The organism is Micromonospora sp. NPDC047730 (assembly GCF_043204765.1).
Lineage (GTDB): Bacteria > Actinomycetota > Actinomycetes > Mycobacteriales > Micromonosporaceae > Micromonospora.
This window is the reverse complement of record NZ_JBIDCU010000005.1, coordinates 56,939-114,609: the sequence shown is the minus strand read 5'-3', so window position 1 is coordinate 114,609 and position 57,671 is coordinate 56,939. Positions and strand designations below refer to the sequence as shown.

Genomic DNA, 57,671 nt, shown 5'->3' with positions numbered 1-57,671 from the left:
ACCCCGGTCTCGTCCAGCCCGGGATCGCCGAGCCCGCCGAGCAGCAGCTCGCGCCCCGCCTCGTCCGTCGCCTCCAGGGCCGCCGCCACCAGATAGGTCCGCTTGCCCTCGCGCAGGTCGTCGCCGGCGGGCTTGCCGGTCTGGGCCGGGTCGCCGAACACCCCCAGCACGTCGTCGCGGAGCTGGAACGCCTCGCCCAACGGCAGCCCGTACCCGGAGTACGCCGCCACGACCTCGGCCGGCGCGTCGGCCAGCGCGGCGCCGAGCAGCACCGGCCGCTCGACCGTGTACTTCGCCGACTTGTAGCGGGCGACCTTGCCGGCCCGCTCCAGCGAGGTGTCGCCCGTGGCCTGGGTCAGCACGTCGAGGTACTGGCCGACGGTGACCTCCGTGCGCATCTCGTCGAAGACGGGCCGGGCGCGGGCGACCGTGCGCGGGTCCAGCCCGGAGGAGTGCAGCAGCTCGTCCGACCAGACCAGGCAGAGATCGCCCAGCAGGATGGCCGCGGCGTCGCCGAAGCCGTGCGCGTCGCCGCCCCAGCCGGCCGCCTGGTGCCGGGCCGCGAACCGGCGGTGCACCGCCGGCTCCCCGCGCCGGGTGTCGGAGCGGTCCATCAGGTCGTCGTGGATCAGCGCGCTGGCCTGCACGAACTCCAGCGCCGCGAGAGCGGTGACGACATGGTCGGAGTCCACCCCGCCGGCGCCCCGGTAGCCCCAGTAGGCGAACGCCGGCCGCAGCCGCTTGCCGCCGCCCAGCACGAACGCCTCGATCGCCTCGGCGACCGGCATCAGGGCGTCGTCGACGCCGGTCATCCAGGTGCGCTGGCCGGCCAGGAACTCGGCCAGGGCCTTGTCGATCCGTTGACGCAGCCCGGCACGGTCGACCGGGGAAACGGGAGCAGCGTGGGTCACCCCACGACGCTAGCCGGTCGGGCTCGACCCCGCCGCACCGCCGGGGGCCCGACGCGCCGAACGCGTCGCCGGACCCCGTCGGCCGCCCGGTCCGGGCGGCGACCCAGGGCGGGGCAGGTACGGGCCGGCCGTCGCGACCAGCGCCCGGTAGCGCCGGACGGCCGGCTCGTCGCCGTGCCCGGCCAGCCGCCGCCGCACCTCGGCCAGGTGGCCCAGCGCCCGGGGCGACCCGGCGCGGACCGCGTCGAGCAGCGCCTCGCCGGCCACGGCGCAGGCCCGCTCCACCTCGCCGAGCTGGAGGTAGCCGCGGGCCAGCCAGCCGCCGTAGATCGCCGAGGTGCGCGGGCGACCGGGCTGCCGGACGGCGTGCAGCGGCGCCTCGGCCGGGCGCGGCCGGCCCAGCGCGACCAGCGCGCGCCCGGCCATCGCCGCCAGCTCCAGGCTGTCGAGCCAGTAGAGCCACGGCGGCTCCCGGCCCGGCTCCGGCGCGTCGGTCACGCGGCGGGCCGCCTCGAGCGCCTGCCGCGCCGCCCCGGCCCGACCCCCGGTCGCCGCCGCCAGCGCCACCCGGTGCAGCAGCAGGGCGCGCAGGCCGGGGGTGGCCCACGGCCGCGCCCCGGTGTACGCCGCGCGGGCCAGCACCAGCGCGCCCTCCGGGTCGCCCACGCCGGCGAGCAGGTGGCTGGCCGAGCCGAGCACGTGCCCGGCGAACGCCGGGTCACCGGCGGTCGCGGCGGCGCGCAACGCCAACCGGTAGGCGTCCAGCGCGCCGGCCGCGTCCCCGGCATCGGCGGCGAGCCAGCCGGCGAGCTGGGCCGACTCGGCCAGCTCGGGCAGCAGCCGGCGGCGCGCGGCCGGCCCGCACCCCGCCAACGCCCGCACCGCCCGCCGCAGCCAGTGCGCCCCGAGCCCGGCCAGGTCGGCCCCGCCGGCGAGGTCGTCGAGCCGGCGCAGCTCCGCCAGCCGCACCGGCCGGGCACAAGGCCGGGCCGGGTGGGGCCCGGGGCCCTCGGCCACCACCGGAGCCGCCGGCCGGGCCGGGACCCGAGGCGGTGCGCCGGACCCGACCGGGAGGTCCCGGTCGTCGGCCGGTTGCCCGGACCCGGCCGGGCAGGTCTCGGCGTCGCCCGGGTCGTCGGTCGGTCGGGCGGGCGCGCCGGGCAGCAGCGCGGCGCGCGGGTCGACCAGCCAGCGCTCGGCCAGGGCGAGCAGCGCCGCCCGGGACCGGGACCCGCCGAAGGACGGCGGCGGACCGAGACGCCGGGTGCGGGCCGCGGCGTCGGCCAGCAGGTCGAGCGGCACCGCGAGGACGACGGCGAGCCAGCCGAGCCAGAACTCGCCGGGGACGCGCAGCTGCCGTTCCCACCGGGAGACCTCGTGCCGGCTGAGCGTCGGCACCCCGGAGGCGGCGCAGAGCTCGACCGCGAGCCGCAACTGGCTCCAGCCCCGGGCCAGCCGGAGCTGGGCTAACAGCGGCCCGAGCAGCTGCGGAGCGGGTGGGGGCGGCGTCATCGGTCCTCCGGGCGGGGCGTCGGCGCGGGCGGCGGCGCAGGCCCGGACGGGACCCGTGCGTCACCGGTGGAAGGCTGACCCCCGCGCGTGCCCCCGACAGGTCGACCTCCGGCCGGCCCGCCCCGCGCTACACCATGACTACTCCGGGGGTACGACGCTTTCCGGCCCCGGCCGGGCGGACCCGGGGCCGCTCCGCGCCGGCGACCCGTCTCCCGGCAGGCGGGGCCGGGAAGTGGTCGGCGCCCTGCGGCTCGGACACCGCCCCCGCGCGGACCGTTCGGCCCCCGAACCGCAGGGCGGGGCGTCGACCGGCGCCGGCCGCCCGGTCCCGGTGCGGTGGGGGCGCGTCGACCCGCGCGGCCGGCGTCCCCCGCTGTGGGAAGGTCTCGGGCGCGGCGTGCCCCGCCCGCTAGAGTCGTGGGGTGGCGCTCGGTCTTCCCTCGGTCCTCCCCAATCCGCAGCCGGCGATCGGGGAGCTGATCCGTGACCACCAGCCGACCTTCTCGTTCGAGTTCTTCCCGCCCAAGACCGAGCAGGGCGAGCGGCTGCTGTGGCAGGCGATCCGGGAGCTGGAGTCGCTGCGTCCCTCGTTCGTCTCGATCACCTACGGCGCGGGCGGGTCGACCCGCGACACCACGGTCGCGGTCACCGAGCGGATCGCCACCGAGACCACCCTGCTGCCGATGGCCCACCTGACCGCGGTCGACCACTCCGTCGCCGAGCTGCGCCACGTCATCGGCCGGCTCGCCGGGGTCGGGGTGCGCAACGTGCTCGCCGTGCGGGGCGACCCGCCGGGCAACCCGGGCGGCGAGTGGGTCCGCCACCCCGAGGGCGTGCTCTACGCCGAGGACCTGGTCCGCCTGGTGCGTGACGCCGGCGACTTCAGCGTGGGAGTGGCGGCGTTCCCGTACAAGCACCCGCGCTCGCCCGACGTGGCCAGCGACACGGAGCACTTCGTCCGCAAGTGCCGGGCCGGCGCCGAGTTCGCGATCACCCAGATGTTCTTCGACGCCGACGACTACCTGCGGCTGCGCGACCGGGTCGCCGCGGCCGGCTGCGACACCCCGATCCTGGCCGGAGTGATGCCGGTGACCCAGATCGGCACGATCGAGCGTTCCGTGCAGCTCTCCGGGGCGCCCTTCCCACCGGCCCTGGCCGAGCGGTTCGCGGCGATCGCCGACGACCCGGAGGCGGTGCGCCGGCTCGGCGTCGAGCAGGCCAGCGAGATGTGCCGGCGGCTGCTCGACGAGGGCGTGCCGGGGATTCACTTCATCACCCTCAACCGCTCCACCGCGACCCGCGAGGTCTGGCACAACCTCCAGGTCGGCGCGCGGGTGTGACCGCACACGCCGCGACACCTGAGCGCCGCTGCGACGGTTGATCGGTGGTGGGCACACAGCTGAACTGGGACGAGTACGCCACGGCCTGGGCCCGGCTGCACGGGGGCTTCGACCCGCGGGCGGCGGCCCCGGTCGTCCGCGCCTGGCTGCGGTTCGCCTACCACGTCGGGTTCGTGCTGGGCCGGCTGCGGGTCGGCCCGACGCCGGTCACCGTGGTCGGCGTGCTGCTCTGCGCCTGCGTGCCGCTGTTCGCCGTACGGCCGCAGAACGGCCCCTTCCTCGGGGCGCTGTTCGTGTTGCTCGCCGCGGTGGCGGACAGCGTCGACGGCGCGGTGGCGGTGGCCACGAACCGCACCACCCGGCTCGGCTACGTCTACGACTCGCTGGCCGACCGGCTCGGCGAGGTCGCCTGGCTGGCCGCGTTCTGGCTGATCGGGGCGCCCGGGGCGCTCGTCGCGACCGCCGGCGCGCTCTCCTGGCTGCACGAGTACGTGCGCGCCCGCGCGGTCTCCGCCGGCATGCGGGAGATCGGCGCGGTGACCGTGGGGGAGCGCCCCACCCGGGTCTCGGTCGCCCTGGTCGGGCTCCTGCTGGCCGGGCTGACCGGGCTGATCGAGCCGGACCTGGCGGCCGGCACCATCACCATGGCGACCGCCGTCTGGGTGCTGCTGGCCGGCTTCGGGCTGGGCCAGCTCCTCTCCGCCGTCCGCCGCGCCCTGATCGACGCCGGCTGACCGGGCTGCCGAGGTGTGAGGAAGGGGCCCTTCCTCTACCTCAGGCGTTAAGAAGGTGCCCTTCCTTACATCAGCCGGCCCTACCAGGCGGGGCCGATCTCGTCGGCGACGATCTGGGCGGAGAGCGTCACCATCGGCAGGCCGCCCCCGGGGTGGCTGGAGCCGCCGACCAGCCACAGCCCGTGCGCCGGACCCCGGTTGGCCGGGCGGAGCAGGCCGCCGGCGGTGCCGTAGATCGCCCCGCCCGGGGCGCCCGTCGCGTCGGCCAGGTCGGCCGGGGTGCGGACCTCCCGGAACACCAGCCGGTCCCGTACGTCGACGCCGCGCTCGGCCAGCACGTCGAGGAGCCGGTCGGCGTACGCCTCGGCGAGGCCGGGCCGGCGCCAGTCGACCGCGCCGGCGGCGGTGCCGTGCCGGGGCGCGTTGACCAGCACGAACCACGCCTCGTGGCCGGCCGGACGGACCACCGGGTCGTCGGCCACGGTGACGAAGACGGTAGGGTCCGCCGCCGGTCGGGCGCGTACGCCACGCCCCGGCCGGCCGAAGACCGCGTCGAACTCGGCGTCGTGGTCGCGGGGGAAGAACACGGTGTGGTGGGCCAGCCCCGAGCTCCCGGCGACGCCGAGCAGCAGCACGAAGCCGGCCAGGCTGCGGTCGGTCAGCCCGGCCAGCCGGCGCGGGCTGGGCAGCAGGTCCCGGTAGAGGGTAAGCGCGTCGACGTTGGCCACCACCACGTCGGCGGGGACCGGCGCGGTGACGCCGCGCAGGCGTACGCCGTGCACCCGGCCGCCCGCGGCGTCGATCCGGGTGACCGTGGCGCCGGTCTGCACGACCACGCCGAGGTCCAGGCAGCGGGTCAGCAGCGCGTCGGCGAGCGTGCCCAGCCCGCCGCGCAGGTACCAGCCGCCGAAGGCCAGCTCGGCGTACGGCACGGCGACCAGCGCGGCCGGCGCGCGGCGCGGGTCGGCGCCGGTGTAGGTGGCGTACCGGTCGAGCAGCATCCGCAGCCGGGGGTCGGACAGGTGTCGCCGGCCCAGCCCGCGCAGCGTCCGGCCGGGCCCGATGGCGGCCAGATCGCCCAGCCGCCAGGCCAGCGCGGCCAGGTCCAGCGGGGAGCCGATCGGGCGGCGCAGGACGTCCTGGTGCGACGCCTGCCAGACCCGCGCGGCCCGGCGCCACAGCCGCTGCCAGTCCGCCGCGGCCCGGTCGCCGAAGGCCGCGCCGATCCGGGCGGCGAACTCGGCCGGGTCGGCGCACGAGTCGAGGGCCGGGCCGCCGCCGGGGAAGACGTGCCGCACGATCGGGTCCACCGGCACCAGGTCCAGGTACTCGTCGAGCTTCGCGCCGGTCGCCTCGAACAGGTCGTGGAAGACGTCGGGCAGGGTGAGCAGGCTCGGCCCCGTGTCGAAGTGGAACGGGCCGGCCGGGGTGTCGTGGACGTACCGGCCGAGCTTGCCGCCCACCGTGTCCGCGCGTTCGAGCACGGTGACCTCGTGCCCGGTGGCGGCCAGCCGGGCGGCGGTGGCCAGCCCGCCCACCCCGGCGCCGACGACCACGATCCGCGCCATGCCGCGCCTCCCTAGGTGACGGGGCGGCCGCGCCAGGACAGGCGTCGCCGCTTCCGCAGATGGTACGACCGCAGGGTCAGCCAGCCGAGGACCACGACCGACACGGGGTGTGCCAGCGCGTCGGGCCACCACCGCCCGCCGGTCGCCCGGGCGCTGACCACCCGTCCGGCCACCCCGAGCAGGTAGGCGACCAGCGCCGCGGCGGCCACCGCCGGCGCGCCGACGGCCAGGGCGCCCGCCGCCAGCAGCGGGGGAGCGGTGTACAGCAGGAGCAGCAGGACCACCACCGCGGCGGCGGCCCCCGGGTGGCCGAAGGTCGCCCAGAGCGACTTCGTGTAGCCGTCGCGCAGCTGCGGCCAGTCCTCGTACATGCGGCAGGCGGCCAGCCGGGAGCCGTCGGCGAGGGCGATCCGGCCGCCGGCCCGCTTGACCGCGCGGGCCAGCTCGATGTCCTCCAGGATCCGGTCCGCGACCGCGGCGTGCCCGCCGGCCGCGTCGTAGCCCGCCCGGTCCACCACCAGGAACTGCCCGCCCGCGGCGGCCAGCGACGGCCGCGGCGAGCGCTCCATCGCCCGCAGCGGCAGGAAGGTCAGCCACAGCCACTGCAGCAGCGGCTGGACCAGCCGGTCGGCCGCCGTCGCCACCAGGATCCGGGGGTACGGAGACAGCAGCGTCACCCGCGCGGCGCGCAGCTCGGTGACCGCCGCCGCGACCGCGTCCGGGGCGAGCACCACGTCGGCGTCGAGGAAGACCAGGACGGTCGCCGTGGGATCGGCGCGGGCGGCCAGCTGCCAGCAGGCGTGCGGCTTGCCCAGCCAGCCCGGCGGCGGTGCGACCCCGTCGAACAGGGTGACCCGGGGATCGTCGCCGGCCACCGCGCGGACCACCTCCGCCGTGCCGTCGGTCGACCCGTCGTCGAGCACCACGACGCGCAGCGCCGGCACGCCCCGCTGGGCGAGCAGCGCGCGCAGGCAGGGGGCGACCCGCCCGGCCTCGTCGCGCAGCGGCAGCAGCACCGCCACGGGCTCGGTGACCGGCGCCGGCCGGTCGGTCGGGCGGCGCAGCCAGTGGCCGGCGTTGACCAGGGTGTGCGCGGTCAACGCGGCGACGCCGAGCAGCAGCGCGAGGACGGCGGTCATGCCGTCGCGTCGACGCCGGGGCGCTGCGGCTGACGGGGTTGGATCCGGTCGTCGCGGCGGGCGCGGACCAGCGTCACCGCCAGCGGCACGGCGGCCACCGACATGCCGGCCGCGCCCCACAGCGCCGAGGCGGGCAGGTCGAGGAAGACCGCGTGGGCCAGCACGCTGGAGAAGTACGTCCACAGCCAGAGCGCGAACATCGGGTGGTCCCGCCCGTCGGTGCCGGCGACGGCGGGCCCGGCCAGCGGACGCAGCGCGCCCATCATCAGCACGGCGAAGAGCAGCCAGCCCAGGTAGTTGCTCACCGGGATGCCGGGCAGGCCGGGCAGCGCGGGGGTGGCGTCCCGCCAGACCCAGTAGCCCTCGGTCACCATCTGCGGGTCGAGGAAGAGGTCCCAGGCGGCCAGCCCGACGGCGGCCAGCGCGATCCGCCGGACGGGGAACCGGCCGTCCCGGCGTCCCGGTCGGCCCCCGGCGTCACCCCGGCGCCCGGGCAGGTCTCCGGCGTCGCCGCCGGTCAGCCGGGTGGCGGCCAGCCAGGCCGGCCAGGCCATCCACGTCCAGGCCAGCGGGATGATCAGCGGCACTCCGGCCAGCTTCGGCCCCAGCTCGCCGGAGTAGTCGTAGCTGCCGAACGGGAAGCCGGTGGCCACGCCGAGCGCCTCGATGGCGAATCCGCCGACGGTGGCCACCGCGACCAGTGCCGCCGCCGTACGCGGGCCCCGGCTGAGCAGCGCGTGGCCGACCGAGAGCAGGTAGCCGAGCACGACGGTGGCGACGGTCAGCCGGGCCCGGGTCTCCCCGGTGGTCAGCGGGTAGCAGATCTGCGCCAGCACCAGTACGGCCAGCAGCGCCCAGGACAGCCGCCGGGTCACGGCGCGGCCCGACCGGCCCGGCCGGTCGGGGCGGGCGTCGGCGGCTCCAGCGGCAGGTCCCGGCCGAGCACGCCGAACGGGCGCTCGTCGCCGGGGAAGTGGAAGTGGCGCAGGACGTCGACGAAGCCGAACCGGCGGTACAGCCGCCAGGCCCGGGACCGCTGCTCGTCGGCCTCCGGCGTGGAGAGCAGGGTGGTCGTCCCCTCCGCCAGGGTGAGCAGGGCCCGCAGTTGCCCCGCGCCCAGGCCGTGCCCCTGCGCGGGCGGCCGGACGTGCAGCTCCACCACCTCGAAGCAGTCGGTCAGCCAGCGCTGCCGGGCCGGGGCGTGCAGCGCCCGCCACACCTGGTCGTGCCACCACTGCCCGGGGGCGCCGAGGTAGCCGTAGCCGAAGCCGGCCAGGTGACCCTCGCTGGTCAGGCTGGCGACGGCGCGGAAGCCGGGCCGGCGTACGTGGGTGGCGATGTAGCCGCGCCGCGCCTCCAGCAGGTCGGTGCGGTACCCCATGGCCTCGCCGTAGACGGCCACCACGTCGTCCAGCCGTCGGACGAGATCGTCCGGTGTCCACCGCACCAACCTCATGACCGTGCACCCTCCACCGCTCCCGGGCCGCCGTCCGCGACCCATCCCAGCACCGCCCGGTCACCGACCACGTCGCGCACCTCGAACCGTGCGAAGAGTTCCTCCGCGTACCACCCCTCGGTGGGGGTCCGCATGATCGCGGCGCGGTGCTCCGGGTGACGGTACGCGAACGCCACGAGGTCCGCCGGGTCACGCCACACGCTCACCGTGCCCTGCCAGCCCAGCGGGGCCTCGCCGACGCCGAACCGGGCCAGCAGGCCGGGCGCGGCGTGCAACGCGGCGGCCACCGGGGGAATCGCCCGCCAGAAGGTGACCGCCCGCCGGGGGCGCAGCCGGGCCCGGGTCAGCGCCAGCACGGGGCCGGTGACCCGGCCGCCGGACGGCTCCCCGAACGGCCGTCGGCCCGACCACTCGCCCCGGCTGCTCAGCGGGCGCAGGTCGACCCGGACGGCCGCGCGGGAGAGACGCGCCCAGGCGCGCCCCACCGGCGAGTCGTCGAAGCGGGCGGACGCGGCGGGGGAGTCCCACACGGTCAGCGCCGCCCACCGGGTCAGGTCGGCGTCGCCTGGCCCGAAGCCGGTGCCGGTCCCGGTGCCGAGTAGCTTGCCGAACCGCACGCCGGGCAGCGCGCGCAGCCGGCGGGGGTCGACCGCCATCCGGGTCAGCGCCCGGGGCAGCGCGGCGCGGGAGGTGCGCCACACGTGCAGGGTGACCAGCCCCGGGACGCCGTCCACGCCGTCGGTGCCGCTGCTGAGCCCGATGGTTCGCTCGCTCCGCTCGCTCACGCCACCTCGGCCGGCGTACCGCCGGTGACCCGCAGCAGTTCCCGGTACGTGGTGGGGAAGACCGCCTGCGGGACGCCACCGGCCGCCCAGACCTCGTCGTACCGCTCGAGGGCGGTGTCGACCAGGGTGCGCAGTGGGCGCGGGTGGCCGACCGGGGCGACCCCGCCGATCACCTGCCCGGTGTGCGCGCGGACGAAGTCCGGGGTGGCCCGGCGCAGCCGGGTGATCCCGATGGAGGCGGCCAGGCCGGCGGTGTCCACCCGGTGCGCGCCGGAGGTGAGCACCAGCAGCGGCGCGCCGTCCGCCTCGAAGACGAGCGAGTTGGCGATCTGGCCGACCCCGACGCCGAGCGACTCGGCGGCGGCCGCGGCGGTGTGGACCGCGTCGGGCAGCAGGCGGACGGCGCTCGGCGCGCCGGACCCGTCCCGCGCGCCTGCGGCGTCGAGCGCGTCCTGCACCGCCCGTACGTTCGGGTGTGGCTGCATGCCGCCATTCTTCCCGGTACGCCCGTCGCCGGCTCACCCGGCCACGCCGACTCCCTTCGCGGGGGCGCGGCCGGCACGGCGTCGCGGGCCGGCCGCGCCGGTCGGCTCAGTGGGGAACGGCGACGGCGTCCGGCGCGGGCGGCGCGGTGACCCGGGGCGCGGCGACCCGGGCCGTCTCGGCCAGCGCGACGCCGACCAGCACCAGGAGCCCGCCGGCGAGCTGGGCGGTGTTGAGCGCCTCGCCGGCGCCGAGGACGACCCAGGCGACCGCCGAGGCGATCACCGGCTCGACCATGCCGACGATCCCGACGCTGGTCGCCGGGAGGTGCCGCATCGCCCCGGCGACCAGCAGGTACGGCACGATCGAGCCGAGCACCACCACGTACCCGCAGAGCAGCGCCACCGGCACGCCCCGGTCGGTGTCGGCGGTCAGCGGCTCCCAGCCGCCGGCACCCACGGTGACGGCGCGGGTGAGCAGGCCCGCCACGGCGGAGGCGCCGAAGGCCCAGGTGCACAGCGACAGCGTGTCCCGTCGCGCCACGCCGTGCGAGCCGAGCACGTAGTAGCCGGCGAGGAAGACCGCGGCGCCGAGACCGGCGAGCACGCCGAGGCCGTCCAGCTTCAGCTCGCCCCACACCTCGGCCACGCAGCCGAGGCCGAGCAGGCTCAGCGCCAGGCCGGCCCAGAGCCGTGGGCGTACGCGGTGGCGCTGGCCGAACCGGGCCCAGAGGGCGACCAGCAGCGGGGCGGTGTACTCGAACAGCAGCCCGATCCCGACCGGCAGCCGGGAGATGGCGACGAAGTAGAGCATCGGCACGGCGAAGAAGCCGGTCAGCCCGTACCCGATCAGCAGCGGCAGTTGGCGGGGGGTGATCCGGAGCCGGCGCGCCCCCGGGCGCAGCAGCAGGCTCAGGGCCAGCAGCCCCGTGACGGCGCCGACGGCGCGTAGCAGGGTGAGCTGCGGTGCGTCCAGGCCGGCGCGGAGCACCAGCTTGGAGATCGTGCCGTTGACGGCGAACAGCGCTCCCGAGCCGAGCACCATGGCGACCCCGAGGGCGGGGCGGGGGGTTGTCACGAGCGGAGGCTACCGCCGCCCTCGTCAGGGCCGTAAGGGCAACCAGTCGTTACGTCGGTCGCATCGCCCGCCGGTGCGCCGCTCGGGCTGGCGTGCCCGGATCCTCGGTTGCCCTGCCCGGCTTGGCGTGGTACGCCGCCGTGGCCGCGCCGGCGGGTGCCGGGAGTTGCCGCCGACAGGGCGTGGCGTGTGGGGACGCCGGCCGACTCCCGCGCGCCACACGTTGCGTTTTCGTCGGAGGGAGGGTGTACTGTCAGCAGCAGTTAGAACGAGTGTTCGATTGCCTCGAACGCCCGTTCCAAACAGTCCGGGGTGGTGTTTCGCGGCGCCGGTCCCGGGCGGTGCGGCTCCGCGGGCCGCACCTGGGTCCCGGGCAGTCGCGAGCCCGGCCCGTCAGGCAGGAGCGTCGCCCGCCGCCCACGACCCCCGGGCGGCGGGCGACGAACCCGCCGGTTGTGCCGGCCGGGTGTGGTGTGGGGAAGCGTCCACACCCGGCCGGCCCCCATCCGGTGCGTCTTCCTCCGCACCACTCGACCCGGCGTCCCGTCGGCGGACCAGCTCCGCCGTCAGGGGCGGCTCGGCCACGTGGAGGAGACAGTCCCATGCCGACCAACCCGGCTCAGGCACCGACGGTGCCGGCGCACGTGCTGCCGCACCGCACCCCCGCCCAGCTTCTCGCGGTGGCCCGCCACGGGCTGGCCGAGGCCGCCCAGACCCGCCCCGACGGCCTCCGCTACGCGGCCGCCCACCTGGCCGCGCTGCGCGCGGCGGCGGCCCTGCTCGCCGCCCGGGCGCGTCCCGCCCCGGCCCGGCGCAACCGGATCACCAGCGTCTGGGTCCTGCTCTCCGGTGTCGCCCCCGAGCTCGACGAGTGGGCCCGGTTCTTCGCCCTCGGCGCCGGCAAGCGCGCCGCCGCCGAGGCCGGCATCCCGCGGGTCGTGACCGCCCGGGAGGCCGACGACCTGCTACGCGCCGCCGAACAGTTCGTCGCGGTGGTGGAGGCCGCGCTCGGCGTGGCCCACCAACCGGCGCTCGACGGCCTCGCCGCCTGATCCGTGGCGCCCGGGGCCGCCCGGCGGGGGGAGCCAGGCGGCTCCGGGCGCCACGCGCACATCCGATCGACAGCACGACGGGGGGTAGGTCCGATGGCGGGCCGGATGGTGGTCGGTTCCGCCGCACTGGCCGCTCTGGTACGTCCGGCGAGCGCGCCGGATCCGGCGGGCGGTCACCGGGTGCTGCCGGTGGCCCCGGAGCTGACCGGGCTGCTGCCCAACCGGGGGCTGCGGCGCGGCAGCACGATCGCGGTCGCCACCGGTCAACCCCGGCGCAGCGGCGGCACCTCGCTGGTCCTGGCGCTGCTCGCCGAGGCGTCCCGGGCCGGTTCGTGGTGCGCCGTGGTGGGGGTGCCGACGTTCGGGGCGGGCGCGGCCGCCGAGCTCGGCATCGCCCTGGACCGGCTCGCCCTGGTGCCCCACCCGGGCCCGGAGTGGGCCACCGTCATCGCCGCGCTGATCGACGGGGTGGACGTCGTGGTCACCGCCGTGCCGGCGACGGTCTCCGCCTCGGTCGCCAACCGGCTGGCCGCCCGGGCCCGGCAACGGGGCAGCGTCCTCGTCCCGTACGGGCGGTGGGACGGCGCGGACGTGACCCTCCAGGTGGTCCGGGGAGCCTGGGAGGGGCTCGGGACGGGCCGGGGCCGGCTGCGCCGCCGCGAGGTCACCGTCTCGGCGCGTGGGCGCGGGGCCGCCGCCCGTCCCAAGGAGATCAAGATGTGGCTGCCCGGGGACGGGCTCACCCGGGTCATTCCCCGCTCCGCCCCCGGCCCTGCCGCCGGGTCCGTCACCGGCCGGTCGGCCGCCGGCCGGCTCCGCCCGGTCGCCCCGTCGGCCACCGCGTCCGCCCCGCCGGCCACCGCGTCCGCCCCGCCGGCCACCGCGTCCGCCCCGCCGGCCACCGCGTCCGCCCCGCCGGCCACCGCGTCCGCCGACACCTCCCGGCGCGGCCCGCTCACCCTGGTCGGTCCGGCATGACCGGTGCGCCGGTGCGGACCCTGCTGCTCTGGTGCCCGGACTGGCCGGTGCTCGCCGCCGAGATCGTCGACGGGGTGCCCGCCACCGGCCCGGTCGCCGTGCTGCACGCCAACCGGGTGGTCGCCTGCTCGGAGCGGGCGCGCGCCGAGGGGGTGCGCCGGGGGCTGCGCAAACGGGAGGCGCAGGGGCGCTGCCCGCAGCTCACCGTCGTCGAGTACGACCCGGGGCGGGACGCCCGGGCGTTCGAGCCGGTGGTCGCCGCGGTCGAGGAACTGGTCGCGGGCGTCGAGGTGGTGCGTCCCGGCGCGTGTGCGGTGGCGGCCCGGGGGCCGAGCCGCTACCTGGGGGGAGAGGAGGCGGCCGCCGAGCGGATCGTCGAGCACGTCGCCCAGGCGTGCGCGGTGGAGAGCCAGGTCGGCATCGCCGACGGGGTCTTCGCCGCCGGGCTGGCCGCCCGCGCCGGGCAGGTCGTCCCACCCGGCGCGACACCGCGGTTCCTCGCCGACCTGCCGGTCGAGGCGCTCGGCCGGCCGGCCCTGACCGACCTGCTGCGCCGGCTCGGCGTACGCACCCTGGGTGACTTCGCCGCGCTGCCCGCCGGCGACGTGCTGGCCCGGTTCGGCTTCGACGGCGCGCTCGCCCACCGGCTGGCCGCCGGGCGGGACCACCGTCCGCTCGCCGTCCGGCAGCCCCCGGCCGACCTCGCGGTCACCGCCGACCACGACGAGCCGCTCGACCGGGTCGACACGGCGGCCTTCGCCGCCCGGGCGCTGGCCGAGCGGCTGCACGACCGGCTCGCCGCGCACGGGCTGGCCTGCACCCGCCTCGGCATCGAGGCAGTCACCGCGCACGGCCAGGAGCTGCACCGGGTCTGGCGGCACGACGGGCTGCTCACCTCGGCCGCCATCGCGGACCGGGTGCGCTGGCAGCTCGACGGCTGGCTGTCCGGTGGCGTCGGCCGGGGCGGCGCCCGCCCGGCCCGGCCGACGGCGGGCATCATCCGGCTGCGGTTGGTCCCCGACGGGGTGATCGCCCAGGCCGGCCTGCAACCCGGCCTGTGGGGGGAGACCGGCGAGGAGCGGGAGCGGGCACACCGGGCGTTGAGCAGGGTGCAGGGCATCCTCGGCCCCGAGGCCGTGGTCACCGCGGTGCTCGGCGGCGGCCGTTCGCCCGGCGACCAGGTGCGCCTGGTGCCGTGGGGGGACGAACGCCTGCCGGCCCGCCCCGGCCCACCGCCCCTGCCGGACAGGCCGTCGGACCGGCCGGGTCAGTCGTCCCTGCCGGATCGGCCGGGTCAGTCGCCGCTGTCGGACCGGCCGCCGCTGTCGGACCGGCCGCCGCTGTCGGACCGGCCGCCGCTGCCGGATCGGCCGTCGCTGCCGGGCCGGCCGTCGGCGCGGTCGGGCGAGCCGCCGTGGCCGGGCCGGCTGCCGCCGCCCGCGCCGGCGGTGGTGCTGCCCGACCCGCTCGCCACGGCCGTGCACGACGCCGCCGGCGAGCCGGTCGTGGTCAGCGCGCGGCTCCAGGTCAGCGCCGCGCCGGCCCGGCTGACCGTGGGCACCGCGCGGCCGGCCGAGATCGTCGGCTGGGCCGGCCCGTGGCCGGTCGACGAGCGCTGGTGGGCGCCGGCCGAGGCCCGCCGCCGGGCCCGGTTCCAGGTCTGCCTGGCCGACGGCACGGCCCTGCTGCTCGCGGTGGAGGCCGGGCACTGGCTGGTGGAGGCGATCTATGACTGAGGGCGCCTGGCCGACTGCGGGCGTCGCCGCCGAGCGGCAGCGGCAGGACGTCAACCCGGCGGGGCCCCGATGAGCTTCCACAACCCGAAGCTGCCCTGGTCGGAGCTGGAACGCGTGCTCTCCGGCCGGAAACCCCGGGCCGGGCGGGCCGACGGGCAGGGCGGCCGGTCGCGTGACGAGCGGCACCTGCACGTGGTCGACCCGCTGGCCGTGGACGCCGACGGCGGCGACTCTCCCGCCTGGAGTCGCAAGCGGGAGCACTACCAGCCACCGGAGCTGACCCGCCCCGACGGCGTGGTGCCGTACGCCGAACTGCACGCCCACACCAACTTCAGCTTCCTCGACGGCGCCAGCCACCCCGAGGAACTGGCCGAGGAGGCTGCCCGGCTGGGGCTCACCGCGCTCGCCGTCACCGACCACGACGGCTTCTACGGGGTGGTGCGCTTCGCCGAGGCGGCCCGCGCGCTGCACCTGCCGACGATCTTCGGCGCCGAGCTCTCCCTGGACCTGCCCGGCCCGCAGAACGGCGAGCCCGACCCGCTCGGGCGGCACCTGCTGCTCCTGGCCCACGGCCACGAGGGGTACGCCCGGCTCGCCTCGACCATCGCCCGCGCCCAGCTGCGCGGCGGCGAGAAGGGCCGCCCGGTCTACGGCGAGCTGGAGGAGGTCGCCGCGGAGCTGCGCGACCACGTGCTGGTGCTCACTGGCTGCCGCAAGGGGCACGTGCCGGCGGCGCTGCTCACCGAGGGGGTGGACGCGGCGGCCCGCGAGCTGGACCGGCTGACCGCCCTCTTCGGCGCGGAGACGGTGGCGGTGGAGCTGACCGACCACGGGCACCCGGTCGACGCCGACCGCAACGACGCGCTCGCCGAGCTGGCGGCGGCGGCCGGCCTGCCCACGGTGGCCACCAACAACGTGCACTACGCCACCCCGGGCCGGCGCCGGCTGGCCACCACCGTCGCCGCCGTACGGGCCCGGCGCAGCCTGGACGAGATCGACGGGTGGCTGCCCGCGGCCGGCACCGCCCACCTGCGCAGCGGCGCCGAGATGGCGGCCCGGTTCGCTGCGTACCCGGGGTCGGTGGCCCGGGCCGCCGAGTTCGGGGCCGAGCTCGCCTTCGACCTCCAGCTCGTCGCGCCGCGGCTGCCGGCGTACCCGGTGCCGCCGGGGCACACCGAGATGAGCTGGCTGCGCCACCTGACCGAGCGGGGAGCGCGGGAGCGCTACGGCCCCCGGGAGGCGCACCCGAGGGCGTACGCACAGCTCGACCACGAGCTGAACATGATCGAGGAGCTGGGCTTCCCCGGCTACTTCCTGGTGGTCTTCGACATCGTCGCGTTCTGCCGCGAGCAGGACATCTACTGCCAGGGCCGGGGCTCGGCGGCCAACTCGGCGGTCTGCTACGCGCTGCGGATCACCAACGTGGACGCGGTCCGGCACCGGCTGCTCTTCGAGCGGTTCCTCGCCCCGGAGCGCGACGGCCCGCCCGACATCGACGTGGACATCGAGTCCGACCGCCGGGAGGAGGTCATCCAGCACGTCTACGCCCGGTACGGCCGGGAGCACACCGCCCAGGTCGCCAACGTCATCTCCTACCGGCCCCGCTCGGCGGTGCGGGACGTGGCCAAGGCGTTCGGCTTCTCGCCCGGCCAGCAGGACGCCTGGAGCAAGCAGATCGACCGGTGGGGCGCGGTCGCGACGGTGGACGTCGAGGACATCCCCGAGCAGGTGGTCGCGTACGCCAACGAGCTGCAGACGTTCCCCCGGCACCTGGGCATCCACTCCGGCGGCATGGTGATCTGCGACCGGCCGGTGATCGAGGTCTGCCCGGTGGAGTGGGGGCGGATGCCGGGCCGCAGCGTGCTCCAGTGGGACAAGGACGACTGCGCCGCCGTCGGCCTGGTCAAGTTCGACCTGCTCGGGCTCGGCATGCTCTCCGCGCTGCACTACGGCTACGACATGATCGGGATGAGCCTGGACCTCGGCGGCATGGCGCTGGACGACCCGGAGGTCTACGACATGCTCTGCCGGGCCGACTCGGTCGGGGTGTTCCAGGTGGAGAGCCGCGCCCAGATGGCCACCCTGCCCCGGCTGAAGCCCCGCGAGTTCTACGACCTGGTGGTCGAGGTGGCGCTGATCCGGCCCGGCCCGATCCAGGGCGGCTCGGTGCACCCGTACATCCGGCGCAAGAACGGCGAGGAGCCGGTGACCTACCCGCACGCGCTGATGCGCAACGCGCTGGAGAAGACCCTCGGCGTGCCGCTGTTCCAGGAGCAGCTCATGCAGCTCGCCATCGACCTGGCCGGCTTCGACGCCGCGGAGGCCGACCAGTTGCGCCGGGCGATGGGCGCCAAACGCTCCGCCGAGCGGATGGCCCGCATCGCCGACCGCCTCTACGCGGGCATGGCGGAGCGGGGCATCACCGGCGAGCTGGCCGACGACGTCTACCGCAAGCTCTCCGCGTTCGCCAGCTACGGCTTCCCGGAGAGCCACGCGATGAGCTTCGCCTACCTGGTCTACGCCAGCTCCTGGCTCAAGCGCTACCACCCGGGCCCGTTCCTGGCCGCGCTGCTCAACGCCCAGCCGATGGGCTTCTACTCCCCGCAGACCCTGGTCGACGACGCCCGCCGGCACGGCGTCGAGGTCCGCCGGCCCGACATCAACGCCAGCGGCGCCAAGGCGGTGCTGGAGTCCCTCCCGCAGACCCGCTGGGGCAGCGCGCCGGGGGAGCCGCCGCACGCCTGGGGGCTGGGCGGCCCGGCCGTTCGGCTCGGGCTCTCCGCCGTGCGTACCCTCGGCGACGAGGTGGCCGAGCGGATCGAGACGGAGCGGACGGCGCGCGGGCCGTACCGCGACATGGCGGACCTGGCCCGGCGCGTGGGTCTCACCGCCGCGCAGCTGGAGGCGCTGGCCACCGCGGACGCCTTCGCCTGTTTCGGGCTGTCCCGGCGGGAGGCCCTCTGGGCGGCCGGCGCGGCGGCCCAGGACCGGCCGGGCCGCCTGCCCGGCACGGTGACCGGCGCGGCCGCGCCCACCCTGCCCGGTATGGAGGCGGTGGACCGGCTGGTCGCCGACGTGTGGGCCACCGGGCTGTCGCCGGAGAGCCACCCGGCCCGCTTCATCCGCCCGCAGCTCGACGCCCTCGGCGCGGTGCCGATCGCCCGGCTCGGCCGGGTGGAGCCGGGTCGGCGGATCCGGGTCGGCGGGATCGTCACCCACCGGCAGCGCCCCGCGACCGCCGGCGGGGTCACCTTCCTCAACCTGGAGGACGAGACGGGGATGCTCAATGTCACTTGCTCCCCGGGGCTCTGGCAGCGTTACCGTCGAGTCGCCCGCACCAGCGCGGCGCTGGTGGTGCGCGGCCGGTTGCAGCGGCACGAGGGAGTCACCAACCTCACCGCCGACCGGCTGGACGTCATCGAGCCGCCGGTCAGCCCGGCATCGCGCGATTTCCGTTGACGACAGTGATCCACATTACGGTTTTTCGCCGCCGATGGCGGGAGACTCCTGCTCGCGCGGGCAGAGCGGCCCGCGTGGCACGAGGGGGAATGAACCGATGACGGGGAATCACGGATACAGCGGCGGAGTGGCCAACTCCCGGCGGACCCGGCTCAACGCCGGCTGGACCCCGGCGCACCACACCGAACCGCGCGAGTACGAGATCACCGAGGGTCCGGTGGCCAACGCCCTGCGGTCGCGGGCCGAGGAGGACGGCGCCACCGGCGAGTCCTGACCGCCTCCCCGGGCGGTCCCCGTCGGGGCTGGACCGGGTGACTAGGCTCGACCGGGTGGAGCAGACCCCAGGCCGGCTCGCCGGGCCGCCGCTGACCCCCCGTACCGCCGTGATCTGGTCGGTGCTGCGCGCCGAGCTGGAGCGCCGTGGCGACACCGCGCTGACCGTGCTCGACGTCGGCGGCGGCACCGGCGGCTTCGCCGTCCCGCTCGCCCAGGCCGGGCACCGGGTGACCGTGGTCGACGCCAGTCCCGACGCGCTCGCCGCGCTGACCCGCCGGGCCGCCGAGGCCGGCGTCGCCGAGCGGGTCCGCGCCGTGCAGGGCGACGGCGACGCGCTCGCCGGGCTGGTCGAGCCGGGCAGCGCCGACCTGGTGCTCTGCCACGCCGTGCTGGAGGTGGTCGACGACCCGGCACCGGTGGTGGCCGCGCTGGCCGCCGCGCTGCGCCCGGGCGGCGCCGCGAGTGTGCTGGTCGCCGGCCGGGCCGCCGCGGTGCTCGGCCGGGCGATGAACGGGCACCTGGACGTCGCCGCCGCGCTGGCCGCCGATCCGGCCGGCACCGCGGGCGCCCGGGACACGCTGCGCCGGCGCTACGACGCCGAGACCGCCGCCGCGCTGCTCGGCGCCGCCGGGCTCGTGGTCGAGGAGATCCACGGCGTACGCGTGCTCGCCGACCTCCTCCCGGCCGCCGTCGCGGACGGTCAGCCGGCCGCGCTGGTGGAGCTGGAGCGGGCGCTCGCCGGGCGGCCCCCCTGGCGGGACCTCGCCGCACAGTTGCACCTGTTCGCCCGGCGCCCGTGACCGACCCGCTGGAGATCGTCGGGCCGCGCTACGGCGGCGGCAGCCTCGCCGACGTCCTGCCCAGCGCGCTCGCCGTACTCGGCGTGCCCGGCGCCACCGACCCGCTCGGGCTGGGCGCCGCGCTGGCCGGAGTGCGCCGGGTGGCGGTGCTGCTGGTGGACGGCCTCGGCTGGCACCAGATCCCGACCGCCGCGCCGTACGCGCCGGCCCTGGCCGGGCTCGCCGCGGCCGTGGGCCGGCCGCTGACCTCCGGCTTCCCGTCCACCACGCCGACCAGCCTGGTGACGCTGGGCACCGGCGCCGCGCCCGGCGCGCACGGCGTGCTCGGCTTCACCCTGCGGGTGCCGGGCACCGACCGGGTGCTCAACCACATCGAGTGGGCGGCCGACCCGGAGCCGCGGCGCTGGCAGCCCGTCCGCACCCAGCTCGAACGGGCCCGGGCGGCCGGCGTCGCGGTGACGGTGGTGAGCCGGCCGGAGTTCGGCGGCAGCGGGCTGACGGTGGCCGCCAACCGGGGCGGCGACTACCGCGGCGCGGCCGGCGTCGACGCGCTCGCCGCGCGGATGCTCACCGCCCTGGCCACCGGGCCGGGGCCCACCCTGGTCTCCGGCTACCACCCGGACCTGGACCGGCACGGCCACCTCACCGGCGTCGACTCGGCGCCCTGGCGGATCGCCGCGGCGGAGGTGGACCGGCTGGTCACCCGGCTCGTCGACGGGTTGCCGCCCGACGCCGCGCTGCTGGTCACCGCCGACCACGGCCAGCTCGACGTGCCGGCCGGGCACCGCGTCGACCTGGACACCGATCCCCGGCTGCGCGCCGGGGTGGCGGTGGTCGCCGGCGAGCCCCGGGTCCGCTACCTGCACGTCACGCCGGGGGCCCGGGACGACGTCGTGGCCGCCTGGACGGCGGTGCTCGGCCCCGCGGCCCGGGTCCGCACCCGCGAGGAGGTGGTGGCCTCCGGCTGGTTCGGGCCGGTGCCGGAGGAGCACCTGCTCCGCATCGGCGACGTGGTGGTCGTCTGCAACGCCACGTACGCGGTGACGGCCTCCCGGTCGGAGCCGCCGATGGTGTCGCGGCTGGTCGCGTACCACGGGGCGGACACCGCGGCCGAGATGACCATCCCGCTGCTGGTCGTACGCGGCTGACGGCCGGCCGCCCCGCGGAGTGGCCCGCCCGCCCGGCCCGGTCGGGCGCGGGCGGGCGATGCCGCCGTCGCCCGCCCCTGCCGGGCGAACCCCTCGACCGCCCGCACGAGGCGCACGCCGCCGGTCGTCCGGGCGGCATGTCGGGGGCGCCCGCTAACCTGCGGGGATGGGTCGCAGCCAGTCGTTGCCCCGGGGCGGCGATCCCCGGTTCGGGCCGGACGCCGACGACTCCGGCTGCCCGATCCTGCACGTCGACATGGACGCGTTCTTCGCCTCGGTCGAGGTCCGCCGCCGGCCGGAACTGCGCGGCCGGGCCGTCGTGGTCGGCGGGGTCGGCCCGCGCGGGGTGGTCAGCTCCGCCAGCTACGAGGCCCGGCGCTACGGCGTCCGCAGCGCCATGCCCACCGCGCGGGCCCGCGCGCTCTGCCCGCACGCGGTCTACCTCCCGCCGGACTTCGCGCAATACTCGGCGGCCTCCCGGGCGGTCATGCAGATCTTCCGGGACGTCACCCCGCTGGTGGAGCCGCTCTCACTCGACGAGGCGTTCCTCGACGTGGCCGGGGCCCGGCGGCTCTTCGGCTCCCCGGCCGCCATCGCCCGGCGGATCCGCGAGCGCGTCGCCGGGGAACAGGGGCTGACCTGTTCGGTCGGGGTCGCGCCGAGCAAGTTCGTGGCCAAGCTCGGCTCGACCCGCGCCAAGCCCGACGGGCTGCTCGTCGTCCCGGCCGTCCGGGTGCTCGACTTCCTGCACCCGCTGCCGGTGTCGGCGCTGTGGGGGGTGGGGGAGCGCTCCACCGAGACGCTGCGTCGGCTCGGCCTGGCCACCATCGGCGACCTCGCCGAGGCGCCGGTCGGCATGCTGCGCAAGGCGCTCGGCGAGGCGTCCGCGACCCACCTGCACGAGTTGGCCTGGGGGCGGGACCCGCGCCGGGTCAGCCCCGAGCAGGTCGAGAAGTCGATCGGCGCGGAGGTGACCTTCGACGCCGACGTGGCCGATCCCCTGGAGATCCGCCGGGCGCTGCTCGCCCTCGCCGAGAAGGTGGGCGCCCGGCTGCGCCGGGCCGGGCAGGTCGGGCGGACGGTGTCGCTGAAGGTCCGGCTGGCCGACTTCCGCACCGTCAACCGGTCGCGCACGTCGGGCGTGCCGACCGACGTCGCCCGGGAGATCTTCGACACGGTCTGGGCGCTCTACACCGCGCTCGACCCGGGCGAGCGCATCCGCCTGGTCGGCGTCCGCGTCGAGGGCCTCGCCCCGGCGCGGGAGACCCCGAGGCAGCTCGCCCTCGGCGCGCCCGAGCGCGGCTGGCGGGAGGCGGAAGCTGCCGCCGACGCCGCGGCTGCCCGTTTCGGGCGGTCCGTCATAGGTCCGGCCAGTCTGCTCCGGGCCCGGGACGGGCGACGAAATGAAAATCCACCCCGGCCGTAGGTCGTCCCGCTTTCCGACGCGCGAGGGCCCTCGTAGACTTGCGGGTAAGCAGCCGGTTGGCTGCCACGGTCTGTCGGCCCGACCGGGCCGACCCACGTGACCGGGGAGGAGTGCCGTGCCGCTCTCGGAGCACGAGCAGCGGCTGTTCGAGCAGATCGAGCGGTCGCTTGCCGAGGACCCCAAATTCGCCTCGGCCGTGCGCGCCAGCGATCCGCGTTTCCACGCGCGGCGTCGCCTGCTCGTCGCTGCCGGCGTGATCATCGCTGGGCTGGCCCTGTTGGTCTATGGCGCGGTGATCAAGACTCCGCCGCTGGCAGTGGCGGGTTTTGTCGTCATGCTGGCCTCGGCTGCGTTCGCGGTGCAGTCGCATCGTCGGGCGCAGTCACCTGACCTGCACGTCGTGGGAGGCACGACGAGTCGTCGCCGCCCCCGCGGTCGTACGGGTCGGCGGCCCTCGATCCTCGACCGGATGGAGGACCGGTGGCGGCAGCGCCCGGAGGGGCACCGCTGAGCCCGGCCCGCCGCTGAGGCGGGTCGCACCACCGCGACGACGAACCGCGTCGCCGGCACGCCCGGCGACCTGAGGCGTCTCCGTGCGCCCCTGGGCCCGCCCCGGGCACCCTCCGACGTTCCGCGCCTGCGCTCGCCCCGGCGGCCTCCGACATGTCGGGCGCCCACGGCCCGCCTCAGCGGCCTCTGACGCTTCGCGCACCCCGCCGGCTCGCCGTTCGCCGTGGTCAGTCGCCACAGCGAGACCGGCCGGCCCCTGACGCTCCGCGCCGTCAAGGCACCGTGGCCTTGGTGCCCGCGCTTCCCCGTCCTGCCCTCCGCCCGCCTGCCTCGGTGGCGGCAGCCCGCGCCGCGACGGGAACGGGCCGGGAACGGCGGCGTCGCCGCTCCCGGCCCGTTCGGTGGGCGTGCGCGTCAGCGGGCCATGCGGTCGGCCAGCAGGCGGCGCGGGCTCCAGCGCAGCAGTCGGGAGCGGGCGCGCGCGCCCGCCGCCAGCAGCCGGGACGACGCGTCGGCCGTGGCCAGTCGCCAGCGCAGCAGCACCGAGGGCGGCAGCACCGCCGCCACCAGGCGGGTACGCCGGTCGGCCCGCGCGGCGAGCGCGCCGCGGATGGTGCGCAGGGCCGGCGGGAGGTGCTCGCCGGTGAGCGGGTCGCGCGCGTAGCGGGCGCGCTCCTCGGCGCGGCCGAGCAGCCGTACCGCCGTGGTGGCCTCGGCGTCGGCGGCCAGCGCCTCCCGGGACAGCCGGTCGGCCGTGGCCCGCGGCGTCTCCGTCCGGTCCACCCGCACCCGGTAGTCCACCAGCGTGTCGAGCAGCTCGTCCCAGGCGGCGTGCGCGTCCGCCCGGGCCCGCTCGGCGTCCACCAGGAACACCATTCGCTGCCCGTCGGCGGGCGCGTCGCCGGCCTCCCTCGCCCGGACGGCGGTCGGGGCCGGCGTCGCCGGGCCGCTGCGCCGCCTCCGCAGGGCCAGCCGGCGCAGCGCCGGCAGGGCGAGCAGGGCCAGCAGGAGGAGCACCGCGCCGGCCGCGTACCAGGGCCAGACGGGGGCCTGCTCGGCCGGGGCCGCCGCGCCGACGGCCAGGCCGGAGTCGGGGTCCTCCTCGGGGCCCTCGGGGCCCCGCGGGCCCGCCGACGGGTCGGTCTCGCCGACGGGGGCCGACGGGCCCGGGGCCGGCGCGTCGTCCTCGGGGGCGTCGATGTCGGGGGCCCAGACCGACCGCGTCGAACCCGGCACGCCGATCGCGGGGGTCGCGTCGAACGGCACCCAGCCGACCCTGTCGAAGTAGACCTCCGTCCAGGCGTGCAGGTTCCGGTTGGTCAGCGTGTACGTGCCGCCGCTGGAGTTGCTGCCGTTGGTGAACCCGAACGCCACCCGGGCCGGGATCCCGGCGGCCCGGACCAGCCACGTCATCGCGGCGGCGTACTGCTGGCAGAAGCCGACCTTGTTGTTGAGGAAGTCGACGATCTCCTGCCCGCTGGTGCCGCCCTTGGTGCTGAACGAGTAGGTGAAGCCGTTGTCGGCGGAGAAGTAGTCGTAGATCCCGCGGACCTTGTCGTACTCGGTGTTCTTGCCCGCCACCAGGGTGCGGACCAGCTCCTCCACCTCGGGAATCGGCGGTGGCGCCGGGTGCGCGCGCCGCACCGGGTGGTCCGACGGCAGCGGTCGCGCCCGCTGCAGCGCCTCGGGGGTGTACGTCGAGCGCACGTAGTCGAACGCGTAGCGCTTGCCGCGGGAGTTGTCGCGGTTGGAGAAGACCACCTGCAGGTTCGGGTCGTACAACCAGTTGCCGTTCAGGTCCTCGGTGCGCACCGGCTCGGTGTAGACCGGCAGCAGCGGCATGGTGAGGTTCTTCGTGACCTCGACCGTGGCCCGGTACGTCCGCTGCTCGACGCCCTCGCCGGACGGTGTCGGCAGGTTCTCGACGGAGCGGCCCCGGGGGTTGCCCACGTCGAAGCCGCTCGACTTCAGCTCGTCGGCGACGCCGAAGCGCAGGTAGAACGGGCTGGGCTCGTTGGTGGTGACCTTGACCAGGTCGGCCACCTCGGACTGGTTGAGCTGCCCGCTCAGCGCCGCGAACAGGTCGATCCGGCCCGGGGCCCCGCCCTGCCCGGGGCGCCCGCTGCCGTTGCCGTCGCCGGAGCCGGAGGTCAGGGTGTCGAGCAGCCCACCGGTCATCCCCGGCACTGCCAGCGGCAGCGCCACGGCCAGCGCCACGCCGACCACCGCGAGTCGCCGGCCGGCGGCGGCCAGCGGCGAGGACTCCCAGACGTCGACGTCGCGGCCGTCGCCGGTGAACCGCCGGCCGAACCGGCGGACCCGGTCGACGTTGTCGGTCACCAGCAGCCAGAGGTAGCCGGCGGCGCCGACGACGAACGGCACCGGCGGGACGCTGTCGACGTAGACCGCGACGGGCACGGAGTAGATGGCCAGCATGGGCAGGCCGGCCAGCGCCGGCCGGCGCAGCCCGACGGCGAGCACGTCGACCACCACCGCCACGCCGCCGATCCCCAGCACGGTGATGAACAGCAGCGGGTCGGTGTCGGGCACCTCGACGCCGTAGGAGCGCATGTCCTCCAGCGACCCGCTGAACAGGTCGCCGAAATGCGCGAAGGTCGCCGGCGTGGGCAGGAAGGCGAGCAACTCGGTGCCGCCGGGGAAGAGCCAGGTCAGGGCCAGCGTCAGGCCGGCCAGCATGCCGAGCACCTGCCCCCAGAGCGGCATCCGTGCCAGCCGGGCGAGCGCGGCCACGGCCGCGACCACGGCCACCGCGATGGTGGCCTGGATCAGCCACGTCCAGCGTTCGAAGATGGCCGAGAGCGGCGCCGCGGCGAGCAGCGTCGCCGCGGCGGCCACGAAGCCCAGGTTCCGGTGGGCGATCATGAGGGGACCCTTCCGTTCATCGCACGCCGCCGGCCACCGTCTCGGCCATCGCCGCCCGCAGGGCGAAGCCCTGCGAACCGCGGGCCGCCTGCGGCCACAACGCCGGCAACCGGGCGCCGTGGTCGACCCCGATCACCCGCCAGCCGCTCCGCAGCAGGGCGAGCGCGGCGGCGCTGTGCGCGTGGTCGGCCTCGGCCCGCGCCTTGGCGGGCAGGTTGAGCCAGGTGGAGCTGTCGAGCAGGAAACCGACGCAGGTCGCGCCGTTGCCCCGCAGCCCGGCCAGCAGCTCGGCCTCGGCCGTGCCCAGCGAGCCGAACAGGCCGATGATCAGGCCGCCGTCCGCCCGCTGCCGGACCCGCTGCACCAGCGTGGAGAGCTCGACGTTCTTGTCGAGCCCGACCTCGGCGAGCTGGTCGAGGAGCAGCCCGTCGCCGGCGGCCTCGGAGGCGTCGACGTCGGCCCCCGAGCCGGTGACCAGGCGCAGCTTGTAGCCGGCCTGCCGCAGGTGCACCGCGATGCTCGCGGCGGCGGAGACCGCCCACTCGAAGGACGCCGTCGGCCCGTCGCCCCGGTGGCCGTACGCGCGGGTGTCCAGCACGACGGTCGCCCGGCTCTCCCACGGCTGCTCCTCCCGGCGCACCATCAGCTCGCCGGTGCGCGCGGTCGACTTCCAGTGCACCCGGCGCAGGTCGTCGCCAACCCGGTACTCCCGGGTGGCGGCGTCGTCCTCGCCGTGCACGGCGACCGAGCGGGCCCGGCTGTCGCCGCTGCCCGCGTACTCGCCGGGCAGGCGTACCGAGGGCAGCGGGGTGACCTGCGGGATGACGGTCAGGTGGTCCGTGCTCGGGAAGGCGCGGCTGAGCTCGCACAGCCCGAACGGGTCGGTCATCCGGACTACCAGCGGGCCCACCTCGTAGCGGCCGCGCACGTCGGCCCGCACCGTGTACGCCACCGAGCTGGCCTGGTGGGCGCCGAGCCGCTCCAGCACCACCCGCGGCCGGCTGCCCAGCGCGTAGGGCAGCCGGTCCTCCAGCAGCAGGGTGCCGGTGGGCAGCCGGGACAGGTTCTGCAACCGCAACACCACCCGGGAACTCGCCCCGACGGGCGTGCGGTGCGGGTCCAGCGACCGGTTGCAGGCCAGCTTGTAGCGGCTGCGCCCCACGTAGGCGGCGGCGAGCAGCGGCAGGACGGCCAGCAGGACGGCCACCCGGAGCAGGTCCTTCTCGCCGAGGATGCCGGCCGAGATCGCGGCCGCGACCGCGGCCGCCAGGAACGATCGGCCGCGGGTCGTCAGCCCTCGCAGCCCGTCTCGCACGTCACCGCCTCCGCGGCTCGTAGGGGGCTCGGCCGTTGCCCTCGCCCGTGGGTCGGGTGTCGTACGGGGAGCGCTTGCGGTCGTGCGGCAACGGCAGCCGGTGCACCAGCTCGGAGACGATCGCGTCGGTGGTGCGCCGGGCCAGCTGGGCGTCGGCGGTCGGGATGATCCGGTGCGCGAGCACCGGCACGGCCAGCGCCTGCAGGTCGTCGGGGAGGACGTAGTCCCGCCCCTCGAGGGCGGCGACCGCGCGGGCGGTGCGCAGCAGCTGGAGGGTGGCCCGCGGGGAGGCGCCGAGGCGCAGGTCGGGGGCCTCCCGGGTCGCGGTGACCAGGTCGATCGCGTACTGCTTGACGGCGTCGGCGACGTGCACCTGCCGGACGTGCGCGATGAGCTGCCGCACCGTGTTGGCGTCGGAGACCGGCCGCAGCTCGTCCAGCGGGTCGGTGGCGCCGTGCCCGTCGAGCATGGCCAGCTCCGCGTTGGGGTCGGGGTAGCCCATGGCGATGCGGGCGGTGAACCGGTCGCGCTGCGCCTCGGGGAGGGGGTAGGTGCCCTCCATCTCGATCGGGTTCTGGGTGGCGACGACCATGAACGGCGTCTGGAGCTGGTAGGTGACGCCGTCGACGGTGACCTGCCGCTCCTCCATGCATTCCAGGAGCGCGGACTGGGTCTTCGGCGAGGCGCGGTTGATCTCGTCGCCGACGACCAGGTTGGCGAAGACCGCGCCGGGACGGAACTCGAAGTCGTGCGTCTCCTGGTTGTAGACGCTGACGCCGGTGACGTCGCTGGGCAGCAGGTCCGGGGTGAACTGGATGCGGCGCACCGAGCAGTCGATCGAGCGGGCCATGGCCTTGGCGAGCTTCGTCTTGCCGACGCCCGGCACGTCCTCGATGAGCAGGTGCCCCTCGGCGAGCAGCACCGCCAGGGCGAGCCGCACGGTGGCGGTCTTGCCCTCGATGACCTGCTCGATGTTCGAGACGATGGCTTCGCTGGCGGCGCGGAACTCGTCGTGCGGCAACAGGCCGCCCACCTCGTCCCAGGTCTGTTGTGTCACGGGCCTCCTCCTCGTCGCCGGACGGCAGCTCTGTATAGAGCAGCTGGACCCGCCGTTGGGTTCGCGACGCCGAGCCTCGTCTGCCGCAGGAATCTCATTGGTCTCTCAGGCTAACCATGTTTGTCGCTGTCGCCGACCCCCGCAGGTGGACCGTCGGTTACGCCCCGAATATTCGCCGGGTCGGGGGATCCGCGCGTCGCTCGGGGTGCCGTCCATGATCACGAAGGGCGCGCCCGGGGGCGTTTCGGACGGGGCCCGCGTCCCGACCGGTGGTAGCGGGCGACGCGCGGGACCGGACGGCGGGTACACTCCCGGTCATGGCCGGATTCTTCCTGCTCCTTACCGGGCCGTGCTGATGCGCTGACGCGCGACAGCACGGCGGCCCCTCCTGCGCGAGGGGCTTTTTTGTGCCCTCCGCCGGGCGCCCCGGCGGTCGGCCCCGGCGCCGGCCCCGACGGCACGGCGCGCCGGGGGAGCAGACCCGATCCATACCGACATGACCGCGCCGAGCGAGGTCAGCATCCAGCCCGGCCGTGGCGTGGCCGGCGGCGACGAGCGAAGCGAGGAGACGCCATGAGTGAGGCAGCAGCGGTGGGCGACATTCCCCCGTTCCGGTACACCGCGGCCCTGGCCGAGGAGATCGAGCACCGCTGGCAGGACGTCTGGGCGCGGGAGGGCACCTTCCACGCCCCGAACCCGACCGGCCCGCTGGCCGACCCCGGCCACCCCCGGGCCGGGGCGGAGAAGCTGTACGTGCTGGACATGTTCCCGTACCCGTCGGGCGCCGGCCTGCACGTCGGGCACCCGCTGGGCTACATCGGCACCGACTGCTTCGCCCGCTACCAGCGGATGGCGGGGCGCAACGTGCTGCACGCGATGGGCTTCGACGCGTTCGGCCTGCCCGCCGAGCAGTACGCGGTGCAGACCGGCACCCACCCCCGGACCACCACCGTGGCCAACATCGAGCGCTACAAGGCGCAGCTGCGCCGGCTGGGCCTGGCCCACGACGAGCGCCGCTCGGTGGCCACCATCGACGTGGACTTCTACCGCTGGACCCAGTGGATCTTCCTGCAGGTCTTCAACTCCTGGTACGACACGGAGGCGAAGCGGGCGCGCCCGATCGCCGAGCTGATCGCCGAGTTCGAGGGCGGCAACCGGCCCACGCCCGACGGCCGGCCGTGGGCGGAACTGTCCGTCGCCGAGCGGCGGGCAGTCGTCGACGACCACCGGCTGGCGTACGTGTCGCAGGCGCCGGTCAACTGGTGCCCCGGGCTGGGCACCGTGCTGGCCAACGAGGAGGTCACCGCCGACGGCCGCTCCGAGCGGGGCAACTTCCCGGTCTTCAAGCGCAACCTGAAGCAGTGGATGATGCGGATCACCGCGTACGGCGACCGGCTGCTGGACGACCTGGACACGCTGGACTGGCCCGAGCCGATCAAGCTGATGCAGCGCAACTGGATCGGCCGCTCCACCGGCGCGCACATCGACTTCGCGGCCTCGACCCATGATTCCGGTTCTGCGGGCGAAGCCCGCATCAAGGTCTTCACCACCCGGCCGGACACGATCTTCGGCGCGACCTACATGGTGCTGGCGCCCGAGCACGGGCTGGTCGACGCGCTGGTGCCGGCCGCCTGGCCGGAGGGGACGAAGGACGCCTGGACCGGCGGGCACGCCAACCCGCGGGCGGCCGTGGAGGCGTACCGCAAGGCGGCCGCGGCCAAGACCGACGTCGAGCGGCAGGCCGACACGAAGGAGAAGACCGGCGTCTTCGTCGGGGCGTACGCCACCAACCCGGCGAACGGCGCGCAGATCCCGATCTTCATCGCGGACTACGTGCTGGCCGGCTACGGCACCGGGGCGATCATGGCGGTGCCCGCCCAGGACGAGCGGGACTGGGCGTTCGCCGAGGTCTTCGATCTGCCGATCGTGCGCACCGTGCAGCCGTCGGAGGGCTTCGACGGCAAGGCGTACACCGGGGACGGCCCGGTGGTCAACAGCGCCGCGCCCGACCGCGGCCTGGACCTGGACGGCCTGGGGGTCGCCGACGCCAAGGCTCGGATCATCGAGTGGCTGGAGGCCAACGGGCACGGCGCCGGCGCGGTGACCTACCGGCTGCGCGACTGGCTGTTCTCCCGGCAGCGCTACTGGGGCGAGCCGTTCCCGATCGTGTACGACGAGACCGGTGCCGCCATCGCGCTGCCGGAGGAGATGCTGCCGGTCGAGCTGCCCGAGGTGGACGACTTCTCGCCGCGCACCTTCGATCCGGAGGACGCCGACAGCGACCCGGAGACCCCGCTGTCGCGCCGGCGCGACTGGGTCGAGGTGGAGCTGGACCTGGGCGACGGTCCGAAGCGCTACACCCGCGAGACCAACGTGATGCCGCAGTGGGCCGGCTCCTGCTGGTACGAGCTGCGCTACCTGGACCCGACCAACTCGGAGCGGTTCGTCGACGCGGAGAACGAGCGGTACTGGATGGGGCCGCGCGGCGAGGGCGACTGCGGGGGCACCGACCTGTACGTCGGCGGCGCCGAGCACGCCGTGCTGCACCTGCTGTACGCCCGGTTCTGGCACAAGGTGCTGTACGACCTGGGGCACGTCTCGTCGTTCGAGCCGTTCCGCAAGCTGTTCAACCAGGGCTACATCCAGGCGTACGCGTACACCGACGCCCGGGGCGCCTACGTGCCGGCCGAGGACGTGACCGAGCGCGACGGCGGCTTCTACCTGGGCGACACGGCCGTCAAGCGCGAGTACGGCAAGATGGGCAAGTCCCTGAAGAACGTGGTCACCCCGGACGAGATGTGCGCCGCGTACGGCGCGGACACCTTCCGGGTCTACGAGATGTCGATGGGCCCGCTGGAGGTGTCCCGCCCGTGGGAGACCCGGGCGGTGGTCGGCTCGTACCGCTTCCTGCAGCGGGTCTGGCGGGCGGTCGTCGACGAGCAGACCGGCGCGCTGCGGGTCACCGACGCGCCCGCCGACGACGCGACCCGACGGCTGCTGCACAAGGTCGTCGACGGGGTCCGCGGCGACATGGAGGCGATCCGGTTCAACACCGCCATCGCCAAGCTGATCGAGCTGACCAACGGGCTGACCCGACTGGCGGAGACCCCGCGCGAGGTGGCCGAACCGCTGGTGCTGATGGTGGCGCCGTTCGCCCCGCACATCGCCGAGGAGCTGTGGCGTCGGCTGGGGCACGACACCTCCCTGACGTACGCGGACTTCCCGACCGCCGACCCGGCGCTGCTGGTGGCCGAGACGGTGACCTACCCGGTGCAGGTCAACGGCAAGGTGCGGGGCCGGGTCGAGGTCGCCGCCGACGCGGCCGAGGAGACCGTCCGCGCGGCGGCCCTGGAGGCGGTCGCGTCGTCCCTGGCCGGCCGGGAGCCCCGCAAGGTCATCGTGGTCAAGGGCCGCGCGGTCTCCGTCGTCGTCTGACTCGGTGCAAGGAAGGGCCCCCTCCTATCGCTTTTTGCATAGGAAGGGTCCCTTCCTTGCGCCCTGGCGTCCGGACAGGGCCTGCCCGGGTGGGACGGCGGGCGTGCTCCGGGGTGCGCGGCGTGCGGGCTCGGGGGCGGTCAGCGCAGTGCGGCCGTCACCGTTTCGCGGTGGTCGGCCAGCCAGTCGTGCCAGCCGCGTACGGCGTCGGCGGCGCCCGCCGCGCGGAGCCGGCGCATGGCCTCCTCGCCCCGGTCCGCGCCGGCCGCGATGCCGCGCCAGGTCCCGTCGAGCTGGTCGAGCATCACGTCCACGAGGTCGGCGCGGGGCAGCACGAGCGGCCGCGGGCCGGCCGCCTCGTAGGCGTCGCAGAGCAGCCGGGCGCGCCGGCCCAGCTCCGCCGGGTCGCCGCCCGGCCCCAGCTCCGCCCAGTGCCAGGCGGCGAAGGCCACGTCCTCGATCCGCCGGCCGGGACCGGCCAGGTCCCAGTCGAGCAGCGTCACCGGCAGCGGGCCGGCGGAAGAGTCGCGGTACACCGTGTTCTTCGGGGACAGGTCGCGGTGGCAGACCGTCTCGGCGTCCCCGGCGAGCGAACTGCCGGCGCACGCGTCGTGCAGCCGCCGGACCAGCGCCGCCAGCCTGGTCAACGCCGGGTCGGCGAAGTACGCCGGGTCCTCCCGGTCCCGCCACGGCACCCGACCGTCGACGTGGCTGAGCACCTGCCGGCCCCGCTCGTCCGTGCCGAGGTGGCGGGGCGCGACGTCCGCGCCCACCCGCTCCAGGTGCCGCAGCAGCGCGGCGACGAAGTCGGCGTTCTGCGGCGGGGTACGCCGGACGGTGTCGCCGACGCGGACGACCTCGGCGATGAAGCCCCCGGACAGCCGCTCCTCGCCCTGGTCCCCGCGCCGGTCGGGGCGGCCCGGGTCGGGGGAGGGGGAGGGTCGGCTCGACACGGCGGGCCTCAGCCCGGAGCGAGCCGGCGCTGCCGCTCGGCGCGCCACCAGCGACGGACCAGCACCGCGCTGGCGACCAGGCCGAGCGCGGCGGGCGCGGCGGCGAACCAGTTGACGTCGCCCGGGGAGGCGGCCGCCGCGCCCACCGCCGCGTACCCGAAGGCGGTGGGAACGGAGGCGATCACGCTGCCCGCCAGGAACGGCAGCACCCGGGCGCCGGTGGTGCCGTAGCCGTAGCTGACCAGGCCGAAGCCCGCGATCGGCAGCAGCCGTACGGTGACCACGCCGAGGACGCTCTGCCGGGCGAACCAGCCGTCCAGCCGGGCCAGCCGGCCCCGCACCCGTTCGGCGACGAACTCCCGCCCGAGCAGGCGGCCGACCGTGAAGCCCAGCGCCGCCGCCAGCAGCGCCGCGCCCAGCGCGTACGCGGCACCCTCCAGCGCGCCGAACATCGCCCCCGAGGCGAGCGTGATGAAGGTCCGGGGGACGAGCGCCACCAGCAGCAGCGCCCCGCCGACGACCGCCGCCACGGGGGCGAGGTCGCCCAGCCGGTCGGCCAGCCGGGGCAGCTCCCCGACCTCCGGCAGGGGAACGACGAGCAGCGCCGCCCCGAACGTGGCGAGCAGGATCAGCAGCAGCGCGAACCGGACGGCCGACCGCTGCCGCAGCAGCCGCCGGACGGCCGGGTTCATGCCCGGGCGGCGGCGGCCACCGCGGCGCGGCGCTCGGCGCGGAGCCGGTCCGACCAGGTGTCGTCGAGCGGCGGGAGTTGGTGCGCGCCGGTGGCCCAGCGCAGCAGCAGGTCCGCCAGGGCGGGGTTGCGGGCCAGGGCCGGGCCGTGCGAATACGTGCCGAGCAGCTTGCCCCGCCACGCCCCCTCGGTGGCGCCGTCGTTGCCGACCCCGGCGGTCACCCGGGCCAGCGGGGAGACCCCGGGGCCGAGGTGGGTGCGACCGCCGTGGTTCTCGAACCCGGTCAGCGCCGGCACGCCCAGCCGCGGGTCGACGTCGCCGGCCAGCTCCCCGACGGCCCGGGTCGGCCCGCGGTCCGAGGAGAAATCGAGCAGCTCCAGCCCGGCGCACCGGGTGCCCTTGGCGAAGAAGGACGTGCCGAGAAGCTGGTAGCCGGCGCAGACCCCGAACACGACCGAGCCCTGGGCGACGGCCCGGTGCAGGCCGCCGTCGGCGAGCAGCCGCTGCGCGCCGAGCGCCTGCGGGCCGTCCTCACCGCCGCCGATGAGGTAGATGTCGGCGGTGGCGGGGAGGCGCTGGTCGGAGCGGACCTCCAGCACCTCGACCGGGAACCCGCGCTGCCGCGCCCGGCGGGCGAGGATCAGGGCGTTGCCCCGGTCGCCGTAGGTGGAGAGCAGGTCGGGGTAGATCCAGACGATACGCAGGCTCTCAGTTGACACGGTCCAACTCCGCTCGGATGTCCTGGAACGCGGTGTAGTTCGCGATGACCTCCAGGCGGCCCGGAGGCACCGCCCGGACGGCGTCGTGGAACGTCCGCACGTGCTGGAACGGGACGTCGTTGACCTCCAGCCGGACCGCCAGGTCGTACGCGCGGTCGCCGGTGATCAGCACCTGCCGGCCGCGCAGCGGGGCGAAGTCGACGTCGAACAGCCAGGAGGTGTCGAGCCCGTCGGGGTCGCGGGCGTTGATGGAGAGCAGGGTTGGCGCCTCGTCGGCCATGTCGAACGCCTCCAGCCAGCTGGCCGGGTTCTTCGCCAGCAGCAGCCGGATGTTGCGCCCGTCCCGGTCGACCTGGGCGTAGCGGCCGGCGACGGAGGTGACGGTGCCGAGCTGGAGCACCGCGTCCACGGGCCGGACGCCGAACTCGGCGGCGACGGCCAGCGCGGTGGCGGCGTTGCCGAGGTTGACCTTGCCGGGGAGCTGGAGCTTGACCTTGTGCCAGGCACCGGTCGGGTCGAGCACGCCGTCGTCCTCCACCGTCCACTGCGGCTGGGGCCGGCGCAGCGGGCAGCCGCTGCACCACCACTGCTCGCCCGAGCGCTGGATGGTCGAGCCGCACTCGGGGCAGACCCACGAGTCGTCGTGCCAGCGCTGCCCGGCGCTGAACCAGGTGACCTGCGGCGGGGCGATGCGGTGGTCGTGGTTGGGCGGCGGCGTCGCGGCCCACACCACCATCGGGTCGTCGGCGTTGGCGACGATGCGGACGTCGGTGTGCCGGACCAGTGCGGCGCGCCAGAGCTGCGCCATCATGGCGACCTCCTTGGCCCGGTCGAGCTGGTCGCGGGAGAGGTTGAGCAGCGCCACCACGTGCGGCTCGGTGGCCTCCAGCACCTGGGCCAGGTAGTGCTCGTCGACCTCCAGCACGGCGTAGGGGGTGCTGCCGGCCTTGGCCAGCGCGGAGGTGTGCCCGGTCGGCATGTTGGCGCCGAAGGAGTTGGTGGCGACCCGGCCGAGCACCCCGACCGCCGCGGCGGTGAGCCGGGTGGTGGTCGTCTTGCCGTTGGTGCCGGAGACCAGGGCGATGGCGCGCCCGGCCGACAGGTGGGCCAGCAGGTCGGGATCGATCTTCAGGCCGATCCAGCCGCCGATCACCGAGCCGTCGCCGCGGCCCGCGGCCCGCGACAGCGCCGCGGCGGTCCGCGACACCGAGCTGGCCACCTTCGCCCGCAGGGGCATCTTCGCGTCCGTCACCCGAGCGAGGTTACCGGACCGGCGGGCCCACCAGATCGCCGCCGAGGGCGAACCGTTCGGCCGGGGCGGTCCGGCGGGGTGGCCGGACCACGCTCAGCCGGACGGAGTCGATCTATGTCGGAAAGCGGACCGGCTCCGGCGGGCCGTCCGGCCCTCCACTCCGCCCCACCCCCTCTGACGTGCGGTTTCGCGCGGCGGAAGGGCGCGCCACGCGGGCGTTTCTGGTTGCGGGTGGAGGGAAGTGGAGTAGAGTGGGGCGCGATGGTGAGGCCGGGAGGGCCCACCGGCCCGGGGGGTCAGCGGCGCCGCGAACGCCGCTCAAGGGCGAGGGGGTTGGGCCGATGTTTCTCGGCACCCACACCCCGCGCCTGGACGACAAAGGCCGGTTGATCCTTCCGGCGAAGTTCCGGGACGAGCTGGCGGGGGGTGTCGTGATCACCAAAGGGCAGGATCGCTGCCTCTACGTCTTCCCGATGCCCGAGTTCCAGCGGATCGCGGAGCAGTTGCGCGCGCAGCCGATGACGCACAAGGCGGCCCGGGCCTACAGCCGGGTCTTCTTCGCCAGCGCGCACGACGAGGTGCCCGACAAGCAGGGCCGGGTGACGATCCCGGCCCACCTGAGGTCGTACGCCGCCCTCGACCGGGATCTGGTCGTGATCGGCGCGAGCACCCGGGTGGAGATCTGGGACAAGGCCGCCTGGGAGAACTACCTCGCGGAGAGCGAAGACGACTTCGCCGACATCGAGGAGGGGGTGCTGCCCGGCGGTCTGTAGGGCGTGACGGCGCCCGACGTACTGCGAGATCTCCACCCGCTTTCGAGTTCCTGGCACCCCTTCCCCGGTGCCAGGCGCACGATCCGATGGGAGGGCCGCGGCCTCCGGCGGGCGGGAGCGGATGGGGATCTGGCGGTACGACGGCACGGCGTCGTCCGACGACAGGCACATGAAGGACGAGGTTCAACCAGTGGGGGTCGACATGGGGGAGCTACGCGGCACGCACGTGCCGGTGCTACTCGAGCGGTGTCTCGAGTTGCTGGCCCCCGCGCTGGGCCGGGGCGGGCGGACGGTCCATGTCGACGCGACGCTGGGCCTGGCCGGGCACGCCGAGGCGGTGCTGGAGGCGCATCCGGAGACGGTGCTCATCGGGCTGGACCGGGACACGGAGGCGCTCGCCCACGCGCGCGTCCGGCTGGCCCGCTTCGCCGACCGCGTCCACCTGGAGCACGCCGTCTACGACGAGCTGCCCGAGGTGCTCGACCGGCTCGGCTACCCGGGGATCGACGGGATCCTGTTCGACCTGGGGGTCTCGTCGCTGCAACTCGACGCGCCCGACCGCGGGTTCGCGTACGCGCAGGACGCCCCGCTGGACATGCGGATGGACCAGACCCGGGGGGTGACCGCCGAGGAGGTGGTCAACACCTACTCCCACCCGGACCTGGCCCGCGTGCTGCGGGTCTACGGCGAGGAGAAGTTCGCCGGCCGGATCGCCTCGGCGATCATCCGGGAGCGCGAGCGGGCCCGGATCACCTCGTCGGCGCGGCTGGCGGAGCTGGTGCGGGAGTCGATTCCGGCACCAGCCAGACGAACCGGGGGACACCCGGCAAAGAGAACGTTTCAGGCTTTACGGATCGAGGTAAACAAGGAGCTGGCAGCGCTGGAGACGGCGCTGCCGGCCGCGCTCGACAAGCTCAACGTGGGCGGCCGCATGGTGGTCCTGTCCTACCACTCGTTGGAGGACCGGCTGACCAAGGCGGCGCTCGCCGACCGGGTCCGCAGCAAGGGCCCGATCGACCTCCCGGTCGAACTGCCCGGGTCGGGTCCGACGTTCCGGCTGCTGAGCCGGGGCGCCGAACTACCCGGGGAGCGGGAGGTCGCCGCGAACCCGCGGGCCGCCTCGGTGCGCCTGCGGGCCGCGGAGCGGCTCGACCCGGACGCGGCGCAGCAGGGGCGTACCGACCGCGAACGGTACCGCCGGCGGGTCAAGGCGATGCACCAACCGGGGGCGGGGTCCACCGGGTCCGAGACGGATCCGAGGGATCCCGGGGGACGGGACAGGGACGGACGAAGAGGGGGAGGGACATGACGAATGACAAGCGCGACCGCCGGGACGTGACCGGCGGCGGGCAGCGCGCACCGCGGTCGGGGGGCCGGATCGCGGCGGAGCGGGCCACGCGCACCGGGACCGGCACGCCGAAGGCGGACCGGACGAGCCGGCTGGGGGAGACTCGTGCCCGGGGGGCGCGCGAGTTCCCGACGCAGGGCAGTGCCGCGCTGCGGCCGGCCGAGCGGGGTGGCGCCACCGCGGCGCGCCCGCCCCGGCTGCGGGTGGCGCCGCCGCCGCCGGTGAAGGTGCCGCGGGCGCCGTTCGCGGCGCTGGTGCTGGTGCTGGTGGTCGGCGGGGTGCTCGGCATCCTGCTGGTCAACACGAAGATCAACGAGAACGCCTTCCGGCTGGAGAAGCTCCAGGAGCAGCAGGCCAAGCTCGACCTGGAGCAGCAGCAGCTCAACAAGCAGATCGCCGACGCGGAGGCCCCGGGCAACCTGGAGGCCCAGGCCCGCCGGCTCGGCCTGGTGGAGGCGGGTGAGCCGGCCTACATCCGGCTGCCCGACGGCAAGGTGATCGGGGTGCCGCAGCCGGCCGACGGCCAGCCGTCGATCACCAGCCAGCAGGGCGCGGGAGGCTGACGACCGTGCCACCGAGATCGGAGGAACCGCGCCGGGACGCCACGGGCTCCCGGCGCGGTTCGTCCCGCGACGTCGGTGGCCGGGGCGCCGAGCGGCGTTCCGGCGAGCCGGGGGCCGGTGGCATCTCCGACGCCCGGGCGTACACCCCGCGGGGCCGCACCGTCCGGGAGCAGCGCGCCGGTGCCCGGGGCGAGCGCGACGACGCCGCCGGCCGCGCCGAGCAGCGCCGGACCCCGCGCAGCACCCGCTCCGCCGACCCGTTCCGCCCCGCCCTGCAGGTGCTCGACGGCGGGCGCGCGGGCGCCGGCCGGACCGGCCGCCGGGAGGCGGCGGGCCGCTCCGGCGTCGTCCGCACCGTCACCCCGCGCGGCCCGCGCCACGACGACGAGCCGCCGGCACCCCGCCGCCGCGAGCCGCGCCGGCCGGACCGCCCGGCCGCCCGGCGACCCTCGCGCAAGCCGCCGAAGCCGCCGCGGCTGGCCGATCCCCGCCGCCGGCTGCGGCTGGGCACCGTGCTGACCCTGGCGTTGTTCGCCGTCATCGGCATCCGGTTGGTCGTCCTCCAGGCCGTGGACACCCCGGCGTACGCGGGCGGCGGCGTGGCCGACCGGCTGAGCACCGTCACCCTGCCGGCGGCGCGGGGGGCGATCTACGACCGGGACGGCGCCCCGCTGGCGCACAGCGTCGAGGCGCGGTACGTCTACGCCGACCCGACCCGGGTCAAGGACATCCAGGGCACCGCGAAGGCGCTCTCCCCGCTGCTCGGCATCCCGGCCTCCGAGCTGGCCGAGAAGATGAAGCCGCGCAAGCGGATCAACGGCGCCGACTCCGAGTTCGAGTACCTGGCCCGGGGGGTGGACATCGACCGGGCCCGGCAGATCACCGCGCTGGAGCTGCCCGGCATCGGCACCCACCGCGACGAGCGGCGCGAGGTGCCCGGCGGCGACCTCGCCGCCAACCTGCTCGGCTTCACCAGCCAGGACATGGTCGGGCTGGAGGGGCTGGAGGCCCGCTACGACGACGTGCTGCGCGGCGAGGACGGCAAGCGGGTCTACGAGGTCGGCCTCGGCGACCTGGCCGCCCCTATCCCCGGCGGCTACAGCGAGACGACGAAGGCCAAGCCGGGCAGCTCCCTACAGCTCACCATCAACCGCGACCTCCAGTTCATGACGCAGCGGATACTGGCCCGGCACATGGCCAAGAGCAAGGGCAGCACCGGCGCGGCCGTGGTCCTCGAGATCCCCTCCGGCGAGGTGCTGGCCCAGGCCAGCCACCCCACCTACAACGCGGCGAAGCCCGAGGAGAGCGAGCCGACCGACCGGGAGGACGCGGCCACCAGCTTCGTGGTCGACCCCGGCTCGGTGCACAAGGCGGTCACCTTCGGCGCCGCCCTGCAGGAGCGGGAGATCACCCCCGACACGACGCTGCCGATCCCCAACGCGATCCGCAAGGGCGACACCTGGTTCGCCGACACCCACCCGGCCGGCGGCCGTCGGATGAGCCTGCCCGGCATGATGGCGTACTCCTCGAACGTCGGCACCATCCAGATCGCCGACAAGCTCGGCCCGGAACGCCTGATCGACTACCAGAAGCGGTTCGGTCTCGGCGAGCCGACCGGGGTCGGCATGCCCGGCGAGGCCAGCGGGCGACTGCTGCCGGCCGACGAGTGGAGCGGGTCGTCGGCCGGGTCCGTGCCGATCGGGCACAGCGTCGACGCCACGCCGCTGCAGATGGCCGCCGTCTACGCGACGATCGCCAACAACGGCACGTACGTCCAGCCGCGCCTGGTCAAGGCGGTCATCGGGCCGGACGGGAAGTCCACCCCGACCGAGCCCCCGGTCACCCGGTCGGTGCTCAGCCCGGAGAACGCCGCCGCCCTGCGGACCATCCTGGAGGCGGTGACCACCGTCGAGGACGGCACCGGCCGGGCCGCCGCGATCCCGGAGTGGCGGGTCGCCGGCAAGACCGGCACCGGCTGGCGGCTGGTCGACGGGCGCAAGCAGCCCGGCGAGGTGGCCTCGTTCATCGGCATGGCCCCGGCCGAGAACCCCCGCTACGTGATCGCGGTCTTCGCGCACACGCCCGCCGGCGGCGGCGGGGACATCGCCGCGCCGGCGTTCCGGGAGATGATGCAGTTCACGCTGCGTCACTACGGCGTGCCGCCGAGCGGGGAGAAGGCCCCGAAGTTCACGGTCTATCCGCGCTGAGCGGTCACGCCGGGACATCATCGGTGAGTGCGGACGAACCACCGGGGCGGCTGTGCGGCCGGAACCGGACGACCGGGTAGGGTCTGACGCCGTGCCCGGCAATCCTCGTCCCCGTACCGTGATCGGCACCCGGCTCGGCGACCTCGCCGCCCGGCTCGCCGTCGAGCCCCCGGAGGGGGCCGCCGAGCTGGTGGTGACCGGGGTGACCCACGCCAGCCAGGAGGTCCGCCCCGGCGACCTGTACGCCGCCCTGCCGGGTGCCCGCCGGCACGGCGCGGAGTTCGCCGCCGGCGCGGCGGCGGCCGGCGCGGTGGCGGTGCTGACCGACCCGGCGGGCGCCCCGGCCGCGGCCGAGGCGGGCCTGCCGGCGTTGGTGGTCGCCGATCCGCGCGCGGTGCTGGGCGCCCTCGCCTCGGCCGTCTACGGCGACCCGACCGAGGGGCTGACGGTGATCGGGGTGACCGGCACGGCCGGCAAGACGTCCACCGCCTACCTGGTCGAGTCGGGCCTGCGCGCCGCCGGCCACACCACCGGCCTGATCGGCACCGTGGAGACCCGCCTCGGCGACCTGGTCGTCGACAGCGTGCGCACGACGCCCGAGGCGACCGACCTGCACGCGATGCTGGCCGCCGCCCGCGAGCGCGGCGTCACCGCCGTGGTCATGGAGGTCTCCAGCCACGCCCTGGCGATGGGGCGGGTCGGGGGCGTCCGGTTCACCGTCGGCGGCTACACCAACTTCGGCTCCGACCACCTGGACTTCCACGCCGACTCGGCGGACTACTTCGCCGCGAAGGCGCAGCTGTTCGACGGGCGCTGCGCGGTGGAGGTGCTCAACCAGGACGACCCGGCGCTGAAGCCCCTGTACAAGCCGGCGACGGTGACCTACTCGGCGGCCGGCGACCCGACCGCCACCTGGTGGGCCGACGAGGTCGGCGGCGAGGGGTACGCGCAGCGCTTCACGGTGCACGGCCCGGACGGGCTGACCCTGCCGGCCGGGGTGGCGCTGCCGGGGCGGCACAACGTGGCCAACGCCCTGCTGGCCATCGCCGTCCTGGTCGCCGCCGGGGTGGACGCGAAGACCGCCGCCGCCGGCGTGGCCGCCTGCGGCGGGGTGCCCGGCCGGCTGGAGTTGGTGGCCGCCCCCGGGCCGGTGCGCGGCGTGGTCGACTACGCGCACAAGGCGGACGCGATCGTCGCCGCACTGGCCGCGCTGCGGGAGTTCGGCGCCGGCCGGCTGATCTGCGTCATCGGCGCCGGCGGCGACCGCGACCGGGGCAAGCGGCCGGTGATGGGCGCCGCCGCGGCGGAGGGAGCGGACGTGGTGCTGGTGACCGACGACAACCCGCGCACGGAGCACCCGGCGGCCATCCGGGCCGAGGTGCTCGACGGCGCCCGCCGGGCCGGCACGGCCGCCCGGGTCGAGGAGGTGCCCGACCGCCGGGCCGCCATCGACGCGGCGGTCCGGCTGGCCGAGCCGGGCGACGTCATCGCGGTGCTCGGCAAGGGCCACGAACGCGGGCAGGAGATCGGCGGCGAGGTGCACCCGTTCGACGACCGCACCGAGCTGGCCGACGCGTTGCGCGCCCGGTTCGCCGACCCGGCGGGTCAGCGGTGATCGCGCTCAGCCTGGCCGAGGTCGCCTCGGCGGTCGACGGGCGGCTCGTCGCCGCCGACCCGGACGCCACGGTCACCGGCCCGGTCGAGTTCGACTCCCGCAAGGTGCGCCAGGGCGCGCTCTTCGTGGCCTTTCCCGGCGAGAAGGTGGACGGGCACGACTACGCCGCCGCCGCGGTGGAGGCCGGCGCGGTCGCGGTGCTCGGCACCCGCGAGGTGCCCGGCGTGCCGATGGTGCTGGTCGACGACGCGCTGGCGGCGATGGGCCGGCTGGCCCGCGCGGTGGTCGACCGGCTGCCGGGGCTCACCGTGATCGGGCTGACCGGGTCCTCCGGCAAGACCACCACCAAGGACCTGATCGCCCAGCTCGCCGCGCGGCTCGGCCCGACGGTCGCCCCACCCGGCTCGTTCAACAACGAGCTGGGGCATCCGTACACGGCGCTGCAGGCCGGGCCGGAGACCCGCTACCTGGTGATGGAGAAGGGCGCCCGCGGGGTGGGGCACGTGCGCTACCTGTGCGACGTGGTGCCGCCGCGGATCTCCGTGGTGCTCAACGTCGGGGTGGCGCACATCGGCGAGTTCGGCTCGGTGGAGACGATCGCGCTGGCCAAGGGGGAGCTGGTCGAGGCGCTGCCCGCCGAGGGCCTGGCCGTGCTGAACGCCGACGACCCGCTGGTCGACGCGATGGCCTCGCGTACGGTCGCCCGGGTGATCCGTTACGGCGAGGCGGCGCATGCCGACGTGCGGGCCGAGGACGTGACGCTGGACGACCGGGGCCGCGCCGCGTACACCCTGGTCACCCCGGAGGGGACCGCGCCGGTGCGGCTCGGGCTGACCGGCCGGCACCAGGTCTCCAACACCCTCGCCGCCGCGGCGGTGGCCCGCGAGTTGGGCATGCCGCTGGCCGAGACGGCGATCGCGCTGGGCGCGCTGGGGTTGGTCTCGACCCGTCGGATGGACGTCTTCGAACGCGCCGACGGGGTGACCGTGATCGACGACTCGTACAACGCCAACCCCGCCTCCATGGCGGTCGCGCTGCGCGCGCTGGCCGGCATCGGGCGGGAGCGGCGCACCGTCGCGGTGCTCGGCTACATGGCCGAACTCGGGCCGTTCGAACGCGACGGGCACGCCGAGGTCGGCCGGCTCGCGGCCGAGCTGGGCGTCGACCGGCTGCTCGTGGTGGGCGAGCCGGCCGCGCCGATCCACGAAGGCGCGACATCGGTAGGTGACTGGGGAGGAGAGTCGGTGCTGCTCACCGATCAGGCGGCGGCCGTCGAGGTGCTGCGGAGCGAGTTACGGCAGGGCGACGTCGTGCTGGTGAAGGGCTCCCGGTACCGCACGTGGGAGGTGGCCGACGCGCTGCGCGCCGACGCCGCGGGCGACGGGAAGGCGACGGGGGGCGGCGCCGCATGAGGGCGGTCATCGTCGCCGTCGGGGTGGCCTTCCTGATCTCGCTCTTCTGCACCCCGATCGCGATCAAGGTGTTCGCCCGGTTGAAGGCCGGCCAGCCGATCCGATCAAACCTCGGGCTCGCCAGCAACGAGGGCAAGAAGGGCACGCCGACGATGGGCGGCGTGGTGTTCATCCTCGCCACGGTCATCGCGTACGTGGCCGGCCACCTGGCCCTGACCACCCTGCCGGACGCGCAGATCGCCCAGGTCGAGCCGACGATCACCGCACTGGTGCTGCTGGGGCTGATGGTCTTCTCCGGCGCCGTCGGCTTCATCGACGACTTCCTCAAGGTGCGTAAGCGGCACAGCGGCGGGCTCAACAAGCGCGGCAAGCTGCTCGGCCAGATCCTGGTCGGCGCGGTCTTCGGGGTCGTGGCCCTCTACTTCCCGAGCACCATGACCGACGCCTCGGGCGCGGTGACCAACACCGAGACCGTGGGCAGCACGACGCTGAGCTTCATCCGGGACATCCCGGCGCTGGACGTCTCCAAGATCGGCGCGGTGGTCATCTTCATCTTCGTGGTGATGGCCGCGACCAACGGCGTCAACCTCACGGACGGCCTCGACGGCCTGGCCACCGGCGCCTCGGTGATGGTCCTCGCGGCGTACGCGCTGATCGCGTTCTGGCAGTACCGGCACTGGTGCGCCGACCCGAACTACACCCAGGACTACTGCTACACGGTCCGGGACCCGCTGGAGATCGCGCTGATCGCCGGCGCGGCGGCCGGCGCCTGCGTCGGCTTCCTCTGGTGGAACACCTCGCCGGCACGGATCTTCATGGGCGACACCGGGGCCCTGGGCCTCGGCGGCCTGATCGCCGGCATGGCGATGTCCACCCGGACGATCCTGCTGCTGCCGATCATCGGCGGCCTCTTCGTGATCATCACGATGTCCGTGGTGATCCAGATCATCTCGTTCCGTACCACCGGCAAGCGGGTGTTCCGGATGTCGCCGCTGCAGCACCACTTCGAGCTCGCCGGCTGGAGCGAGGTCAACATCGTGGTCCGGTTCTGGATCATCGCCGGCATCGGCGTGGCCATCGCGCTCGGGCTCTTCTACAGCGAGTTCCTCGCCAACATGACCTGAGCCGACCGGTCGGTCCCGCCGCGGGGCCCGGGCGCGCGTCGCCCGGGCCCCGCGCCGCGCCCGGCCTGGGGAGGGCGCACGCCGCCGCGCGCAAGCCCGACACGCCGACCGGCCGGTTGCGCCGGTGGCGACCCCGGGAAACCGCGATGATGGTCTGCGTGGGGGAGGGCAGAGGCATCGAGGGCACGACAGAGACGACGCCCCGGCGGTCACCCGGAGCCACCCGTACGCGCGACGCGCCCGCCGCGACGCGTGGGCCGGACGAGGCCGGCGGCCGGGCGCTGCGCGGGGTGGACGCCGCGGGCGGGCTGGCCGCGCTGCGCGGCTTGCTGGACCGCCCGCTGGCCTCCTACTACCTGCTGCTGTCCAGCGCCGGGCTGCTGCTGCTGATCGGCCTGACGATGGTCTTCTCCGCGACCAGCGTCCGCGAGTACGCCCAGGGCGGCAACGCCTTCGCCGCGCTCACCAAGCAGGCGATCTTCGCGGTGATCGGCATCGTCGCCTTCTGGGCCTGCCAGCGGCTGCCGGCGAAGACCTACCGGGTGCTCGGCCGGCCGCTGCTGTTCACCGCCGTCGGCCTGCTGCTGGTGCTCAACCTGCTGCTCGCGTACGCGCGGCTGACCGGCCAGGACTCCGCCCGGATCGGCCCGATCGAGGCCCGGCTGCTGTGGCTCTTCGTCGGCGGCATCCAGGTGCAGCCCTCGGAGCTGGCGAAGTTCGCCCTGGTGCTCTGGGGGGCCCACGTGATCGCCCGCAAGGGCGCCGCGCTGGGCTGGTGGCGCGAGCTGGCCACCCCGCTCTTCCCGGTCGTCGGCCTGCTCTTCGTCCTGGTCGGCTACAACGACCTCGGCACGATGCTCTGCCTGCTCGCCGTGGTGGTGGGGCTGCTCTGGGCGGCCGGGGTGCGGATGCGGGTCTTCGGCACACTGTCCGTGCTCGGGCTGCTCGGCGTCGGCCTGCTGATCGCCGTCGCCTCCCTGGGCGCCGGCTCCGGCGAGCGGGGCGAGGAGAACTACCGCTTCGCCCGGCTGATGTCGTTCTTCAACCCGCCCTCCCCGGACGACTGCAAGCTCGAGGGCTGCTACCAGATCTACCAGGGGCGGCTGGCCATTGAGCACGGCGGCTGGTTCGGCGTGGGGCTTGGCAAGTCCAGCCTCAAGTTCGGCTGGCTGCCGGAGGCGCACAACGACTTCATCTTCGCGATCATCGCCGAGGAACTGGGCGTGATCGGCTGCGTCGTGGTACTCAGCCTGTTCGCCGTGCTGGCCTACACCGGGCTGCGCATCGCCCGGCGCGTCGAGGACCCGTTCCGCCGGCTCGCCGCCGCCGCGGCGACCACCTGGCTGGTCAGCCAGGCAGTGATCAACATCGGCGGGGTGGTCGGGCTGCTGCCGATCACCGGCCTGCCGCTGCCGTTCATCTCCGACGGCGGAAGCGCCCTGGTCGTGACGCTCGCCGCGATCGGGATGCTCGCCTCCTTCGCCCGCGCCGAACCCGACGCCGCCAGAGCGCTGCATGCCCGTCCGCCGGCCCGATGGGTCCGACTACTCTGGGCCCCGTTGCCGCCGCTTCCCGGGCGGCGACGCCGCCCGGCGTCGCCCCCGGCTGCCCGAGGGTCCGTGCCCCGGTCGCGGGAGCGGCGGCCCGACGACCAGGCCGCACCGCGCGGCGTCCGGCTCGCCCGGACCCGGCGCGGGTCGGCGGACGAGAGGAGACGTTGATGGGTCCGCTGCGTTCGGTGGTGCTCGCGGGAGGTGGCACCGGGGGGCACATCTACCCGCTGCTCGCCTTCGCCGACTGCCTGCGCCGACACGACCCCGGCGTCCGGATCACCTGCCTGGGCACCCCGAAGGGCCTGGAGAACGAGCTGATCCCGCCGCAGGGCTACGACCTGCGGCAGATCCCGGCCTACCAGCTGCCCCGGTCGGTCAACATGAACCTGGTCAAGACCCCGGGCCGGATGTGGACCGCGGCCCGCGCCGCGGGCAAGGTGATCGACGAGGTGCGCGCCGACGTGGTGGTGGGCTTCGGCGGGTACGTCTCCGTGCCGGCCTACCTCGCGGCCTGGCGGCGCGAGCTGCCGATCGTCATCCACGAGGTGAACGTGCCGCCGGGCGTGGCCAACCGGCTCGGCATGAGGTTCACCAAGCACGTCGCCGTCGGCTTCCCGCACCAGCCCGCCCAGGCCGAGGCGCTGCGCGACGCCCGAGTCGTCGGCGTGCCGCTGCGCCGGGGCATCGCCGGCCTGGACCGGGTCGCCATGCGCAACGCGGCGCGGGCCCACTTCGGGCTCCGTCCCGACCTGCCGGTGCTCTTCGTCGCCGGCGGCTCGCAGGGCGCCCGCTCGATCAACCTCGCGGTCGCCGGGGCGGCCAAGGAACTCGCCCGCAACGGGGTGCAGGTGCTGCACGTGATCGGCGCCCGCAACGAGCCGGTGCCGGTCCCCACCGACCTGCCGGTCCCGTACGTGACGCTGCCGTACCTGTCCGAGATGGAGGCCGGCTACGCCGCCGCCGACCTGATGCTGGGCCGGGGCGGGGCGATGACCTGCGCCGAGGTGGCCGCGATCGGGCTGCCCACCATCTACGTGCCCTACCCGCACAGCAACCAGGAGCAGAAGCGCAACGCGCTGCCCGTGGTGGAGGCCGGCGGCGGGCTGCTCGTCGACGACGCCGAGCTGACCCCCGACTGGGTCGAGCGGACCGTCATCCCGCTGATCCGCGACCCGCACCGGCTCGCCGCCATGGGCGCCGCCGCGGCCGCGTACGGGCGCCGCGACGGCGACGAGGCGCTGCTCAACTTCGTCTACGAGGCGGTGGCCCGATGAGGGCGCGGCCCGTCCGCCCCGAGGCCCGCGCCGCCGCGACCGGAAGGTTCTCGTCATGAACACCGCACAGTTCACCCCGGCCGGCACGCTCACCGCGGAGGACCTGGGCACGATCCACCTGATCGGGGTGGGCGGGGTCGGCATGAGCGGCCTGGCCCGGCTCTTCCTCACCCGGGGCATCCGGGTCTCCGGCAGCGAGCTGCGGGAGTGGCCCTCCCTGGCCGGCATGCGCGCTCTCGGCGCGACCATCCACATGAGCCACGAGGCGTCCAACCTCGACGGCGTCGACACGGTCGTCTACTCCTCGGCGATCCCGCAGGACCACCTCGAGATGGTGGAGGCGCGCCGGCGCGGCCTGCGCGTGCTGCACCGCTCCGAGGCCCTGGCCGCCGCGATGACCGGCCGCCGGACGGTGGCGGTCGCCGGCACGCACGGCAAGACCACCACCACCTCGATGGTCACGATGGTGCTCCAGCAGGCCGGGCAGGACCCGTCCTTCGTGATCGGCGGGGAGATCTCCGAGGTCGGCTCGGGCGCCCACCACGGCACGGGCGAGTACTTCGTGGTCGAGGCGGACGAGAGCGACCGCTCCTTCCTGATCTACCGCCCGTACGTGTCGATCATCACCAACGTCGAGGCCGACCACCTGAACACCTACGGCGACCTGGCCAACCTGGAGGCGGCCTTCGCCGAGTTCGCCCGGCTCACCGACCCGGACGGCTTCATCATCACCTGCGCCGACGACCCGGGCGGGCGGCGGCTGGCCGAGACGCTGCGCGCGGAGGGCCGGCGGGTGCACACGTACGGCGAGGCGGCCGACGCCGACCTGCGGCTGACCGGGATCGCCTCGTCGGCCCGGGGAGTCCGCTACCTGGCGCAGATCGACGGCCGGTCGCTGGGCGAGTTCCGGCTGCCGGTGCCGGGGCGGCACATGGGGCTCAACAGCGCCTCGGCGGTGCTGGCCGCGTACCTGCTGGGGCTGCCGCTGGAGTCGGCCGAGGCCGCGCTCGCGGCGTTCCCCGGCGTGCGGCGGCGCTTCGAGCGTAAGGGCGTCGCGGACGACGTGCTGGTCTACGACGAGTACGCCTACCACCCGACCTCGATGACGCTGGCGCTGCAGACGTTGCGCGAGGTGGCCGGGGACGGCCGACTGATCGTGGTGTTCCAGCCCTACCGGCTCTACCGCACCCGCGACCTCCAGACGGAGATCGCCGAGGCGCTGGCCATCGCCGACGAGTTGGTGCTGCTGGAGGTCTTCGGCCCGGGCGAGCTGCGCCAGCCGGGGGAGGGCTCGGCGGCGCTGGTCGAGGCCGTGCCGCTGCCGGCGGAGCGGAAGGTCTTCGTGGACTCGTGGGAGGCGGCGCCGGCCGAGGTGGCCCGGCGGGCCCGCCCCGGCGACGTCGTGGTGACCATGGGCGCCCCGCCGATCTCGCTGATGGGGGACCAGCTGCTGGACGCGCTGTCAGCGCGTGCCGCCGATCCGGCGGCGCCGGCGGGCACGACGCCCGGCGGCGAGGCCGGCGGGGCGACGACCATCGGCGGCACCGTTCCCGGCGTCGGCGGCGCGGTCCCGGACGGCGCGGCACCCGCGGCCGGATGAGCCCCGGTCCGGCGCGCGGGCGCACCACCGGCGCGGACGGCGGTGGCCGGCGCGGACCGGTGCGCCGGTGGCAGCTGGTCCGGGCGGGCAGCGACGCGGTCCCCGCCTCGACCCGGCGGTTCATGGCCCGCGCCCGGCAGCGCCGGATGCGGGCCGCGCTGCCGTGGGCGATCGCGGCCGGCGTGCTCGGCCTGGCCGGGCTGGTCGCCTGGGCGCTGCTCGGCACCGGCCTGTTCGGGGTGCGCGAGGTCCGCGTCGAGGGCGCGGAGCTGGTCAGCGCGGTGCAGGTGCGCGACGCGGCGGCGGTGCCCGACGGGGCCCCGCTGGCCGGGGCGGACCTGGCCGCCATCGCGCGGCGGGTCGGGGGACTGCCGGCGGTGGAGCGGGCGGTCGTCACCCGGGACTGGCCGGACGCGCTGGTGGTCCGGGTGACCGAGCGCACGGGCGTGGCGGCGGTGCCGCGCGGCGAACAGTTCGTGGTGATCGACGGGGCGGGCGTGGTGTTCCGGACCCTGCCCCGGCAGCCGGACGGCCTGCCGGTGGTCCGGCTCGCCGAGCCGGGGCCGGACGACGGGGCGACCCGGGCCGCCCTGGAGGTGCTCGCCGTGCTCACCCCGGAGCTGCGGGCCGGGCTGGTGGACGTGACCGTCGAGGGGCTGGCCCGGATCAAGCTCCGGCTGCGCGACGACCGGGTGGTGGTCTGGGGGGACGCGACCCGGGGCGCGGACAAGGCGCGGGTCGCCACCGCCCTGCTCGACCGCGAGGCCGACACCATCGACGTGAGCGCCCCGGACGTGGTGACCCTGCGGTGACCGGCAGCTCGGTCCCGCCGGGCGACGTGACCCGTCCCGCTCCCACGGCGACACGCCGAGCGGGTCCTTGGCTCACGGCGTGGGTGCGCTTACGTTGCCCCGAAGGGGATCAGTGGTTGACATAACTGTAAGCCTCTAGTAGAGGGTGAGGGTTTAATCCTGATCCTCGCTGGTGACAGCTGTCGTCGACCGCTGGTCTGGCCAAGCCGTACCCGGTCGGCCCATGCCAATCTCGAAGGGAAAGGACCGGAGATGACACCTCCGCACAACTACCTGGCGGTCATCAAGGTCGTCGGCATCGGTGGCGGCGGCGTCAACGCCGTCAACCGGATGATCGAGGTTGGGCTCAAGGGCGTCGAGTTCATCGCGATCAACACCGACGCGCAGGCGCTGCTGATGAGCGACGCCGACGTCAAGCTCGACGTCGGCCGCGAGCTGACCCGTGGGCTCGGCGCGGGCGCCAACCCCGACGTCGGCAAGAACGCCGCCGAGGACCACCGCGACGAGATCGAGGAGGTGCTCAAGGGCGCCGACATGGTCTTCGTGACCTGCGGCGAGGGCGGCGGCACCGGCACCGGCGGGGCGCCCGTGGTGGCGAACATCGCGCGCAAGCTCGGCGCGCTGACCATCGGCGTGGTGACCCGGCCGTTCTCCTTCGAGGGCAAGCGCCGCCAGGTGCAGGCCGAGTCCGGGATAGACGAGCTGCGCAACCAGTGCGACACGCTGATCGTCATCCCCAACGACCGGCTGCTGGCGCTCGGCGACCGCAACATCAGCATGATGGACGCGTTCCGCACCGCCGACCAGGTGCTCCTCTCCGGTGTCCAGGGCATCACCGACCTGATCACCACGCCGGGCCTGATCAACCTGGACTTCGCCGACGTCAAGAGCGTGATGAGCGGCGCGGGCAGCGCGCTGATGGGCATCGGCAGCGCCCGCGGCGAGAACCGCGCCGTCGAGGCGGCCGAGGCGGCCATCTCCAGCCCGCTGCTGGAGCAGAGCATGGACGGCGCCCGCGGCGTGCTGCTCTCCATCGCCGGCGGGTCGGACCTGGGCCTGTTCGAGATCAACGACGCGGCCCAGCTCGTCACCGACGCGGCCCACCCGGACGCCAACATCATCTTCGGTGCGGTCATCGACGACGCCCTCGGCGACGAGGTGCGGGTCACCGTCATCGCGGCGGGCTTCGACGGCGGCGCGCCGGCGTACAAGGCCGCCGAGTCGGGCCGCAAGCCCAACCAGAACCAACCCACCCAGCCCAGCACGCCGGTCACGCCCCCGCCGACCATGCCCGCGCCGACCCAGTCGCCGCGCCGGGTGCTCTTCGACGACGTGGACGTGCCCGACTTCCTCAAGAACGGTTCCTGAGCCCCGCCGATGACCGACAGCCCAGCCACGGTGCGCCCGGACCGGCGCGCCGAACTCGCGGCCGGCCTGGCCGACGTACGATCCCGGATCGCGCAGGCGTGCGCCGACGCGGGACGCGACACCTCCGAGGTCACGATGATCGCGGTGACCAAGACCTACCCGGCCGGGGACGTGGTGGCCCTGGCCGGGCTCGGCGTCACCGACGTCGGGGAGAACCGGGACCAGGAGGCGTCCGCCAAGGCGGCCGAGGTGGCCGCGGCCGGGGTGACGCCCCGGTGGCACTTCATCGGGCAGTTGCAGCGCAACAAGGCCCGGTCGGTGGTCCGCTACGCCGACGTGGTCCACTCCGTCGACAGCGTCCGGCTGGCGCGGGCGCTGGACGCGGCCTCGGCGGCGGGCCGGGAGCGGCCGCTGGACGTGCTGGTCCAGGTCAGCATCGACGGGGCCACCGGCCGGGGCGGGGCGCTGCCCGACTCGGCCGACCCGGACGCCGGGCTCGGCCCGGTGGCCGAGGCGGTGGCCGGCGCGGACGGTCTGCGGCTGACCGGCCTGATGGCGGTGGCGCCGCTGGGCTGGGAGCCGGAGCGGGCGTTCGCCCGGCTGGCCGAGGTGGCCGCCGGGTTCCGGACGCTCCATCCGGGAGCCGCCGCCCTCTCCGCCGGCATGAGCGGGGACCTGGAGACAGCGATCCGGTACGGCGCGACACATGTCCGCGTGGGCAGCGCGTTGCTCGGAATGCGTCCCACGCTGCGGTAGCCTGACCGCGAGAGAAGCAAATTACATGCGTGTTGTTTTGAAGGGGCGGCGTCCCGTTGTCGGGGGTCGTGGCGTGCGACGCGAATCGCGCGCCAGGGGATTGCCGGTCCGGTCCGGTGGGCAGAAAGTGTTCCACTCGCGACAAGGCGACACGGCACGGGGGCGCGTGCCGCACGGCGGACGGGAAGGGCGCGGGATGGGTGCACTGCGCAAGGCGGGGGTCTGGCTCGGTCTGGTCGAAGAGGACGACGAGCGGGCCTATGACGACGGTGGCTACGAAAAGGGTGGCTACCGCGATTCGCGCTACCGGCAGAGCCGGTACTCGGAGGAGTTCGCCGACGACGAGGAGGACGACGCCGAGGAGCCGCCGGCGCCCCGGTCCCGCCTCGGCGACCGCGGCCGGCTCTCCGAGCGGGTCGCCTCCCGGGCGGCCGAGGCCGAGCGAGCCGACGGCGACCGCCCGGAGCGGGCCGAGCGGTCCAGCGTCCGCTCCATCACCCGGTCGACCGCCGGCGAGACCTCCGGCGCGCTGACCTACCACACCCGCGACAACCTGGCCCTGGCGCCGCAGGCGCAGCCGCGTGAGCGGGCGGTCGTCGCCGAGGAGGAGCAGCGCTACCAGATCACCACGCTGCACCCCACCACCTACCGCGAGGCGCGGACCATCGGCGAACACTTCCGCGACGGCGTCCCGGTGATCATCAACCTCACCGAGATGGACGAGGCGGACGCGCGTCGACTTGTCGACTTCGCCGCCGGGCTCGCGTTCGGCCTGCGCGGTACGATCGAGCGCGTGACCAATCGGGTGTTCCTGCTCTCACCGGCCAACGTCCAGGTCACCGCGGAGGACAAGGCCAAGATCGCCGAGGGCGGCTTCTTCAGCCTGAGCTAGCCCCGCCCGACCCGAGGGACGTCGCCTGTCGTGTTGTCGATCGTGCTGCAAGTGCTGTATCTGGTGCTCTACATCTTCCTCATCACCCTGCTCGCCCGGTTCGTCCTGAGCGCCGTCCTGCAGTACGGTCGGCGCTGGCAGCCGGGCCGCGGGGCATCGGTGGGTCTGGAAATCGTGTGGAGCGTCACTGATCCCCCCCTCAACGCGTTGAGGCGTGTGATCCCTCCGTTGCGAATTGGTACCGTGAGCATCGACCTGGCCTCACTTGTGCTCCTGGTTATCCTGTTCGTGCTGATGGAGTTCGTGTTGAGGCGGTCGATCATGAGCCTTGTCTGATGACCGACGCGCTTTCGCGGCCGCAACTGACCCGAGGAGTTTCGATGCCGCTGACCCCGGCCGACGTCCACAACGTCGCCTTCAAAAAGCCGCCGATCGGCAAGCGGGGGTATGACGAGGAGGAGGTCGACGCTTTCCTGGACGAGGTCGAGCGCGAGCTTGCCCGTCTCATCGAGGAGAACAACGAGCTGCGTGCCCAGGTGGAGCGCGGCGGCCGTGGCGGCGCCCCCGCCGGCCCCGGCGGCGACGCCCGTCTCGCGGCGGAGCTCAACGACGTCAAGGCCCAGCTCGACCGGGTGCAGCGCGACAAGGCGGCGGCCGAGCAGGCCGCCCGGGCGATGCAGGCGGAGCTGGAGCAGGTCCGTACGGCCGGTGGGCCGGCGGTGACCGGTGACGGCGAGCAGCAGGCGCTGCGGGTGCTGATGATGGCCCAGCGGACGGCCGACGACCACGTCTCGGACGCCCGTCGCGAGGCCGACCAGCTGCTCTCCGAGGCCCGTTCCAAGGCCGAGGAGGTCACCCGCGAGGCCCGTTCCAAGGCCGACGCCCTCGAGCGCGACGCCCGCCAGCGGCACCAGGAGGCCATGGGCGGCCTGGACGCCAAGCGCACCGCGCTGCAGAAGCACATCGAGGAGCTCAAGCAGTTCGAGCGCGAGTACCGCACCCGCCTGAAGGCCTACCTGGAGAGCCAGCTGCGCGACCTGGACGGCCGCGGCCAGGGCCTGGAGGCCGAGATGACCCGTGGCGAGGGCACCCGGGCCGCCGGCGGCAACGGTCTCGCCGCAGCCGGTCTCGCCGGCTCCTACGGCGGCGGTCGTTCCGGCGCCCTCGAATCCGGTCGCTGATCACCGGTCGGCGGCCGTCGTCACCGCGACGGTCGCCGACCTCGCCTCATCGGCACGACCCGGCGGGGGTGAGCCGTGATAGTCGCGAGTCTCCTGCTCATCCTCGTCGCGGTGGTGCTGCTGGTGGCCGGCCTGGCCGGTGGCTCCAGCGTCCTTCTCGTCGTCTCCATCGCGGCCAGCCTGCTGGCCGCCGTCGCGCTGGTCGTGGGCGCCCGCCAGGCGGCCGGCGACCGGCTGGCGGCGGAGCGGCCGTCGCGCACTGACCGGCGGTCGCGCACGGCGACCCGGCGGGCCGACGCGGCCCTCGCGTACGGGCCGCCCGTGGAGCCGGAGATCCCCGTCCAGCACGTCCCTCCGACGGTCGACGCCGGCGGCACCGGGTGGCGGCAACCGCCCGAGCCACCGGTGGCCGACGTCGGCTCCCGGGGCGCCGCGCCTGGCGGGGTCGGGGCGTACGACGACGAGCCGGCGGCGCAGGACGTCACACCGGCCGACGCCGCCCGGGTGGCCCGCCTCGATGCCGAGGTCCGGGTGGTCGACGGGCGTCCGCGCTACCACCTCACCGGGTGCGCCCACCTCGTGGGCCGCGAGCACGAGTCGCTGCCGGTCGGCGAGGCCGTCGAGCTCGGCTTCACCCCGTGTGCCGACTGCGCGCCGGACACCGCCCTGCTCGCCGACGCCGGCCGGCTCTGAGCGGCCCGGCTCCGGTGGACGACACGCTGACCGTGGCGGTCCGGGTGAAGCCCGGCTCCGCCCGCGCCCGCGTCGGCGGCCGCTTCGACGGCCCGCACGGGCCCGCGCTGGTGGTCGCCGTCAACGCGCCGGCCGTGGACGGCCGGGCCACCGAGGCGGCCCGGCGGGCGCTGGCCGGGGCGCTGGGCGTCCGACCGGCTGCGGTGTCCCTGCGGGCGGGCGCGGCCAGCCGCGACAAGCTCTTCCTGGTCGAGGGTCCCGCACCGGAGCTGACCGAGGCGCTGCGCCGGCTGCGCGACGGGGCCGCCGGGTGACGTACGCCCGGGTCGGGCACCCGTGACGCCGGGGCTGGATCTCGCGCTGCTGCTCGGCGCGGCGGTGCTGCTGGTGGCGGTCGGGGCGGTGCGGCTGTCCACCCGGCTCGGGGTGCCGAGCCTCCTGGTCTACCTGGCCCTCGGCGTCGCCATCGGCGAGGCCGGGCTGGGCATCCGCTTCGACGACGCCGAGCTGACCCGGACCCTCGGCTTCTGCGCGCTCATCGTGATCATCGCCGAGGGCGGGCTGACCGCGCGGTGGAGCACGCTGCGCCCGGTGCTCGGGCTCGCCGCCCTGCTCTCCACCGTCGGCGTACTGGTCAGCATCCTGGTCGTCGGCCTCGCCGTGCACCTGCTGCTCGGGCTGGACTGGCGGTTGGCGCTGCTCTACGGGGCGGTGCTCTCCTCCACCGACGCGGCCGCGGTCTTCGCCACGCTGCGCCGACTGCGCCTGCCGCCCCGCCTGGTGGCGACCCTCGAGGCCGAGTCGGGGATGAACGACGCCCCGGTCGTGCTGCTGGTGGTGCTGCTGTCCCGGGAGGGGATCACCCATCCGTGGTGGTACGAGACCGCCCTGGTGAGCTACGAGCTGGGCGTCGGCGCGGCTGTCGGTTTCGCGGCCGGCGTCGGCGGGCGGTGGGCGCTGCGGCACGCCGCCCTGCCGTCGGCGGGGCTCTACCCGATCGCGGCGGTCGGGCTGACCGTGTTCGCCTACGCCGCCGGCGCGGTGCTGCACGCCTCGGGCTTTCTCGCCGTCTACGTGGCGGGGGTGATCCTCGGCAACGCCCGGCTGCCGCACCGGCAGGCCATCCTCGGTTTCGCCGACGGGCTGGCCTGGCTGGCGCAGATCGGGCTGTTCGTGCTGCTCGGGTTGCTCGTCACGCCGAGCCGGCTGGGCTCGGCGGTGCTGCCGGCGGTGGTCGCCGGGCTGGCGCTGGTGCTGCTCGCCCGGCCGCTGTCGGTGGCGGCGTCCGCGCTGCCGTTCCGGTTCGGCCTGCGCGAGCAGGCGTTCCTGTCCTGGGCGGGGCTGCGCGGCGCGGTGCCGATCGTGCTCGCCACCATTCCGCTGTCGGAGCGGGTGCCCGGCGCCGACCGGCTCTTCGACTCGGTCTTCGTGCTGGTGGTGATCTTCACGCTGCTGCAGACCGGGACCCTCGCCCCGGTGGCCCGCCGGCTGCGGGTGACCGCCCCGGCCGAGGCGGCGGAGATCCGGGTGGAGACCGCCCCGCTGGAACGGATGCGCGCCGACCTGCTCCAGGTGGAGGTGCCGTCGGGTTCCCGGCTGGCCGGGGTGCACGTCGACGAGCTGCGGCTGCCGCTGGGCGCCTCGGTGACGCTGGTGCTGCGGGACGGCGCGGGTGTCGTGCCGGGCCCGGACTTCCGGCTGAAGACCGGCGACAGCCTGCTGATCGTGGCGACCGCCGGGGTGCGGGACGAGGCGGAGCGCCGGCTGCGGGCGGTCAGCCGGAGGGGCCGGCTGGCCCGCTGGTTTGGCGAGTACGGCGAGGATCGCGACGGTTGATCTGCTAGCGTTCCTTTTGCCCCGATAAGGTGCGACTCGGGGTCGAGCGGCGGTGCGTCGGAGCGGCACGTTGTCGGACGCCTGTACGTTCCGTATTCTTGCGAATCTCCGGAGTGCGCGGCCACGTCGCCGCGCGCCCCTTTTGTACTGGGGGCGCCGATGTCGGCGGCCCCTGTCCAGGCGCCGCGGTCCGCCGCGGTTCCGCGGCCGAGGGAGCGACGATGGCGAAGCCAGCCGAGACCAGGACCGCCGGCCGCAAGCCGGTGGCGAAGGCCACCCGCAGCGCGGCGGAGACCGAGAAGATCCGGGCGGCCCTGGCGGCGCGGCGTGACGAGTTGCGTGCCGAGTACGATCAGACGCTGAGCGAGATCACCGAGCTGCAGCGCGACCGGCTGACCGACTCGGCCGGGGACGACCAGGCCGACACCGGGACGAAGACGTTCGAACGCGAGCAGGAGATCTCACTCGCCAACAGCATCCTGGAACGGATCACGCAGGTCGAGCGGGCGTTGGAGCGGCTCGACGAGGGTGGCTACGGCTGGTGCGAGCGGTGCGGCAACCCGATCCCGGTGGAGCGGCTCGCCGCGTTCCCGTCGGCCACCCTCTGCGTGACGTGCAAGCAGCTGGAGGAGCGGCGCTGAGGCCCGCTCCCCGGCGGCCATGGGAGGCGGCGCGCGAGCGCCGCCGCGAGCGTCGATGGGGAGCAGATGTCCGAAGCACCGCCCGCCGGGTCCGGCAGCGCTGAGCCGGGAGGCGGCACGCCCCGCCGCCGGGCCGTCACCATCCTGCTCGGCGTCGCGCTGACCGCCCTCCTGGCCGACCTGGTCACCAAGCACCTCGCCCTGCTCACCCTGTCCGACCGCGAGCCGGTCAAGCTGCTCGGCGGCGCGGTCTACCTCACCCTGACCCGCAACAGCGGCGCGGCCTGGAGCATCGGCGCGGACCACACGTGGGTCTTCCCGCTGATCACCCTCGGCGTGGTCGGCTGGATCCTCTGGATGGCCCTGCGGCTGCGCTCGCTGCCCTGGGCGATCTCGCTCGGCCTGGTGCTCGGCGGGGCGCTGGGCAACCTCACCGACCGGATCTTCCGCGCCCCGGGCTGGTTCGTCGGGCACGTGGTGGACATGGTCAGCCTCTTCGACCCGTACGGCCGGGTCTGGCCGGTGTTCAACCTGGCCGACAGCGCCCTGGTCTGCGGCGTGGTGCTCGCCGTCGTGCTGGAGCTGACCGGCCGCCAGCGCGACGGCAGCAGGGTCGGCAAGGACGGAGCCACCGAGGCGACGCCGGCCGACGCGGGACAGCGGGAGCGGGCATGACCTCCGCCTTCGCCGCCGGCGGCGACCACCGCTCCCTGCCCCTGCCCGACGGTCTCGACGGCACCCGGCTCGACCAGGCGGTGTCGCGGCTCTTCGGGCTCTCCCGCACCGCCGCCGCGGCCCTGGTCGACGCCGGCGACGCGCTGGTCGACGGGGTGGTCCGGGCCAACTCGTACAAGGTCAGGGCCGGCTCCTGGCTGGAGGTGACCCTGCCCGCCCCGGCCGCCCCGCCCACCGTGGTGCCGCAGGCGGTCCCCGGGCTGCGGGTCGTGCACGCCGACGACGACATCGTGGTGGTGGACAAGCCGGTCGGCGTCGCCGCGCACCCGAGCCCCGGCTGGACCGGCCCCACGGTGATCGGCGCGCTGGCCGCGATCGGGCACCGCATCTCCACCAGCGGCGCCGCCGAGCGGCAGGGCGTGGTGCACCGGCTCGACGTGGGCACCACGGGGATCATGGTGGTGGCCAAGAGCGAGCAGGCGTACACCGCGCTGAAGCGGGCGTTCAAGTACCGCGAGGTCGAGAAGCGCTACCACGCCGTGGTGCAGGGGCACCTCGACCCGCTGCGGGGCACCATCGACGCCCCGATCGACCGGCACCCCACCCACGACTACCGCTGGGCGGTGGTCTCCGGCGGCAAGCCGAGCATCAC

At 75.5% G+C, this 57,671-nt stretch carries 47 protein-coding genes and 3 pseudogenes (2 of these 50 running past the window's edge); 34 read left to right on the top strand and 16 right to left on the bottom strand.

Annotated features, from left to right (window positions below; translation table 11 throughout):
- Positions 1-911 carry the 5' portion of a polyprenyl synthetase family protein gene (locus tag ACGF5G_RS14570; protein ID WP_393262814.1) on the bottom strand. Its footprint begins 172 nt before the window's first position, so only the first 911 of its 1,083 coding nucleotides appear in the window; it begins with the start codon at positions 909-911; its stop codon lies off the left edge, out of view.
- Positions 912-920: 9 nt separating this feature from the next.
- Entirely contained in the window at positions 921-2,423 is a 1,503-nt protein-coding gene (locus tag ACGF5G_RS14565; RefSeq protein ID WP_393262812.1) for a transcriptional regulator, read from the bottom strand.
- Between the two features lie 422 nt (positions 2,424-2,845).
- Here ACGF5G_RS14565 and metF point away from each other — a divergent pair, with 422 nt between their 5' ends.
- Positions 2,846-3,763, top strand: coding sequence for a methylenetetrahydrofolate reductase [NAD(P)H] (metF, locus tag ACGF5G_RS14560; RefSeq protein WP_393262809.1), 918 nt, complete (start codon positions 2,846-2,848; stop codon positions 3,761-3,763).
- 44 nt (positions 3,764-3,807) lie between these two features.
- On the top strand, positions 3,808-4,497 hold the full coding sequence (locus ACGF5G_RS14555) for a CDP-alcohol phosphatidyltransferase family protein (protein ID WP_393262806.1): 690 nt from the start codon (positions 3,808-3,810) through the stop codon (positions 4,495-4,497).
- A gap of 80 nt (positions 4,498-4,577) precedes the next feature.
- Here ACGF5G_RS14555 and ACGF5G_RS14550 read toward each other — a convergent pair whose 3' ends face one another.
- From ACGF5G_RS14550 to ACGF5G_RS14520, 7 genes are all read right to left on the bottom strand, one after another.
- On the bottom strand, positions 4,578-6,065 hold the full coding sequence (locus ACGF5G_RS14550) for a phytoene desaturase family protein (RefSeq protein ID WP_393262804.1): 1,488 nt from the start codon (positions 6,063-6,065) through the stop codon (positions 4,578-4,580).
- 11 nt (positions 6,066-6,076) lie between these two features.
- Positions 6,077-7,204, bottom strand: a complete 1,128-nt coding sequence (locus ACGF5G_RS14545; RefSeq protein WP_393262802.1) for a glycosyltransferase — start codon at positions 7,202-7,204, stop codon at positions 6,077-6,079.
- The gene (locus tag ACGF5G_RS14540) at positions 7,201-8,079 is read right to left on the bottom strand and encodes a carotenoid biosynthesis protein (RefSeq protein ID WP_393262799.1); all 879 of its coding nucleotides are present in this window, start codon (positions 8,077-8,079) and stop codon (positions 7,201-7,203) included. Before ACGF5G_RS14540 ends, ACGF5G_RS14545 begins: the two co-directional genes overlap by 4 nt.
- Positions 8,076-8,660 carry a GNAT family N-acetyltransferase gene (locus ACGF5G_RS14535; RefSeq protein ID WP_393262796.1) on the bottom strand — a complete coding sequence of 195 codons (585 nt, stop codon included), beginning with the start codon at positions 8,658-8,660 and terminating at the stop codon, positions 8,076-8,078. The genes ACGF5G_RS14540 and ACGF5G_RS14535 overlap by 4 nt, the downstream gene beginning before the upstream one ends.
- Positions 8,657-9,421, bottom strand: coding sequence for a monooxygenase (locus tag ACGF5G_RS14530; protein WP_393263304.1), 765 nt, complete (start codon positions 9,419-9,421; stop codon positions 8,657-8,659). Before ACGF5G_RS14530 ends, ACGF5G_RS14535 begins: the two co-directional genes overlap by 4 nt.
- Before the next feature lie 20 nt (positions 9,422-9,441).
- Positions 9,442-9,930 (bottom strand): YbaK/EbsC family protein, encoded by a 489-nt coding sequence (locus tag ACGF5G_RS14525; protein WP_393262793.1) that lies wholly within the window; start codon positions 9,928-9,930, stop codon positions 9,442-9,444.
- 106 nt (positions 9,931-10,036) lie between these two features.
- A complete protein-coding gene (locus tag ACGF5G_RS14520) occupies positions 10,037-11,005 on the bottom strand; it encodes a DMT family transporter (RefSeq protein ID WP_393262790.1) in 969 nt (322 codons plus the stop codon).
- A gap of 602 nt (positions 11,006-11,607) precedes the next feature.
- Here ACGF5G_RS14520 and ACGF5G_RS14515 point away from each other — a divergent pair.
- From ACGF5G_RS14515 to ACGF5G_RS14475, 9 genes and pseudogenes are all read left to right on the top strand, one after another.
- A complete protein-coding gene (locus ACGF5G_RS14515; RefSeq protein WP_350712116.1) occupies positions 11,608-12,057 on the top strand; it encodes an SAV_6107 family HEPN domain-containing protein in 450 nt (149 codons plus the stop codon).
- 93 nt (positions 12,058-12,150) lie between these two features.
- A pseudogene (locus ACGF5G_RS14510) lies at positions 12,151-12,915 on the top strand (hypothetical protein); the annotation flags it as partial.
- 116 nt (positions 12,916-13,031) lie between these two features.
- Positions 13,032-14,771 (top strand): annotated as a pseudogene (locus tag ACGF5G_RS14505) (DNA polymerase Y family protein).
- A 69-nt stretch (positions 14,772-14,840) separates the two neighbouring features.
- Entirely contained in the window at positions 14,841-18,230 is a 3,390-nt protein-coding gene (locus tag ACGF5G_RS14500; RefSeq protein ID WP_393262787.1) for an error-prone DNA polymerase, read from the top strand.
- Between the two features lie 97 nt (positions 18,231-18,327).
- The gene (locus ACGF5G_RS14495; protein ID WP_350712112.1) at positions 18,328-18,504 is read left to right on the top strand and encodes a hypothetical protein; all 177 of its coding nucleotides are present in this window, start codon (positions 18,328-18,330) and stop codon (positions 18,502-18,504) included.
- Between the two features lie 37 nt (positions 18,505-18,541).
- Positions 18,542-19,306 carry a methyltransferase domain-containing protein gene (locus tag ACGF5G_RS14490; RefSeq protein WP_393262785.1) on the top strand — a complete coding sequence of 255 codons (765 nt, stop codon included), beginning with the start codon at positions 18,542-18,544 and terminating at the stop codon, positions 19,304-19,306.
- Positions 19,258-20,454: an alkaline phosphatase family protein gene (locus ACGF5G_RS14485; protein ID WP_393263302.1), complete on the top strand. Its 1,197-nt coding sequence runs from the start codon at positions 19,258-19,260 to the stop codon at positions 20,452-20,454. Before ACGF5G_RS14490 ends, ACGF5G_RS14485 begins: the two co-directional genes overlap by 49 nt.
- Positions 20,455-20,620: 166 nt before the next feature.
- The gene (locus ACGF5G_RS14480) at positions 20,621-21,880 is read left to right on the top strand and encodes a DNA polymerase IV (RefSeq protein ID WP_393262782.1); all 1,260 of its coding nucleotides are present in this window, start codon (positions 20,621-20,623) and stop codon (positions 21,878-21,880) included.
- 115 nt (positions 21,881-21,995) lie between these two features.
- Positions 21,996-22,391 (top strand): DUF3040 domain-containing protein, encoded by a 396-nt coding sequence (locus ACGF5G_RS14475; RefSeq protein WP_350685819.1) that lies wholly within the window; start codon positions 21,996-21,998, stop codon positions 22,389-22,391.
- A gap of 413 nt (positions 22,392-22,804) precedes the next feature.
- Here ACGF5G_RS14475 and ACGF5G_RS14470 read toward each other — a convergent pair whose 3' ends face one another.
- The 3 genes from ACGF5G_RS14470 to ACGF5G_RS14460 are packed head-to-tail and all read right to left on the bottom strand — an operon-like array spanning position 22,805 to position 27,645.
- Entirely contained in the window at positions 22,805-25,273 is a 2,469-nt protein-coding gene (locus tag ACGF5G_RS14470) for a transglutaminaseTgpA domain-containing protein (protein WP_393262781.1), read from the bottom strand.
- Between the two features lie 16 nt (positions 25,274-25,289).
- On the bottom strand, positions 25,290-26,588 hold the full coding sequence (locus tag ACGF5G_RS14465; protein ID WP_393262778.1) for a DUF58 domain-containing protein: 1,299 nt from the start codon (positions 26,586-26,588) through the stop codon (positions 25,290-25,292).
- Between the two features lies 1 nt (position 26,589).
- A complete protein-coding gene (locus ACGF5G_RS14460; RefSeq protein WP_350712104.1) occupies positions 26,590-27,645 on the bottom strand; it encodes a MoxR family ATPase in 1,056 nt (351 codons plus the stop codon).
- A 573-nt stretch (positions 27,646-28,218) separates the two neighbouring features.
- Between ACGF5G_RS14460 and leuS the strand changes: the two genes are divergently transcribed.
- Positions 28,219-31,080, top strand: a complete 2,862-nt coding sequence (gene leuS / locus ACGF5G_RS14455) for a leucine--tRNA ligase (protein WP_393262775.1) — start codon at positions 28,219-28,221, stop codon at positions 31,078-31,080.
- A 140-nt stretch (positions 31,081-31,220) separates the two neighbouring features.
- On the opposite strand, the gene ACGF5G_RS14450 is transcribed toward leuS, so the two are convergent.
- From ACGF5G_RS14450 to ACGF5G_RS14435, 4 genes are read right to left on the bottom strand one after another with little or no spacing between them, the layout of a single operon-like run.
- Positions 31,221-32,033, bottom strand: a complete 813-nt coding sequence (locus ACGF5G_RS14450; RefSeq protein WP_393262772.1) for a phosphotransferase — start codon at positions 32,031-32,033, stop codon at positions 31,221-31,223.
- A gap of 8 nt (positions 32,034-32,041) precedes the next feature.
- Entirely contained in the window at positions 32,042-32,725 is a 684-nt protein-coding gene (locus ACGF5G_RS14445; protein ID WP_393262769.1) for a TVP38/TMEM64 family protein, read from the bottom strand.
- Positions 32,722-33,444 carry a type 1 glutamine amidotransferase gene (locus ACGF5G_RS14440; RefSeq protein WP_393262766.1) on the bottom strand — a complete coding sequence of 241 codons (723 nt, stop codon included), beginning with the start codon at positions 33,442-33,444 and terminating at the stop codon, positions 32,722-32,724. Before ACGF5G_RS14440 ends, ACGF5G_RS14445 begins: the two co-directional genes overlap by 4 nt.
- Entirely contained in the window at positions 33,434-34,681 is a 1,248-nt protein-coding gene (locus tag ACGF5G_RS14435; protein WP_350712137.1) for a MurT ligase domain-containing protein, read from the bottom strand. Before ACGF5G_RS14435 ends, ACGF5G_RS14440 begins: the two co-directional genes overlap by 11 nt.
- A 356-nt stretch (positions 34,682-35,037) precedes the next feature.
- Here ACGF5G_RS14435 and mraZ point away from each other — a divergent pair, with 356 nt between their 5' ends.
- The 22 genes and pseudogenes from mraZ to ACGF5G_RS14325 all read left to right on the top strand — a co-directional run.
- Complete coding sequence (gene mraZ, locus ACGF5G_RS14430) at positions 35,038-35,469, top strand: division/cell wall cluster transcriptional repressor MraZ (protein ID WP_393262763.1); 432 nt, start codon at positions 35,038-35,040, stop codon at positions 35,467-35,469.
- A gap of 202 nt (positions 35,470-35,671) precedes the next feature.
- A pseudogene (rsmH, locus tag ACGF5G_RS14425) lies at positions 35,672-36,785 on the top strand (16S rRNA (cytosine(1402)-N(4))-methyltransferase RsmH).
- Positions 36,775-37,380 carry a septum formation initiator family protein gene (locus tag ACGF5G_RS14420; protein WP_350712098.1) on the top strand — a complete coding sequence of 202 codons (606 nt, stop codon included), beginning with the start codon at positions 36,775-36,777 and terminating at the stop codon, positions 37,378-37,380. The pseudogene rsmH and the gene ACGF5G_RS14420 overlap by 11 nt, the downstream one beginning before the upstream one ends.
- A 5-nt stretch (positions 37,381-37,385) precedes the next feature.
- Complete coding sequence (locus ACGF5G_RS14415) at positions 37,386-39,587, top strand: peptidoglycan D,D-transpeptidase FtsI family protein (protein WP_393262760.1); 2,202 nt, start codon at positions 37,386-37,388, stop codon at positions 39,585-39,587.
- A 52-nt stretch (positions 39,588-39,639) separates the two neighbouring features.
- Positions 39,640-41,202, top strand: a complete 1,563-nt coding sequence (locus tag ACGF5G_RS14410) for a UDP-N-acetylmuramoyl-L-alanyl-D-glutamate--2,6-diaminopimelate ligase (protein WP_393262757.1) — start codon at positions 39,640-39,642, stop codon at positions 41,200-41,202.
- The gene (gene murF, locus ACGF5G_RS14405) at positions 41,199-42,614 is read left to right on the top strand and encodes a UDP-N-acetylmuramoyl-tripeptide--D-alanyl-D-alanine ligase (RefSeq protein ID WP_393262754.1); all 1,416 of its coding nucleotides are present in this window, start codon (positions 41,199-41,201) and stop codon (positions 42,612-42,614) included. Before ACGF5G_RS14410 ends, murF begins: the two co-directional genes overlap by 4 nt.
- A complete protein-coding gene (gene mraY / locus ACGF5G_RS14400; protein WP_393262752.1) occupies positions 42,611-43,738 on the top strand; it encodes a phospho-N-acetylmuramoyl-pentapeptide-transferase in 1,128 nt (375 codons plus the stop codon). Before murF ends, mraY begins: the two co-directional genes overlap by 4 nt.
- A 308-nt stretch (positions 43,739-44,046) precedes the next feature.
- On the top strand, positions 44,047-45,459 hold the full coding sequence (locus ACGF5G_RS14395; protein ID WP_350709390.1) for a putative peptidoglycan glycosyltransferase FtsW: 1,413 nt from the start codon (positions 44,047-44,049) through the stop codon (positions 45,457-45,459).
- Complete coding sequence (murG, locus tag ACGF5G_RS14390) at positions 45,459-46,565, top strand: undecaprenyldiphospho-muramoylpentapeptide beta-N-acetylglucosaminyltransferase (RefSeq protein WP_393262749.1); 1,107 nt, start codon at positions 45,459-45,461, stop codon at positions 46,563-46,565. The genes ACGF5G_RS14395 and murG overlap by 1 nt, the downstream gene beginning before the upstream one ends.
- A gap of 55 nt (positions 46,566-46,620) precedes the next feature.
- Complete coding sequence (gene murC, locus ACGF5G_RS14385) at positions 46,621-48,165, top strand: UDP-N-acetylmuramate--L-alanine ligase (RefSeq protein WP_393262748.1); 1,545 nt, start codon at positions 46,621-46,623, stop codon at positions 48,163-48,165.
- Positions 48,162-48,977 carry an FtsQ-type POTRA domain-containing protein gene (locus ACGF5G_RS14380; RefSeq protein WP_357456600.1) on the top strand — a complete coding sequence of 272 codons (816 nt, stop codon included), beginning with the start codon at positions 48,162-48,164 and terminating at the stop codon, positions 48,975-48,977. Before murC ends, ACGF5G_RS14380 begins: the two co-directional genes overlap by 4 nt.
- Positions 48,978-49,229: 252 nt before the next feature.
- Positions 49,230-50,345: a cell division protein FtsZ gene (ftsZ, locus tag ACGF5G_RS14375; protein WP_350686241.1), complete on the top strand. Its 1,116-nt coding sequence runs from the start codon at positions 49,230-49,232 to the stop codon at positions 50,343-50,345.
- Between the two features lie 9 nt (positions 50,346-50,354).
- On the top strand, positions 50,355-51,101 hold the full coding sequence (locus ACGF5G_RS14370; protein ID WP_393262746.1) for a YggS family pyridoxal phosphate-dependent enzyme: 747 nt from the start codon (positions 50,355-50,357) through the stop codon (positions 51,099-51,101).
- A gap of 196 nt (positions 51,102-51,297) precedes the next feature.
- Positions 51,298-51,993, top strand: coding sequence for a cell division protein SepF (locus ACGF5G_RS14365; protein WP_393262744.1), 696 nt, complete (start codon positions 51,298-51,300; stop codon positions 51,991-51,993).
- Positions 51,994-52,023: 30 nt separating this feature from the next.
- Positions 52,024-52,329 carry a YggT family protein gene (locus tag ACGF5G_RS14360; RefSeq protein WP_393262742.1) on the top strand — a complete coding sequence of 102 codons (306 nt, stop codon included), beginning with the start codon at positions 52,024-52,026 and terminating at the stop codon, positions 52,327-52,329.
- 44 nt (positions 52,330-52,373) lie between these two features.
- Complete coding sequence (locus ACGF5G_RS14355) at positions 52,374-53,174, top strand: DivIVA domain-containing protein (RefSeq protein WP_393262741.1); 801 nt, start codon at positions 52,374-52,376, stop codon at positions 53,172-53,174.
- Between the two features lie 75 nt (positions 53,175-53,249).
- The gene (locus ACGF5G_RS14350) at positions 53,250-53,867 is read left to right on the top strand and encodes a hypothetical protein (protein ID WP_393262739.1); all 618 of its coding nucleotides are present in this window, start codon (positions 53,250-53,252) and stop codon (positions 53,865-53,867) included.
- Positions 53,868-53,881: 14 nt separating this feature from the next.
- Positions 53,882-54,181, top strand: coding sequence for a DUF167 domain-containing protein (locus ACGF5G_RS14345; RefSeq protein WP_350709352.1), 300 nt, complete (start codon positions 53,882-53,884; stop codon positions 54,179-54,181).
- Between the two features lie 22 nt (positions 54,182-54,203).
- Positions 54,204-55,703, top strand: coding sequence for a potassium/proton antiporter (locus ACGF5G_RS14340; protein ID WP_393262737.1), 1,500 nt, complete (start codon positions 54,204-54,206; stop codon positions 55,701-55,703).
- A gap of 221 nt (positions 55,704-55,924) precedes the next feature.
- Positions 55,925-56,344 carry a TraR/DksA C4-type zinc finger protein gene (locus tag ACGF5G_RS14335; protein WP_088992775.1) on the top strand — a complete coding sequence of 140 codons (420 nt, stop codon included), beginning with the start codon at positions 55,925-55,927 and terminating at the stop codon, positions 56,342-56,344.
- A gap of 66 nt (positions 56,345-56,410) precedes the next feature.
- Positions 56,411-57,019: a signal peptidase II gene (gene lspA, locus ACGF5G_RS14330; RefSeq protein WP_393262734.1), complete on the top strand. Its 609-nt coding sequence runs from the start codon at positions 56,411-56,413 to the stop codon at positions 57,017-57,019.
- Positions 57,016-57,671, top strand: the 5' portion of a protein-coding gene (locus ACGF5G_RS14325) for an RluA family pseudouridine synthase (protein ID WP_357456620.1). The gene runs 289 nt beyond the window's last position; only the first 656 of its 945 coding nucleotides appear in the window; it begins with the start codon at positions 57,016-57,018; the stop codon falls past the right edge of the window. Before lspA ends, ACGF5G_RS14325 begins: the two co-directional genes overlap by 4 nt.

What these genes read in the sequence shown, in the direction of transcription:
- ACGF5G_RS14370 (WP_393262746.1), top strand. Translation starts at nt 50,355, where the DNA reads ATGACCGACAGCCCAGCCACGGTGCGCCCGGACCGGCGCGCCGAACTC.
- ACGF5G_RS14500 (WP_393262787.1), top strand. Translation starts at nt 14,841, where the DNA reads ATGAGCTTCCACAACCCGAAGCTGCCCTGGTCGGAGCTGGAACGCGTG.
- ACGF5G_RS14470 (WP_393262781.1), bottom strand. Translation starts at nt 25,273, where the DNA reads ATGATCGCCCACCGGAACCTGGGCTTCGTGGCCGCCGCGGCGACGCTG.
- leuS (WP_393262775.1), top strand. Translation starts at nt 28,219, where the DNA reads ATGAGTGAGGCAGCAGCGGTGGGCGACATTCCCCCGTTCCGGTACACC.
- mraZ (WP_393262763.1), top strand. Translation starts at nt 35,038, where the DNA reads ATGTTTCTCGGCACCCACACCCCGCGCCTGGACGACAAAGGCCGGTTG.
- ACGF5G_RS14420 (WP_350712098.1), top strand. Translation starts at nt 36,775, where the DNA reads ATGACGAATGACAAGCGCGACCGCCGGGACGTGACCGGCGGCGGGCAG.
- ACGF5G_RS14525 (WP_393262793.1), bottom strand. Translation starts at nt 9,930, where the DNA reads ATGCAGCCACACCCGAACGTACGGGCGGTGCAGGACGCGCTCGACGCC.
- ACGF5G_RS14435 (WP_350712137.1), bottom strand. Translation starts at nt 34,681, where the DNA reads ATGCCCCTGCGGGCGAAGGTGGCCAGCTCGGTGTCGCGGACCGCCGCG.
- ACGF5G_RS14515 (WP_350712116.1), top strand. Translation starts at nt 11,608, where the DNA reads ATGCCGACCAACCCGGCTCAGGCACCGACGGTGCCGGCGCACGTGCTG.
- ACGF5G_RS14365 (WP_393262744.1), top strand. Translation starts at nt 51,298, where the DNA reads ATGGGTGCACTGCGCAAGGCGGGGGTCTGGCTCGGTCTGGTCGAAGAG.
- ACGF5G_RS14550 (WP_393262804.1), bottom strand. Translation starts at nt 6,065, where the DNA reads ATGGCGCGGATCGTGGTCGTCGGCGCCGGGGTGGGCGGGCTGGCCACC.
- lspA (WP_393262734.1), top strand. Translation starts at nt 56,411, where the DNA reads ATGTCCGAAGCACCGCCCGCCGGGTCCGGCAGCGCTGAGCCGGGAGGC.
- ACGF5G_RS14495 (WP_350712112.1), top strand. Translation starts at nt 18,328, where the DNA reads ATGACGGGGAATCACGGATACAGCGGCGGAGTGGCCAACTCCCGGCGG.
- ACGF5G_RS14380 (WP_357456600.1), top strand. Translation starts at nt 48,162, where the DNA reads ATGAGCCCCGGTCCGGCGCGCGGGCGCACCACCGGCGCGGACGGCGGT.
- ACGF5G_RS14480 (WP_393262782.1), top strand. Translation starts at nt 20,621, where the DNA reads ATGGGTCGCAGCCAGTCGTTGCCCCGGGGCGGCGATCCCCGGTTCGGG.
- ACGF5G_RS14335 (WP_088992775.1), top strand. Translation starts at nt 55,925, where the DNA reads ATGGCGAAGCCAGCCGAGACCAGGACCGCCGGCCGCAAGCCGGTGGCG.
- ftsZ (WP_350686241.1), top strand. Translation starts at nt 49,230, where the DNA reads ATGACACCTCCGCACAACTACCTGGCGGTCATCAAGGTCGTCGGCATC.
- ACGF5G_RS14545 (WP_393262802.1), bottom strand. Translation starts at nt 7,204, where the DNA reads ATGACCGCCGTCCTCGCGCTGCTGCTCGGCGTCGCCGCGTTGACCGCG.
- mraY (WP_393262752.1), top strand. Translation starts at nt 42,611, where the DNA reads ATGAGGGCGGTCATCGTCGCCGTCGGGGTGGCCTTCCTGATCTCGCTC.
- ACGF5G_RS14355 (WP_393262741.1), top strand. Translation starts at nt 52,374, where the DNA reads ATGCCGCTGACCCCGGCCGACGTCCACAACGTCGCCTTCAAAAAGCCG.
- ACGF5G_RS14535 (WP_393262796.1), bottom strand. Translation starts at nt 8,660, where the DNA reads ATGAGGTTGGTGCGGTGGACACCGGACGATCTCGTCCGACGGCTGGAC.
- ACGF5G_RS14565 (WP_393262812.1), bottom strand. Translation starts at nt 2,423, where the DNA reads ATGACGCCGCCCCCACCCGCTCCGCAGCTGCTCGGGCCGCTGTTAGCC.
- ACGF5G_RS14445 (WP_393262769.1), bottom strand. Translation starts at nt 32,725, where the DNA reads ATGAACCCGGCCGTCCGGCGGCTGCTGCGGCAGCGGTCGGCCGTCCGG.
- murG (WP_393262749.1), top strand. Translation starts at nt 45,459, where the DNA reads ATGGGTCCGCTGCGTTCGGTGGTGCTCGCGGGAGGTGGCACCGGGGGG.
- murC (WP_393262748.1), top strand. Translation starts at nt 46,621, where the DNA reads ATGAACACCGCACAGTTCACCCCGGCCGGCACGCTCACCGCGGAGGAC.